Source organism: Brucella sp. GW823-FHT04E01, assembly GCF_058796175.1.
Map to the genome: position 1 here is coordinate 855,937 of NZ_JBXAIK010000002.1, position 57,671 is coordinate 913,607.

The following is a 57,671-nucleotide window of genomic DNA, read 5'->3' on the forward strand; positions in this document are numbered from 1 at the left end:
GACGATATGGAACATTCAGGTCTCAAGAAAAGCCTGACGGTTGGTGACGTTTCCCGGCGCGCCGGCGTGGCGGTATCTACGGTCCATTTCTATGAAACCAAGGGGCTCATCGAGGGCTGGCGCACAGAGGGCAACCAGCGCCGCTATCACCGTGCCGTGCTGCGCCGCATCGCCATTATCAAGATCGCGCAACGTGCGGGCATCCCGCTTGCGATCATTCGTGAAGCGCTGGAAGACCTTCCCCACGACCACGTACCGACGGCAGACGACTGGAGACGTTTTTCGGAAGCCTGGAAAGACATGCTTCAGGAACGCATCGACAGTCTGATGCAGCTTCGTGACCAGATTACGAGTTGCATCGGCTGCGGTTGTCTCTCGCTGTCCGAATGCCCGTTGCGAAATCCGGATGACATCCTCGGTCAGCAAGGCGCCGGTCCCAGAAGATTGATGGTCAAGCCCGGCAATCTTATCTGACTTCCCTGCATCTGAGGCGAACCTGTCCGACGCTGCTGCGCTCATTCGCAGCGGCAATCTTGCGGCGTTCCATGCCACATTTCGCACCGGTCAAAAGCCTTCGTTTCCAGTGGAAATAGCCTATTGACCTCAACCAAAGTTGAGGTCCTATAAACCCGTCGGCAACAATTCAGTTCACGGAGGCCGACAGTGCAAAGTTCGATCGAAGAAACAACACCAGCGGGGATTGCGGGACATGCGCCTGCTGGCTGGGGGGAGCTTCTAAGGGGTAAAAATGGTCTCTATGCCCTGGCTTTGGCCGGAGGGGTCACTCTCCATGCGGTCAATATGTATATCGCGACTACAGTCATGCCGAGCGTGGTGCAGGACATTGGCGGCATGGATTTCTATGCCTGGGCGACGACCTTGTTCGTCGTTGCCTCCATTCTAGGGGCTGCGCTCACCGCGCGGCTGCTGAAAAGTGCCGGTCCAAGAGGCGCTTATGTCGTGGCGACCCTGCTGTTCGCAGCAGGCACACTGATCTCGTCTCTGGCCATCAACATGCCGGTCATGCTGGCGGGGCGGAGCGTGCAAGGCCTCGGTGGCGGATTTCTTTACGCGCTCGCCTATGGTCTCACCCGTGTCGTTTTGCCGGAGCGCCTGTGGGGCCGGGCCATCGGTCTTATTTCCGCTATGTTCGGCGTGGCCACGCTGATCGGGCCGGCGATTGGCGGCATCTTTGCCGAATATGGCGCATGGCGCGCCGCTTTCTGGTCATTGCTGCCGGTATCGGGTCTTTTCGCTGTGGTGGCATTCGCGACTTTGCCACGCTCGAGCTGGGATAAAAACGAGCGTGTTTCCATTCCGATTCTTCAACTCATCCTCTTGACCGGCGCTGTCCTTGCGGTTTCAGCGGGGAGCCTGTCACAGGAAACGCTATGGAAGGTCGTCGGTTTGGGTGTGGCGATGTTCATGATCGCCATCATCACATTCGTGGAGCGCGACGCCAAGGCACGTCTCCTGCCGCGCCGCTCGTTCAGCCTGTCGACGCCGCTCGGGACTCTTTACCTTACGATCGCGCTTTTGATGCTCAGCATGCAGCCCGAAATATACGTGCCTTATCTGCTGCAGCACTTGCATGGCCAGTCTCCGCTCTGGGCAGGATATCTGGCGGCACTTATGGCAATCGGCTGGACGGTGGCATCCTTCCTCAGTTCCAGATGGCAGGAGAAGGGGGGCGACAAGCTTGTCGTTGCCGGACCTGTTCTGGCGCTCGCCGGTCTTGTCCTGCTCGCCATATTTCTCCCGATCCATGGCAACGGCAACTGGTTGCTGCTCGCGCCCGTCTGCCTTGGGCTCATCCTGATCGGTTTCGGGATCGGTCTTGCATGGCCAAGCCTCGTTACCCGCGTCTATCAGAGCGCTCCGTCCACCGAGCAGGATCTCGCAGCGGGTGGAATGACGACCGTACAACTCTTCGCCATAGCCTTCGGGACGGCTTGCGCGGGGATGATTGCCAATTTTGCCGGCATTGCCGTGCCGGGAGGTGTGGAGGGCGCGGCAAATGCCTCGCTCTGGCTGTCGGTGATATTCGCACTCGCGCCAGCAGTTGCCGTGGCGGTCGCATTCAAGGTTATCCGTATCACCGGCGGAAAGGGTTGACCAATGCCGCGTTTCATCGCCAACATCCTCGATTCCCATGCCAGCCTTTTGCTGGCGCGGGTGGTCCTTACCTTCATTTTCTGGTCGAGTGGGTTGGCCAAGCTCTTCAACTTCGGCGCCAATGCTGCGGAAATGGAAAGCTTTGGTCTTCATCCGGGCTGGCTGTTCAACAGCGCAACCCTGCTTTTGCAGATTGTCGGATCGCTGATGATCATCTTCAATCGCGGAATCTGGTTGGCTTGTGGTGCTCTTGCCGTCTTTACGATCCTGACCATTCCTGTTGCCCACCCGTTCTGGGCAAAGGAAGGAGAAGAAGCTTTCCGGGATATGACGGTGGCGCTGGAGCACATATCGCTGATCGGTGGTCTCGCTCTTGCTGCTATTCTATCGCGCAAGGTCTAAACCACTGGACGCATTGATTGCCCTGCCTGTACCTTGCCTGTCGTCGGATCGATAGGCAGGGGAGGGCCGGGCATGGACGTGACGATCATAACAGGAGCATCGGATGGTATCGGCGCTGAAACCGCACGGCAGATTGCCCGGCGTGACCGTGCCAATGCTGCTCTGGTGCTTGCTGCGCGCAATGTTGAAAAGCTGGAAAATCTGGCCACAGAGTTGCGGCAACTGGGCAGTTCGGTTCTCGTGGTACCAACCGATGTGAAAGATCGTACAGCCTGTATCGATCTTATCAGTAAAACCGTTTCCGCTTTCGGTCGTATCGACACTTTGATCGTGAATGCAGGCATGTCGGCCCACGCCAATTTTGCTGAGATCAAACCAGATGATCTCAACTGGATGCATGATCTGATGGAGTTGAATTACTGGGGTAGCGTCTGGCCCATTCATGCAGCACTTCCGTATCTTGCCGCTAGCAAGGGACGGATCGTGGCTGTGTCTTCTGTTGCCGGATTGATCGGTGTGCCGGGGCGCACTGCCTATAGCGGAACGAAGTTCGCTCTTTCGGGTTTCTGCGAGGCGCTTCGCGCGGAACTGGAACCAAGCGGCATATCCATTACCATCGTCTATCCGGGCGTTGTCAAAACCGACATTCGCAAGGTGGGTTACAGCGCAAGCGGCGGCGTGCTGGGAACAAGTGGTGTGCGCGAAGATGACATGATGCCCGTCGAGGAAGCTGTGCGGCTGATGCTGGAAGGCGTGCAGGCTCGCAAGCGTGAAGTGTTGATGACCCGCCAGATGCGATTTGGGCGCTGGTTGAAACTGATTGCCCCCGCAATGGTGGATCGCATGGCCCTCAAGGCTATCAAACCGGAGTTCAGACCGAAACCGATTAAGCCAGCTGGGTAAAGAACGCTTCGTTCATTCTACGCTTTGCGGCCAACTATCTATTGACGAGTTTTTAACTTCGACTACTATATATAGTGTTCTAGGTTCTTTCGATTCGTTGGGTCGAAAGCTAAGACGGGAATCCGGTGCGTTTCATCCATGATGGATGCGGCAATGCCGGAGCTGCCCCCGCAACTGTAAGCGGAGAGTTCTGTCCATCACGTCACTGGCTTTGGCTGGGAAGGCGGACAGAATGTTGATCCGAGAGCCAGGAGACCTGCCTTGAACGAGTACGTCCACGGGCGGGGTGTCCGGTTGGCGCGCAATCTTGTGTGGCAAATCGTTGCCTTACGGGTTGCTGCCCCGAACTTCCCGCTCATAGCTTCGGGGTGAAGTCCATGTCCAGTTTATTCAGTTTCGGTTCCGATCCTCCCTTCGAGGCATAGTTTGTGTGGTCAGGCTGCTTGTTCGTGCGGCTGGCCGATCCCGTATCTCATGTCTTTCGACGCGCATTTTGCGATGCGCGAACGGCTCTTTGCGTCTCCTATCGAGAGTATTCCAGTTTAAACCGGACCGTTGGAAATGCTCTATCTCTTTGTTTTTACGCATGTCTTAACCCCAAAACCGGTTCCCACTTTTGGGAGACATGCTCCAGTGAGGAAAAAATGAACGTCACCGTTTACAGCAAACCCGCCTGTGTCCAGTGCACGGCCACCACGCGCGCCCTCGACCGCCAGGGTATCGAATATGAAGTCATCGATATCTCTGCCGATGCCGATGCTTTCCATCTCGTTCAAGACATGGGTTATCGCCAGGTGCCGGTGGTTGTGGCAGGTGAATCCCATTGGGCGGGCTTCCGGCCCGATATGATCAGCGCTCTCGCCTGAGGGCTATGGTCACATGAGCCTGATCGTCTATTTCTCCAGCCGGTCGGAAAATACACACCGGTTTGTCGAGCGGCTTGGAATGCGGTCGAACCGTATCCCGATGGACGGTTCAGGCGGATTGCAGGTGCGCGAGCCATTCGTGATCGTGACGCCCACATATGGTGGCGGCGGCTCCAAGGGCGCTGTCCCCAAGCCTGTGATCCGCTTTCTCAACGATGAGAGCAACCGCTCTTTCATCCGCGGCGTGATTGCCGCGGGAAACAGCAATTTCGGCGAGGCTTTCTGTATCGCCGGCAACATTATCTCCGCCAAATGTCAGGTTCCCTATCTCTACCGCTTCGAGCTTCTGGGAACCGATAAGGACATTGGCAATGTCAAAAACGGGATGGAACGATTTTGGACACGGCAGACACGACCTTGATCCGAGAGCGCGAGGCACAGCCAGTGGCGCAGGATGCGCCTCAAGCTGTAACTTCCAACAGCAGTAAACCGTCAAAATCTTTGGATGGGCTGGATTATCACGCGCTCAACGCGATGCTGAACCTTTACGATGACGAGGGAAAAATCCAGCTTGACCGTGACCGGCAGGCTGCGCGCCAATATTTCCTCCAGCACGTGAACCAGAACACGGTCTTTTTCCATAACTTGCGGGAAAAGATCGATTATCTGGTGACCGAAGGCTATTACGAGCAAGAGGTACTGGATCAGTATTCCTTCAATTTCGTGCGCGATCTTTTCGACGAAGCCTATGCGAAGAAATTCCGGTTTCCGACCTTTCTCGGCGCGTTCAAATATTACACCAGCTATACGCTGAAAACCTTCGATGGAAAGCGCTATCTGGAGCGCTATGAAGACCGTGTCTGCATGGTAGCGCTGACGCTGGCGCGCGGCAATGAACAGCTGGCACGCAATCTGATGAAGGAGATCATTGCAGGCCGCTACCAGCCTGCGACGCCGACTTTCCTCAATGCAGGCAAGAAGCAGCGCGGCGAGCTCGTTTCCTGTTTTCTGCTGCGGGTTGAAGACAATATGGAGTCCATCGGGCGCTCGATCAATTCGGCGTTGCAATTGTCGAAGCGGGGCGGCGGGGTGGCCTTGAGCCTTACCAATATTCGCGAGGCGGGCGCACCTATCAAGCAGATTCAGAACCAATCATCCGGTATCATTCCGGTGATGAAGCTTCTTGAGGATTCCTTTTCCTACGCCAATCAGCTGGGTGCGCGACAAGGAGCGGGTGCTGTTTACTTGCACGCCCATCACCCGGATATCATGCGCTTTCTGGATACGAAGCGCGAAAACGCCGACGAGAAAATCCGCATTAAAACCTTGTCGCTTGGTGTGGTCATTCCAGACATTACCTTCGAACTCGCAAAGAATAACGAGGATATGTACCTCTTCTCGCCCTATGATGTGGAGCGGGTTTACGGCGTGCCACTGACCGAGATTTCAGTTACCGAAAAATATCGGGAAATGGTCGACGATGCGCGTATTGCCAAGAAGAAGATCAATGCACGCGAGTTCTTTCAGGTGCTGGCGGAAATCCAGTTCGAGTCCGGTTATCCCTATATCATGTTCGAGGACACGGTGAACCGCGCCAATCCGATTGACGGGCGCATCACCATGAGCAATCTCTGTTCGGAAATCCTCCAGGTGAGTGAGGCGAGCATCTTCGGCGAAGACCTTTCCTATGATCATCTCGGCAAGGATATTTCGTGCAATCTGGGTTCGCTCAACATTGCATCGGCAATGGACTCCTCCGATTTCGGCAAGACCATCGAAACCTCCATCCGCGCTCTGACAGCAGTTTCCGATATGAGCCAAATCGGTTCCGTGCCGTCGGTCGCCCGAGGTAATGATGAAAGCCATGCCATCGGTCTCGGCCAGATGAATCTGCATGGTTATCTCGCCCGCGAGCGGATTTATTACGGCTCGGAGGAGGGCGTCGATTTCACGAATATCTATTTCTATACGGTTACCTATCACGCGATCCGCGCATCGAACCTGATTGCAGTGGAAACGGGCAAGTCCTTTAAAGGTTTCGAGAAATCCAAATACGCAACAGGTGAATATTTCGACAAATATACCGAGCAGCTTTGGGAACCGGCGACGGAAAAGGTTCGAGAAATTTTCGAAAAGGCTGGCACTGCGATTCCGACGCAGGATGACTGGCGCGATCTGAAAAATGCGGTGATGGAGGGCGGGCTTTATAACCAGAACCTTCAGGCCGTGCCGCCGACAGGCTCGATTTCCTACATCAATCATTCGACGTCCTCGATTCATCCGATCGTGTCGAAGATTGAGATCCGCAAGGAGGGCAAGATCGGTCGCGTCTACTATCCGGCAGCGTTCATGACCAATGACAATCTCGATTACTATCAGGACGCCTATGAGATCGGGCCGGAAAAGATCATCGACACTTACGCGGCAGCAACACAGCACGTCGATCAGGGCCTATCTTTGACATTGTTCTTCCGCGATACCGCAACGACACGCGATATCAACCGCGCACAGATCTACGCGTGGAAGAAGGGCATCAAGACCATCTACTACATTCGCCTGCGCCAGATGGCGCTCTCCGGCACGGAAGTGCAGGGTTGCGTTTCCTGCGCCCTCTGACCACTGGTGATGACCAATGAATATTCAAGTGAAAACCAAGAACCCGAAACCCGCCGCAGTGCGTGCGATCAACTGGAACCGGATCGAAGATGAGAAAGACCTTGAGGTCTGGAACCGTCTGACCGGCAATTTCTGGCTGCCGGAAAAGGTGCCGCTTTCGAACGATATTCAGTCGTGGGAAACGCTGAAACCGCAGGAAAAGCAACTGACGATCCGCGTTTTCACCGGGCTGACACTTCTCGATACGATCCAGAACGCAGTCGGTGCCGTGAAGCTGATGGATGATGCAGCGACGCCGCATGAAGAAGCGGTGCTGTCCAACATCTCCTTCATGGAAGCGGTTCATGCACGATCCTATTCGTCGATATTCTCGACTTTGTGCCTGACGCCGGATGTTGACGATGCCTATCGTTGGTCCGAGGAAAACGAATTCCTGCAGCGCAAGTCCGTTCTGATCCTGGACCAGTATCGCGCGGATGATCCGCTGAAAAGGAAAATCGCCAGCGTTTTCCTGGAGAGCTTTCTGTTCTATTCCGGCTTCTATCTGCCCATGTACTGGTCGAGCCGGGCAAAGCTGACCAATACAGCCGATCTTATCCGGCTCATCATCCGTGATGAGGCTGTGCATGGCTATTACATCGGTTACAAATTCCAGCGCGGACTGGAACGCTTGAACGAAGAGCAAAAGCAGGCAATCAAGGATTTTGCCTTCGAGCTTCTGCTGGAACTTTACGACAATGAGGTTCGCTACACGGAAGCGCTCTATGATGGCGTTGGCCTGACTGAAGACGTCAAGAAATTCCTGCATTACAACGCCAACAAGGCTCTCATGAACCTCGGCTATGAGGCACTCTTCCCGGCTGAAGCGTGCAAGGTCAACCCGGCGATCCTGTCCGCTCTTTCGCCGAATGCAGACGAAAACCACGACTTTTTCTCCGGTTCCGGCTCTTCTTACGTCATCGGCAAGGCGGTCGCGACTGAGGATGAAGACTGGAGTTTCTGATGGCATCTCGGCGCCGCGTAACACCGGTGCCGAAGTTTTCTGTTCTGGAGATGACGTTGACGTTGCGGTCTTGTTTTGCGACACATGAATGATGCAGACCGCTATCACAATCGATCAGGACTATCTCGTAACACGGCTCAAGGCGCTTCTCGCCATACCGAGCCCGACCGGGTTTACCGACGAAGCCGTGCGTTATGTTGCGCGTGAGCTGGAGCATCTGGGGCTTGAGGTTATGCTGACGCGCCGGGGGGCTATTCGCGCGCGCAGGGTGGGCCTGACGGAGAGACCGGCGCGCGGTATCGTATCGCATGTCGATACACTCGGCGCACAGGTAAAATATCTGAAGGAAAACGGACGACTGGAACTGGTTTCCATCGGTAACTGGTCAGCGCGTTTCGCCGAAGGTGCCCGCGTTTCCATCTTTTCGTCCAAAGGAATTTATCGCGGTTCGATCCTGCCGTTGAAAGCTTCCGGCCATACATTCAATGACGAAGTCGATACGCAGCCGGTCGGCTGGCCTTATGTCGAACTCCGCGTCGATGCGCTCGCCAGAAATCGTGATGATCTGCTGCAGCTCGGTATCGATGTCGGTGACATAGTTGCTGTCGATCCCGCGCCCGAATTCATCGATAATGGCTTTATCGTCTCGCGTCACCTTGATGACAAGGCAGGCGTTGCAATCATGCTTGCGGCCCTCGAAGCGATGCAGAGAGCCAATGTGGAAACGCCGGTCGACAGCTATTGGCTGTTCACCATCGGCGAGGAAGTTGGAGTGGGGGCCTCTGCGGTCGTTGTGCCGGATATTGCCTCGCTGGTCGCCATCGATAATGGCACGACTGCGCCGGGCCAGAATTCATCCGAGTTCGGTGTCACGCTTGCCATGGCGGACCAGACCGGACCGTTCGATTACCATCTGACGAAGAAACTTTACGAGCTTTGCGGAGAGCATGACATTCAGGTCCAGAAGGATGTGTTCCGTTATTATCGTTCTGATGCCGCGTCTGCGGTTGAGGCCGGGCATGATGTGCGCACGGCTTTGCTGACCTTCGGTGTCGATGCCTCGCATGGTTATGAGCGCATTCATCTAAGCGCTCTGACTTCCATTGCAAAACTTGCAGTTCATTATGCAATGAGCGAAGTCGAGATCAAACGCGATGCCGAGGAAACCGCCAAGGGCCTCAAGGGTTTCACGCATCAGAAATCGACCAAGGCAGAGCAGGATTTGAGACCCGAGGATACGCCTGCGGAATAGGCTCTGAACTTTCTGAAATCGCGAGCGGGCTCAGGCCCGCTTTTTTTGTCTCGCAAAAATTAATTATGATAATTCATTGATGATATTTGATTTATGCCTATAAATTAGAGTCTGACGGATTTGACAAATGAAGGGGAACCCCATGAGAAGGTTATTCCGTGCCGTCCTGACTACTATGGCGCTTTCGGTCGCCGGGGCGGGCACAGTTGCGCTGGCCCAAACGCCGCCCAATGTGCTGATTGTCGGGCAGATTGCAGAGCCGCAATCGCTCGATCCGCATACAGTCACGGCCACCAATGATTTCCGCATCCTCGTCAATATTTATGACGGCCTTGTGCGCTACAAGGACGGAACGCTGGAAGTAGAACCGGCACTGGCGGAAAGCTGGACGATTTCGGACGACGGCAAGACCTATACGTTCAAGCTGCGTCAAGGCGTGAGGTTCCATGACGGTTCGGATTTCAATGCCGAAGCGGTCAAGTTCAACTTCGACAGAATGCTAAAGGAAGACCATCCCTTCTATAACACCGGCCCATTTCCGCTTTCGTTCAATTTCTCGTCCATCGATGCAGTCAATGTGCTCGATGAACACACTGTCGAGTTCAAGCTGAAGGAGCCTTTCGCTCCATTTCTTTCCAATCTGGCCTATCCGACCGGCCTGATCGTGTCGCCGGAAGCGGTCAAGAAATACGGTAAGGAATTTGGCCGTCATCCATCCGGAACCGGTCCGTTCAAGTTCGCGGAATGGCAATCCGGCCAGCGTGTGGTGGTGGAGCGTAATCCCGACTATTGGGACACAGCGCCAGCATTGGAAGCAGTTGTGTTCCGCCCGATCACGGATGCCAATACACGCGTCGCGGAGATGATGGCAGGCGGGCTGGATGTCATGGTGGAAGTGCCGCCAGATAATCTTGCCACCTTCAAACAGGACGCGAATTTCGCGGTTGCCGAACAGGCGGGCCCCCATGTCTGGTTTACCATCCTGAACGCGAAGAGCGGTCCATTCGCGGATAAGAAAGTGCGTCAGGCGGCGAATTATGCGGTTAACAAGCAAGGCCTCGTAGATAATGTGTTGCAGGGTTCCGCAACTGTTGCTGCGGGGCCGATCCCACCTGCCTTCAACTGGGTCGAGAACAAAACCGAACCCTATCCCTATGATCCTGAAAAGGCCAAGGCGCTCCTTGCCGAAGCTGGTGCAAGCAATCCCGAAGTCACGTTCTATGTGACCGAAGGCGGTTCTGGCATGCTTGATCCAATCACGATGGGTGCCGCAATCCAGGCCGATCTTCAGGCTGTGGGCTTCAAGGTCAAGATTGAAACCTATGAGTGGAACACGTTCCTTGGCAGGGTAAATCCGGGACTGGATGGCAAGGCCGATATGGCCGAGATGGCATGGATGACCAATGATCCGGACACGGTGCCTTATCTGACGCTTCGCAGCGACGCACTGCCGGACAAGGGCGGTTTCAATTCCGGTTACTATTCCAACCCCAAAGTGGATGAGCTTCTGGAAAAGGCGCGGTCATCGACCGATCAAACCGAGCGCGGCAAGCTTTATGGCGAAGTGCAGAGCATTGTCCATGACGATGCACCATGGCTGTTCGTGGCGAACTGGAAGCAAAATGCAGCCACGACCGCTGCCATCAAGGGGTTCAAGTTGCAGCCGTCCTTCCTGCTGCATTTGAAAGACGTAACCAAGGAATAAGCAGGGAGGGCATTCATGCCAGCCTATATCCTCAAGCGACTTTTGGCCGTTGTTCCTGTGTTGCTCGGGCTCTCGATCATCGTTTTTCTCGTCATGGCGATGATCCCCGGTGATACGGCGACTGCGTTGCTCGGATCATACGCAACACCGGAAAATGTCGAGCGGATCAATCGCGATCTCGGTCTCGACAAGCCGTTGCTGCAACAATACTTCATCTGGATGGACAATCTCCTGCATGGGGATTTCGGGCGTTCCTTCGTGCTCAATCGTCCGGTGCTGGATGAGGTTATGGAGCGCTTTCAGGCGACACTCGTGCTTGCAGGCGTAGCACTGGTACTGTGTTCAGTCTTCGGCCTGCTCGCGGGTATCGTTTCGGCAGTGCGCCAGTTCGGCTGGGCAGACAGGGCGATTACTTTCATCGTGCTTGCCGGAATTTCCATTCCCTCATTCTGGTTGGGGTTGCTTCTGATCTATCTCTTCGCGGTCCATTGGCGCATTCTGCCAGCGTCCGGCATGTATGCTGTTTATGGCGGCGGTGACCTGAAGGATCTGCTCTGGCATCTGATCCTGCCTGCCACGACGCTGGCCGTGGTAGCGGCAGGCGTGATCGCACGTCTGACCCGCGGCGCGATGCTGGAAGTGCTTCGTCAGGACTATATCCGGACAGCTCGGGCCAAAGGTCTCAACGAACGTCGCGTGATATACGGTCATGCGTTTCGCGCCGCACTTGTCAGCGTCATTCCTGTGATCGGTATTCAGGCGGGATTTGTGCTGGGCGGCGCCGTCTACATTGAAACCGTGTTCCAGTGGCCCGGTATTGGCGCCATGCTGGTGAAAGCCATTTCCACCCGCGATATCTTGCTGGTGCAGGGTGGCGTACTTGTGGTTGCCGCGAGTTATGTCCTCTTCAATCTACTCGCTGATGTCATCCAGACCATGCTCGATCCAAGGATACGCTCATGAGCGCGCTTCCAGAAATTTCTGCCGCGCCAACGGCGGTCCGCATGTCATCATGGCGGCTCCTGATGAGCAATCGACTGGCAGCTTTCGGTTTTTTTATGCTGGTCCTGATCTGCCTCGTCATTCTGCTGGCCCCGGTTCTCCCGCTTCCCAATCCTGACGCGACTTCTCCCGCAATGCGATTAAAACCCGTGTTCAGCGAAGGACATCTTCTTGGAACGGATCAACTCGGGCGCGATATATTGAGTCGTGTCATATGGGGCACGCGGGTGTCTGTCGCGGTAGGATTTGCAGCGACGCTGATCGCAGCGATTGTTGGCTCGGCGATCGGTCTCGTGGCCGGCTATGCGGGCGGACGAACCGACAATTTGATGATGCGCGGCATCGATATGCTGATGGCATTTCCTTATATCCTGCTGGCGCTGGCTATCGTGGCAGTGCTTGGGCCGGGCCTGATGAATGCGCTCTACGCGATTGCGGTGGTCAATATTCCATTCTTCGCGCGTAATGTTCGCGGGGTTACGCTTGGTCTCGCGCATCGTGAGTTTATTGATGCTGCCCGGCTCTCCGGGAAAAGTCCGGTTTCGATCCTGTTAAGCGAAGTGCTGCCCAATGTGCTGCCGGTTATCGTCATTACCATGTCGACCACGGCGGGCTGGATGATCCTCGAAACGGCAGGCCTGAGCTTCCTTGGTCTTGGCGCGCAGCCGCCGCAGGCCGATCTCGGCTCCATGCTCGGCGAGGGCCGCGCGCAACTGTTCAATGCCCCGCATGTCTCCATCGTGCCGGGATTGATGATCTTCCTGCTGGTCATCAGTCTCAACGTATTGGGAGATGGGGTGCGCGATGTTCTCGATCCGCGATTGCGGTCAGGTGCGCTGGGGCGGCCAGGTGCTGTAACCGATATTGCCAAGGACCGGTCATCGCCCATGATCAAGGATAGCGAAAAAGCTCTTTCTATTGCCAGTCTCGAAACGGGCTTCGTCAATGGTGGGCATTTCACCGCCGCTGTCCGCAGCGTTTCACTGGAACTTGAACGCGGCGAATGTCTCGGCCTGATCGGGGAGAGCGGATCGGGCAAAAGCGTGACCGCCCTGTCAGTAATGGGCCTCGTGGCGTCCCCGCCCGGACTTATCCGCAACGGCGCGATCTATCTGGGCGACCGGGACGTTCTTTCAATGTCTGAAACCGAGTTGACGGCGGCACGGGGCGCAAGAGTTGCTTATGTGTTTCAGGACCCACTGACAACGTTGCATCCTATGTATCCGGTCGGTCGGCAGGTCGAGGAAGCAATTGCAGCGCATCGGCGGATCGGAGCCAGTGAGCGGCGGGAACAGGCGATCGTGCTTCTTGACAAGGTTGGCATTCCAGATGCAGCGGAACGGGCCAATCACTATCCGCACCAGCTTTCAGGTGGCCAGCGTCAGCGTGTCGGCATTGCCATGGCTCTGGCCAATGATCCCGATATCATCATTGCGGACGAGCCGACCACGGCGCTCGATGTCACGGTGCAGGCGCGCATTCTCGAACTGCTGCGCGATCTCCAGCGCGAGCGTGGCATGGCTCTGCTGTTTATCACCCATGACTTTGGAGTGGTTTCGGAGATTTGTGACCGCGTGGCAGTGATGAAAGACGGCGAGATTGTCGAGACGGGCACGACATCGGAAGTTCTTTCCAATCCGCAGCACAGCTATACGAAACGCTTGATAGCCTGCGTTCCCGAACTTGGGCAGGGTGCCGACTTTCTGGAACGTGTGGCTGGTCTCTTCAAGCGCGAAAACGGGAGGGTGGCAGGATGAGCGGAAATGCGATCAGCGTTCGCGATCTCACCAAAACCTTCGGTGGCGGACGAACACTTCTGGGTAAAGAGCGTCACAAGGTCGAGGCGGTTAAAAATGTTTCGTTCGATCTTGGAAGCGGTGAGACACTGGCGATTGTCGGTGAAAGCGGATCGGGCAAAAGCACGCTCGCCAGAATGCTCGTCGGGCTGACAGAGCCGACGGGCGGTACGATGACGATTGCTGGACGCGACGCGCATGAACTGCGAAATTCCGGTGCACAGGCATTTGGCAAGGTCATACAATATGTATTTCAGGACCCTGTCGCATCGCTCAATCCCAGAAAGACGATCCGGCAGATACTGGAAACACCACTCAGGCTTCTGGGCGGGCTGGATTCAGCTCAGTGCCAGCAGCGCATGATCCAGTTGCTGGATGCCGTTCAGATGCCCAAGGATACGCTGGAACGATATCCGCACGAATTCTCCGGCGGGCAGGCGCAACGTATCGCCATTGCGCGCACGCTGGCCGCTGAAGCGGAAATCGTCGTACTCGACGAACCGGTTAGCGCGCTGGATGTTTCTGTTCAGGCGCAGGTTCTTCTGCTTCTGGATCAACTGAAGAAAGAGTTTGGTCTCTCTTATCTCTTCATCAGTCATGATCTTGCCGTGGTGGAAGCCATCTCTGACAGGGTTGCAGTTATGTATTTCGGGGAAATCGTTGAGGAAGCAACTGCAAGCGCTCTTTTTGCCAGACCTGAACATGCCTATACACGACAACTCGTGGAAAGCGCGCCGCGCATCAGGAGAGAGTAGCAAGATATGGTCAGAATGGGCCGGAATTCCGATCACGAACCGCAATCGCGCGCGAGGGCGGCAAAGGTCCGTCGGCGACCGGAAGAGATTGCTGACCGTATTAAGGATGTTATCCGTTCCGATGCATTGAGGCCGGGAGATCGACTGCCACAGGAAAAGGAACTGATTGACCAGTTCAAGGCTGCCAAGGGCACTGTGCGCGAAGCGATGAAGGCGCTGGAGACGCAGGGTCTGATTTTTACGCGCAGCGGTCCCGGCGGCGGGGCTTTTGTGGCCGAACCTTCCGCCCAGCACGCAATGGAAATGCTCGGAAGCTATTTCTTTTTCGATCAGCCGAGTCTTGCCGAAGTTTACGCTATCCGTAAGCATCTCGAACCGGAGGTTGCTGCTCTGTTGTCCGGCAGATTGACCGGTGACGACATTGCTCGGCTGGAAAATGCGATGCGGGTCTATGATCGCCCGCCGGTCGATCTTGATGATCAATATCGCCAGCGGATTGCGGAACTGGATTTCCATTCCTTGCTGGCACAGCTTTGTCCGGACCGTCTGTTGGGCTTCATCTGTGGATTGACCCACAATCTGTTGCGAAGCCTGCCAATAGCGCGCGCGATCTATGCTGATCCGACACCGGCTTCGCGCGAAGAAGGACTTATCTTCCAGCACCGATTGCTTGCAGCGCTTGTCGAAAATCGCAGCGAGGATGCGCGCCGTATAACGTTTGAGCATATGGTTTCCGCTGAAAACTATATGCTTTCCAAGGCGAACTCAGTCGGGAAAGCCACATAGCGGAAACGAAAAAGTTGGGAACAATCCCGGCGCTCCCGCATTTGCAATTATGCAGGCCGCCGCCTTAACAGATGCGACGGCCTCATTTGTTTATGAATGACAATGGAGGTTTCGACCCTTTTTATGTGTGGTATTTGCGGAGAAGTCAGGTTTGACGGTGGTTCGCCGTCAGTTTCGGCAGTCTCGAAAATGGCGGATGTACTCAGTCCTCGCGGGCCCGATGCATCCGGGATTGTGATCCGGGGCAATATCGGCTTCGGGCATCGAAGATTGAGAATCCTTGATCTTTCTGAAAAATCGCAGCAACCGATGATCGACGCCGACCTCGGTTTGACGCTTGTGTTCAATGGCTGCATCTATAATTTCCGCGAATTGCGCACAGAGCTGGAACAGAAGGGCTACAAGTTCTTCTCCGACGGTGACACAGAAGTCATTCTCAAGGCATGGCATGCATGGGGCGAAAGCTGTGTAACGCGTTTTCTTGGCATGTTTGCTTTCGCCATTCACGAACGTGATACCGGCAGGGTTATCCTCGCGCGTGATCGGTTCGGCATCAAGCCGCTCTATATTGCCGAGGCGGAGGGTGCCTTGCGGTTCGCCTCTTCCTTGCCTGCTCTGGTTAAGGCAGGCGGCATCGATACCTCGATAGACCGCGCGGCCTTGCACAATTACATGAGCTTTCATGCCGTCGTGCCGCCACCGCGCACGATCTATAACGGTGTTCGAAAGCTCCCCCCGGCGACGATCCGTGTCTATGAACCGAATGGGCGTTTCGCTGACCGCATCTATTGGCAGGCGCCTTATCGTCGTCTGCCCGGCGACGGCGCGTTGAGCCGTGAGGAATGGCAGGAGCAATTGCTCGCTATGCTGCGTGTCGCTGTCAAGCGCCGGATGATTTCCGACGTGCCGGTCGGCGTGCTTTTGTCCGGCGGGGTGGATTCCAGCCTGATCGTCGGTCTGCTTGCTGAGGCAGGTCAATCGGGCCTGATGAGTTTTTCTGTCGGCTTTGAAGAAGCCAACGGGGAGAAAGGCGACGAATTTGTCTATTCCGATCTGATCGCCGAGCATTTTGGCACCGAACATCATAAGATCTTTGTGCCCTCGGCAGACCTCATGGAAGCCTTGCCGGGAACGATCGCGGCAATGTCCGAACCAATGGTGTCCTATGATAATGTCGGCTTCTACCTCCTTTCCAAGGAGGTTTCGAAGCATATCAAGGTTGTCCAGTCGGGACAGGGGGCAGATGAAGTTTTCGGCGGCTATCACTGGTATCCACCGCTAGTCGATTCCAACGATGTCGTCAGCGACTATGCCAAAGGGTTCCGTGACCGCTCGCATGACGTTCTCGCCACGCAGCTATCGCCGGAATGGATGCCGGAACGTGATTACAGTCAGGACCTTCTGGAAGAACATCTGCTGCAGGATGGAGCGGATACGCCTGTCGACCGTGCGCTGCGGCTCGATACGAATGTGATGCTCGTGGACGATCCGGTCAAGCGCGTGGACAACATGACGATGGCCTGGGGGCTTGAAGCGCGGGTGCCATTTCTGGATCATGAACTGGTCGAGCTTGCCGCCCGCATTCCGCCGGAGGAAAAACTACGTGACGGCGGCAAGGGTATCCTCAAGGATGTGGCAAGGAAGGTCGTTCCAAGCGAAGTGATTGATCGCAAGAAGGGATATTTCCCGGTTCCACAGCTCAAATATATCGATGGCCCTTATCTCGATATGTTGCGAGACGCCCTCTCTTCACAAAAGGCGAGGGAGCGCGGACTTTTCCAACGCGATTATCTTGAACGCCTGTTTGCAAAACCGTCCGAACACATAACGCCGTTGCGCGGTTCTGAGCTTTGGCAGGCTGGCCTCCTTGAAATGTGGCTGCAAACGCAGGAGGCATGAAATGCGGAAAACCGGTGAGGTGGATATGACCCGGCAGAAAGCGAAAGGTCGCAAAGCCTTTTCGCACCGTCTTACGCGCTTGCGTACACCTGAAAGCGCAGGCTTTTATCAGGAACATGCGCACGGCCATGACAAGGCGGGAAGCGAAGATCGCAAGCAGGATGTGGTTGTCGATTGCGGCTGGGGTCGACTACTCTTCGCGCAGACCTTCGAGACCAATGAAGCCATAGTGGAAGCATTGCGGGGGGAAGCGCCAGCGAGCCGCGACATCGTCTTTTACGTCAGCGATCCTCATGTGTTGCTGTCACTCGCACCACATGAGATATTTCTCGATCCGTCGCATACATACCGGATTGAACTTGCGACCTATCGACCGGGCGGGCGACGGATACGTGGCATCACCATACGTCGCGCAGTCTCCGAAGTGGACGCGGAAGGCATCAACGCTGTTTACGCGGCCTGTGGGATGGTTCAACTACGTCCCGACTTTTTCTCATCGGAACGAGACAATCGTGCTGTTACCTATTTTGTGGCTCAGGACGATGCTACCGGCGAAATTGTTGGCACCGTAACTGGCATCGACCATCAGCGCCTTTTCGATGATCCTGATCGCAGTGCTTCGCTTTGGTGTCTTGCAGTTCATCCTCAAGCGCGGCAGCCGGGTATTGGTGAAAAACTGGTGCGAAAACTTGCCGAGCATTTTCAGGCTCGCGGCTTGAGCCATATCGATCTCTCGGTTCTGCACGATAATGAGAATGCCATAAGGCTCTATGAAAAGCTGAAGTTTCGTCGCGTTCCGCTCTTCGCGATAAAGCGCAAGAACGCAATCAACGAGAAATTTTTCGCCTCGCATCTGGAAACCTTCGATGCGCTCAATCCCTATGCTCGCATAATCGTGGATGAAGCGGTGCGTCGTGGTATTCAGGTTGAAATAACCGATGCTGAAGGCGGCTTTTTCCGCCTCTCCTATGGCGGGCGTTCCGTCCATTGCCGTGAGAGCTTGTCTGAAATGACATCGAGTGTAGCGATGTCAATCTGCGACGACAAGGCCGTGACGCGGCGCGTCGTCGAGAAGGCTGGTCTGACAGTGCCGGAGCAGATTGTGGCCGAAGCGGACGATGATGCGCTGGAAGCTTTTCTAAAACGTCACGGCAAGCTGGTGGTGAAACCAGCCCGGGGCGAACAGGGAAGAGGAATTTCTGTCGGCATATCGACCATGAAAGACCTGCGAACGGCAATCAAACAGGCGCGAACCGTGTGCGACCGCGTGCTGCTGGAGGCGTGTTTTGAAGGTGAGGACCTTCGGCTGGTGGTTATCGACTACCAGCTCGTTGCCGCTGCGGTTCGTCGCCCGCCACGCGTTGTCGGTGACGGCAAGGCAACCATCCGCAAGCTTATCGAGATACAATCGCGCAGACGCGCTGCGGCGACTGGCGGAGAAAGCCGCATACCGGTCGATACGGAAACGAAAAGGTGTCTTGAGGAACAAGGCCTGTCGCTCGATTCCGTTCTGGAAGATCATCGTGAAATCACGGTGCGCAAGGCGGCCAATCTACATACAGGCGGTACGATCCACGACGTGACAGCGACTGTTCATAGAAACCTTGTCGATGCTGCCTGTAAGGCTGCGCGTGCAATCGGCATTCCCGTTGTCGGGATCGATTTCATGGTCAAGCAGCCCGAAAAGCCAGACTATATTTTCATCGAAGCCAATGAGCGTCCCGGCCTTGCCAACCACGAACCGCAACCGACTGCAGGCAAGTTTGTCGATTTGCTTTTTCCGGGCTCAAGATAATGTTAGTTTAGAGATGTCTAAACTATGGAATGTTCGCCGGAAAGTCTCTCCGGCGAACTTGAAACTATGCAACCCGCAAACAATATGCTGTATTTTAGCTATTGAGGAAATTTTAAGCAGAAACTGTACTCAGCAAATCAATTCTCGATTGTAACGGAAAAATTCATTTTTCATTTGGTTTCTGCCTCTATCCCTTTACGACAGGGGGCTCGGGCGGAAAAGGTTGATCGAACCGCATTCACGCCTGAGCGGAAAAGGGCTGAAAATGGATACGCGGGGGCAAAGCAGCGAGAATGTGCCGCTGGCAGTCGATCTGGACGGAACTCTGGTTTCGACCGATCTGCTGTGGGAGGGTATTTTTCTTCTTTTGAAGAGGAACATCCTGTTCGTCTTCATGCTGCCGGTGTGGCTGTTCTCAGGCAAGGCATATCTCAAGCGACAGGTGGCTGAGCGCGTAACGCTCGATGCATCGCGACTTCCCTACCGAACCGAGTTTCTGGAATTTCTGCGTAGCGAACATGGGTCGGGGCGGACTTTGGTGCTGGCAACAGCTGCCGCTGAACCGATGGCTAGGGCTGTTGCGTCTGAGCTTGGGATTTTCAGTGCTGTCTATTCAACATCCGGTACGACCAATCTTTCGGCACAGCGCAAGGCTGATCTGCTTGTCGAGCACTATGGACGACAGGGATTCGACTATGCCGGAAATGATCGTGATGACCTGCCTGTTTTCGATGCAGCCCGACAGGCGATCGTTGTCGCACCTGATCGTGCAGCGGCACATTTCCAGAAGCAAACTGGTTGTGAACTTTTCAGTGCCGAAAAACCAACTATTCGAACCTATGCTCGTATGCTCCGCGTTCATCAGTGGCTAAAGAATCTGCTCGTCTTTGTCCCGGCCATTCTGGCGCATGACATAATGAAGCCAGACGTGTTGATTGCGACTTGCCTGGCATTCGTGGCCTTTTCTGCGGCATCGTCTGCGATCTATATCGTCAATGATATTGTCGATCTTCCGGTGGATCGAAGACATGTGCGAAAAAATCAGCGACCTTTTGCACACGGAAAGATATCCATTCCCTTTGGCCTAAGCGTTGCGGCCCTGTTGTTGCTTCTGACGGCTTTCGTCTGCCTTTTCCTTCCGCCCGCCTTTACGCTTGCAATCGTCACCTATCTGTTTTTCACGACCGCCTATACCTTCGCCTTGAAACGCATGTTGTTGGGAGACGTGATTTGCCTCGCGGGACTTTACAGCCTGCGGCTATTGGGAGGGTCGGCGGCTTCCTATATCCCGCCATCGTTCTGGCTGATGGCCTTTGCCATGTTCTTCTTTCTGTCGCTGGCGCTGGTGAAGCGTTATGTCGAACTGCAGGGCGCTACCGTGACAGAAAAGGACCGGATTTTGGGGCGAGGTTACCGTCCGGAAGATCGCGATATTGTCGGACAGTGTGGGGTCGCAGCCGCGTTTACCGCAGCGCTGGTTTTGGCACTCTATATCAATAGCGATGCCGTCAAGACGCTCTACACCTATCCCTGGCTGATATGGCCGCTCGGTCCGATCGTACTCTATATCAACGTGCGTGTGTGGATATTGGCGCATCGCGGCGACATGGATGACGACCCGGTCCTCTTCATTGCGAGGGATTGGCGCAGTCAGGTCGTCATCGCGCTTGGCGCGGTGCTGCTTCTTGTGGCTGGTATGCGCTGATGGAACAATCCTTCGACAGTTTCGGACGTATTAACCGGCGAAGCCGGCAATACCTTCCGCTGGAGAGACTGGAGACTGATTTCACGCCAGCCTTGCCCGGCGATGCGAGCCTTTTGCCATTCGGAAATGGTCGCTCCTACGGCGATAGCTGCCATAATGATATGGGCTTTCTCGTGCCCATGCAGGCGCGGAGAAAGATACTACACTTCGATCCAGATACGGGATTGCTGACGGCTGAGAGCGGCGTGTTTTTGAGTGAAATCGTCACCCATGTTACTCCGCATGGCTATTTCCTCCCTGTCACGCCGGGCACGCAGTTTGTGACGCTCGGCGGCGCCATTGCCAATGACGTGCATGGTAAAAACCATCACCGGCAGGGTACTTTCGGGTGTCATGTTGAAAGGCTGGAACTGCTTCGCTCGGACAGCGTCTACTACAGATGTTCCGATACGGAGCACATTGATCTGTTTCGGGCAACCATCGGTGGAATGGGACTAACCGGATTAATTCTTCGCGCAACGATCCGGCTCAAGCGGGTCGGCGGTCTCGATGTCGAGGAAAAGGTTCTGCCCTTCGCCAACCTTGATGCTTATTTTGATATGGCCGGGGTGGCCGATCATGAAAATGAATATGCTGTTGCCTGGGTCGATCAGCTCTCCGATGGCCGGGGCTTGCTGATGGTCGGTAATCATGTTGCCGCGCCGAATGGCTCTATTTCGATCGCTGGGCGGTTTGGCGTGCCGGTTGAATTGCCATTCTCGCTGTTGAACAAGACAAGCCTGTCGCTTTTCAATGCGGCCTATTTCCAGCGCAAGAGGTGGCTGAAAACAGCGCGTAGAGTGCCGTATCAAAGCTTCTTTTATCCACTCGACGGAGTGAGAAACTGGAACAGGCTTTACGGCCCGGCAGGGCTCTACCAGCATCAAAGTGTAATTCCGTTCGAAGCAGCCCGAAAGATCGTTCCAGCGATGCTTGAGGCAAGTCGCAATGCAGGACAGGTCTCCTTTCTGACGGTACTCAAGCGTTTCGGTTCGATGAAGTCTCCCGGTCTCATGTCATTTCCGATGCCGGGATATACGCTGACGATGGATTTCCCCAATCGTGGCCACACAACGCTGGAATTGCTGAACCGTCTGGACCAGATGACTGTTGAGGCCGGTGGCCGGGTCAATCCGTATAAGGACCAAAGGATGAGCGCAGAGGTTTTTGCTGCAAGCTATCCGCGCTGGCGCGATTTCGAGGCCTTTCGCGACAAGGCTTTCAATTCCAATTTCTGGCGCCGGACCGCATTGATGCTCGGCGCTGCAGGTTAGGAAACGTGATGAAATATATTCCCTTCATCCTGTTCACAGTCATGACCAATGCTGCCGCGCAGTTGATGTTGAAATATGGCATGCTGACGCTCGGGCCGATCAGCTTTTCAGCCGAAACATTGATCCAGCGCATATTCCAGATTGTCTTCAATCCCTGGATTTTTGCCGGTTTGCTCACCTTCGTGATCTCGATGGCGTCGCATCTTTACGTGCTGTCGAAAGTGGATCTTTCGTTTGCCTATCCGTTCCTCAGTCTCGCCTATGTCGCGGTCGCTCTGTTCGCCTGGCTTTTGTTCAAGGAGGAACTTGGCGCCTACAAGATTGCGGGAATTGCGTTCATCTGCATCGGGACAGTGCTGATCGCACAAAGCGGCAAGCCGTCCGAACCGCAGGCGGAGACGCATGTGAACCAGCAGACACATAGTTGAACGGGGGCAGTACGATGAGACATGTAATCTTCGGTGGCGACGGTTTTGTCGGGCGCTATCTTGCTCCAAAGCTACTTGCCGATGGTCACGAGGTCCTTGTCGCGGATATCGTGAAAAGCGATCTGCCACACTATACTGATGCCGCTTTCATCGCGACTGATGTGACCGATCCGGAAGCAATCCGCAGGCTTGGTATCCGCGCAGACGACATGGTCTATAACCTGTCCGCCAAAATGCTTTCACCAATTCAGGTCCGGGCAAAGCGGCACGACTTCTTCTTTCCCGTCAATTATTACGGGACGGCGAACATCATCAAGGCGATGGATGTGGCTGGTGCCAACAAGCTCGTCCATTTCACCACCGATATGGTGTACGGGCACACCTATGTCTGGCCGCAGAAAGAAGACCATCCGTGCAAGCCGCTCGGTGAGTACGGCCTGTCAAAACTGAAAACCGAAGAACTCGCCATTGAATGGCGCGTGCGGGGCATGAATATCTCCCTGTTTCGTCCTCGTCTTATCATTGGACCGGGCCGTCTCGGCATTCTGGAAAAGCTGTTCAAGCTGATTGATTACAATTTGCCGGTGCCGATGATCGGCTCGGGCAGGAACCCTTACCAGTTCATTTCGGTGTTCGACTGTGCGGAGGCGGCACGTGCCGCTTTCAAGGCTGGTGTTCCAAACGAGGCCTATAATCTCGGCTCGCTCAATCCGCCTCCCGTCCGCAAACTGCTTGGTGATCTGATCAGCCATGCAGGTTCGAAATCTATTTTGTTGCCAACACCCGCCTGGGCGGTGAAACGCACGCTGGATCTGCTGGACTGGATGAACATGCCGATCATGGACCCGGAGCAATATCTGATTGCCGACGAAATGTGTGTTCTCGATGTCTCGAAGGGCGAGCGCGAGCTTGGCTGGATACCGCAATATCGTGATGAGGATATGCTGATCGCGGCTTACAGCGAATATCGCAAGAAAATCGGCGCGGCATCATCGGATGTGCGGGCTTCCGAAACGGCATAGAGGCAGAAATGAACAAGACCAATACAACGCCGAAGCCGAAGCTGTTGACGGTTGCCGAGGCGAAAGCGCTCGATCTGCCACGGATGACGGAGCTGTTTACCACTCACCTCAATCCAGGCCAGCTTCACTTCATGAAGCTGCTCGGCTTTCACAAGGTGAAGATCGAACGCGCTGAAGGCATGTATTATTATGATCAGAATGGGCGCGCCATTCTCGATTTTTTCGGCGGGTTCGGATCGCTGGCTTTTGGCCATAATCACCCGCGTATTCTCGAAGCACGGCGTCAGTTTCAGGAAGAAATGCGCCACGAGATTGCAATCGCCTTCATGTCGCAATATGCGGCCGCTCTTGCTTATGACATTGCGGCTTGCTCGCCGGGAGATCTCGACATGGTGTTTCTGGGGTCTTCCGGTTCTGAGGCGATGGAAGCCGCGATCAAGGTCGCAGAGCGCGCCGCAGGTCCTAAAAAGCCCAAGATCGTCTATGCGGAAAATTCGTTCCATGGCAAAACGAAGGGTGTTCTGTCCATCACTGATGGCGGGCTATATCGTGGCGAATTCAAGCTGGTCGATAACACCGTTCGGGTTCCCTTCGGTGACATTGCAGCCATTGAAAATGCGTTTCGCTCTGACCCCGAGATCGGGGTGATTGTGCTTGAAACGGTGCAAGGTGGTGGCGGTATCATTCAAACTGATGCACAGTTCTGGCAAAAGTTGCGAAGCCTTTGCGACCAGTATGGTGTGATCTGGGTTGCCGATGAAGTGCAATGTGGGTTGGGACGAACCGGGAAATTCTATGCTTTCGAGCATTATGGCGTCATACCGGATGTCACCGCACTGGCGAAGTCGCTTGGCGGTGGAAAGACCGCAATGGCCGCCATGATCGCGCGGCGCGACGTCTACATGAAGGCTTACGGCACGCCCAAGACGGCGATGATCCATGCGATGGCGACTTTTGGCGGGATTGGCGAAGCCTGCGTTACGTCGATTGAAGCTCTGAACGTTCTTTACGACGAGCATCTGATTGATAACGCAGCCGATGTCGGGGAATATCTTCTGGATCGGCTGCACGAACTGCAGAGCCGCTATCCTGCGCTTTTGAAAGATGTGCGCGGGAAGGGGATGATGGTGGGGCTGGAGTTCCATGATTTTTCCCAGACGATGCCGGTCGTGCTGCGACCAGTCCTGGCAATGCTTGATGAAAAACTGAAAGGTTCACTTCCCGGCTTTATTGGCAGCCATCTGCTGCGCGATCATGGGGTTCTGGTCGCCTTTACTGAATATAATCGAAACGTCATCCGTCTTGAGCCGCCGCTGATCTGCGGGCGGGAGCATGTGGACGCATTCATCAAGGCGCTGGATGAGGTCCTTTCACGCGGCATCGTCCGGATTGTGCGGGATTTCGTCAAGGCTCAGATCAAATGAGCCGTTTCTGATTACGGAATAAAGCCGGGGCGAAGCAGCAAATCCCAACAGGGGTTCAAAGCGACGACGGCGCGATCCTGCAGTGCTTCGGCATATATTTTCTGCAAGGCAAGACGATTGGTCGTCGTCGGACATTTCGGGCGCAATATGCCGTCTGTTGCTTCTACGGCAGCCTTCGTTTCCTTGGATAACGCCGGGACAGTGCGGAAGGGGTCGGCGCCGATCTGGATATGCCGTGTCGCATCGCGATCCAATATCCATGCAAACGGATTGACGAAGTCGAGCGACATGATGCTTTGCAGGCGAACGTTGTTCCGGGTCTCGAAGGATTTCAGATCCTTCACCATCCGGTTTGCAGAAACGAGCCAGTAGACCTGGAAATCGATTTCCGAATAAAGCTGCCAGCTAGGTAGTTGGCCTTGCGCTGCCAGCGCGTCATAGGCTGCATTGTTTTCCGGGTAGTGGGTTTCGAAAAGCTCTGCCCGTTGCAGGAAATCGGGCCGGGTCAACACCTGCCCGAGGTTCTTCAGTTCCGGGAAGGACGGTTGCACATAAGTCGGGGCTACGGCAACGGCGCGCAGGGTACGGTGCGCAACCTTGGAGAATGTCGGAAGGGCACAGAAGGCAGCGAGCACGACGAAGGCGATTTTGAGCTTCTCGGTGCCGGCTTTTATCCGCTGAAAAATCATAAGCAGGATGGGCCAAAGGAATATGAATTCCTGACTTCCGGTGTTCTGTGTCTCAAGGATGATGCCACCCAGAAGCCCAACGGCGAGCCAGACCGAACTCCGGTCGAAAAAGCGATTGTGTTTGCCGGAATGGAACTGTTCATTCCAGAAAAGAATGAGAACAAGGATCGTCGCTGGCAGAATGACGTCCAGCTTCAACGATATGACGGTCAGGAAACGCGGCAGCAGGGCTTCTTCGTTCAGGGCGATCAATGAGGCGATATCGCGAATATATCCGCCGATAATCCCATTGTACAATTCAAGGACGAACAGAAATGCAACGGTAATGGCGGCGGCCAGCAGAACGTTGCGAATAGAGATTCGTCCAGCGAGAAGTGCCGCAAGCCCGAACAGTCCACCTGCAAGAAAGCCCGTGACCTTCATCAAAAACAAGGCGAGCATCACTGCCGCACAAAACAGCGCGAGCTTTGCGCCGTTTCGCATAAACAGCAATCCGCACATCAGCACGTAGAGCAAAAGCGATGTATGGCGGTTATAAATGCCAAACCCATCCAGTCCGGGGTAGGGATAAAAGCTTTGTGTATTGGCCGGAAAGATTGCGAAAACCAGAAATGGAACAAGGATCAGAAATCCGGTTATTCGATTATGGGGGGGAAGCTCTGTCAGTACCCATGCCATCAGAGGGGCTGCAACGACCAATATTGACCATTGAACGAACAAAAGCGGTTGCGCCTGTGGGAACAGGGAGTGTCCCCATGCAAAAAGATAGTAGCCAAGCGGTCCGACAGGCGTGGAAAAGTCTACACCGGGAATCTGGTCCATTCTTATGCGCTGGGCTGCGTCGAAGTAGATGTAGCTGTCCCAGTACATTGGCCCAATGGGGGCATTGAGCCTGAATGACAGAAGCGCGATCAGCAGAACGAGAACAAAACCTAGCCAGAGCATAGGCGCGCATAGCAGCGTCGGTCTGGCCGATTTGAAGGTCGTGCTGAAGAACATGGAACCCCGCTCCCTCGTGCATCACGCGCAGAAATTACCTGCAAACCCTTAAAACTACTGAAATAGCCAAAGGGTCACCTGATTGGGCACAAATTTCCGATATGTGTGAAGAGTTTTCCAGAAAAGAGAGCGCCCACTGCACTGGGAGGAGGAATGTGCAGTGGGCGGATCTATAAAGCGCGATTGGGAGGAGGAGTATCGCGCTTTGGGTTCGGTTTTTGGGAGGAGGAGTAAAACCGAACAAGCCCAAGATAGGAATAAGGGCCGCTGCTTACAAGGGGCAACGCTGCAATGCAGATATGCATTTTTGGGTAGCTAAAAAAGAAACCGCCCCGCAGCGGTCTAGCGCGCTGGGGCGGTACTCCCTCCTCCAAGTGAGAGGAACAATAACCGTGCTCATGGAGAAAGCAACCCCTTAATAGAACTCTATAATTTTCAGAAAATACTGAAATTTGTGTAGGGTTATTGGGTGATAGTCATTCAGGTTCCATCCGGTACAAGAGCATTTTAATTGCACTGCAGGACTGAAATATACCCGTTCTTTAATAGTGTTTAGTCGAACAGTTGCAGACGCGGAAAAGTTCGTTGAGATAGGTTTCTCAACCATTGGCTGATATTGTTCACCAGATTTTCAAGTGTGCGTGCAGATTGTCTATTTATTTTCGTCAAAGCTGTGAGTAAGTTCTTCTATCTTCTTCGATTGGGGGCTTTCGGGGGAGATATGCCGCCTCAGCGCGTTCATTCGCTGCGAGGCGGTTTTCATTTGGATCTGTTGAAAGTGCATATCAGCAATGCAAGCTTGTTGATTGAGTAGGCCGGCTGAACGGGTTATTAAAAAAACGTCCGGTTCACTCCTCCTCCCAAGAACCGGACCCAAAGCGCGATACTCCTCCTCCCAATCGCGCTTACAGATTAAGCCCACAACGTTCTCCTCCTCCCGAGCGTTGTGGGCTTTTCTATATTCTACTCACGTAATTTTTCAGGCTGGAACGTATTGTTAGTTCCAGAATCGGAGCTAACGTTCCATTTTCCCTGTGCGTGCACTCCTGAGAGCTCGCCCGCCTCGCGCCCCTAAGCCCCCCGCCCAAACGCGAGGCGGTTCCTTTGAGCGGAACCTTCCAGAAGATTTATATTTCAGTGTTTCCGTCAGGGATTATTCCCACTGAATAAAGCTGCGTTCGAAGAGGAATGAAAGCGATCAGAAAGATCGCTGTTGCTTCGTTGGGTTATACTCATTTGCTGCGTCGGCTAGGTTGGCTGATAGGGCGTGTGAAGATTCCTCATGGCGCAGATTGTTCATGGAATTCTTGACGCAGTGTCGACAATACCAGAAACTGATTTAGTTGATCTGCAATTCCGGAACAATTAGAAGAAATATACTTTAAAAAGAATCGGATAAGGTTCGGCAGCTTTCCACTTGCTACAAGTTATTCTGATTTTTGGCTAAATAAAAATATATTATAAAATTATAATACATTACGTAGCGTCATATTTGATTGGAAATTAATTTTATATTTTCTGCGTTGTCTTCTGTGGATGGGTGAAGAAACGATGATTATCGATCCTGATATCCGTTTACAATCAAGAATAAGCTGAGTCGTTTCCAGGCTGGAGGCGCTTTCGGCTGTTCAGGTGGGCACAATGTTGCGTTCTGTGTCTGGAGGCTAATGCCTCGTCGATAGTTATGCTTTGATCGTCAAAAGGGACCGGCCGCTTCAGCAATGGGGGCGTTCTGGCTTCAGAAATTAACCATCTGTTAACCATTGCACATATAGACCGGATAAACCGTTTTTTAACCAAGATGAATCAAGTGCTAACACAGTCTCGTCCAATCCGTTTGAAAGGGAGATCCTTTCTTGCGCTGGTACTCTCGCCTGAACTGCCGCTCGATGGCTGGCTCGACAAGCTGGACGATCTTGCAGCCCGTTCCGTGGGTTTCTTTCTGAATCGCCCGATCGTTCTCGATCTGGAGAACGTTTCGATCGAGCGTCCGCAATTGGTTCAATTGCTTGAGGATTTGGTTAAACGTGGTGTCTGGATCACGGGCTTTGAAAATGCGCGGCCCTCTCTGCTGGGGCCAGGCATGCCGCCAGCGATGCGTGGCGGACAACCTGCCGCAGATTTCGACCCGGAGATCACAGAACCGAAGTCGCAGGAGCGCACTCCGGTGGCACCCGCATCGGTACAACTCGTCAAGGCCGTTCCGTCCATGGTGGTTACCGAGCCGGTACGGTCTGGTCAGTCGGTCTACTTTCCGGACGGCGATGTAACGATTGTTGGTTCTGTAGCGTCCGGTGCGGAAGTGGTGGCTGGTGGCTCGATCCACGTTTATGGCGCGCTGCGCGGTCGTGCGATGGCTGGGACAGCCGGAAATGCCGATGCGCGCATTTTCTGTCGCAAGATGGAGGCAGAACTCGTTGCCATCGACGGTCTTTACAAGACGGCCGAAGACATGGAGAGCCGATTGCGCGGACAGGCAGTCCAGCTCTGGCTCGACGGCGATTACATGATGGCCGAAACGCTAAACTAGCATGTTTCCCAAACGGCCGAACAGCCTTGGGAAAATGCTGGTCCAGACAAATTGTCAGGGCACTTTTGAGTGCTGAAAAAGAAAAGCAGAGCATTTCATATCCCGGGTAACGAATGCTCTGGAGGCGCGCGGGAGATACAGGAGACAAATATGGCAAAAGTGATTGTTGTAACTTCCGGTAAGGGTGGCGTTGGCAAAACGACATCAACCGCTGCAATCGGCGCTGCGCTGGCGCAACGCGGCGAGAAGACAGTCGTTATCGACTTCGATGTTGGTCTGCGTAACCTTGACCTCGTCATGGGGGCTGAACGTCGCGTCGTGTTCGATCTGGTTAATGTCATTCAGGGTGACGCAAAGCTTCCGCAGGCTTTGATCCGCGACAAGCGCCTTGAGACACTGTATCTGCTGCCTGCCTCCCAGACGCGCGATAAGGATAACCTGACCACTGATGGCGTCGACCGCGTCATGGAAGATCTCAAGAAAGAGTTCGACTGGATCATTTGCGATAGCCCCGCCGGGATCGAACGCGGTGCCACACTCGCCATGCGTCATGCGGATATGGCTGTGGTTGTCACGAATCCTGAAGTGTCATCTGTGCGCGATTCCGACCGTATCATCGGTCTGCTGGATGCCAAGACACTCAAGGCCGAACGTGGCGAACGTGTGGAAAAGCATCTCTTGCTGACCCGTTATGACCCGGTACGTGCCGAGCGCGGCGACATGCTGAAGGTTGATGACGTTCTCGAAATTCTGTCCATTCCGCTTCTGGGTATCATTCCGGAAAGCCAGGACGTTCTGCGGGCATCCAATATTGGTTCCCCAGTAACGCTCGCCGATCAGCGCAGTGCGCCTGCATTGGCTTATCTCGACGCAGCCCGCCGCCTCGCCGGCGAAGAAGTGCCGATGACTGTTCCATCCGAAAAGCGCGGCCTTCTGGGTAAACTTTTCGGAAGGAGAGCGGCATGAGCCTGTTTCGTTTCTTCAGCAAGCCTGCTTCCGCGCCGCAAGCGCGCGAACGGTTGCAGGTTCTGCTCGCCCATGAAAGGGCGTCACACGAACATTCCGATCTTGTTGCGGTATTGCGGGAGGAAATTCTCGCCGTTATCGCCAAGCATATCCAGATTGATCGCGACAAGGTCAGCGTGAAAATGGATCGGGGTGACCAGATGTCGACGCTCGAAGTCGATATCGAGCTTCCGTTGAAAACAAAAGCGAAGGTGCGGGCAGCCTGATTAAAGCATAATCCGACCGGAGTGAAACGAAGGTCGATAAGATTATGCTTACAATAGAAAAGGTTAGAGCGCCGATCTGATTCAATCGGATCGAAATGCATTCTAACACCAGTCTTGCGGATAGCCAGAAAGATGGAGGGAAAACCATGAACCGCGGTGCACTTCTCACCAGATTGAAGGAGCTTCAGGAGCTTCCAAAGTTTCAGAAGCGGGATATCTGTACCATAAGCGCTTTTCTGCAGCTTGAGGCACTGGCTGAACATGTCAGAGTCTGTGAAGAGGCAGCGGGCGTTGCACAAACGGGGCAGGATCATTGATCCTGCCTTTTCCTTGTAGAATTGAGCTTTCCTGAACACTCATAGCGTGTGTTCTCGGCAGATCAAGATTGCTGCGCGTTTACGGCACGGCAAAAAACATCTGCAAATAGCAGCCGAGAAAGGCAAGGGCGATCAGCGCCACGATGAGGAACAGGAGCTTCATGCATCATGCATCGCTCAATCGCTGTTCACGTTCAAGAAAACAGATGGTGATTGACGGCAATGGTACAGAAAATATTGCTTCATCCCATTGTTTCCATGTGTTTTTCGAATTGGCGGCTTTCCTCATTTGTTTGAGATAGGCGCAAGCTCCTGTCGTGCCGTCGTCAAAACCGTCTGTGTCAGGCTTGCGAGCCTGTCGGCCGCAAGGCGGTTGACCTGCCAGAACAGGGGAATATCCAGCGGCGTATCCGGGATGAGTTCGACCAGTTTGCCCGACTGCAAATGGTCACCGACCAACTGCACCGGATTCATCCCCCATCCCATGCCTGACAGGCTTGCCTCGACAAAAGCCTGTGTTGAGGGAAGCCAATGTGTCGGGCATGCTATGTCGGTTCGGAGGGCAGTGCGCACCCACTGATCCTGCAATCTGTCCTTTTGGTTGAACGTCAGTGCCGGAGCTTTGGCAATAGCATCGTGGGTTATTCCGTCTGGAAAGTGGCGAGCGATGAATTCCGGTGATGCCGTGGCGCGATATTGAAGGATACCAAGCGGGGTTAGACGACAGCCTTGAACTGGCTTTGATAAAGAAGTCACGGCGGCTACGACACGCCCGCGCTGCAGCCATTCGGCAGTGTGATCCTGATCGTCGACCGCAATGTTGAAAAGATATTCCGCTGTCGTGCTGAAATGCGAGATTGCTTTCAGAAACCACGTGCCCAGACTATCGGCGTTGGTCGCTATATGAAGCGTTACGCGCTGTGCAGTATTCTCGCTTCCGGACAGTCCAGGCAACTCTGCCAGAAGTTCGCGTTCGAGCATGCCTACCTGCTCGATATGCCGGCACAACCAGTCTCCTTTTTCGGTCGCCGTGCAAGGAGAGCCTCGCTCAATGAGTACTGCGCCAAGCCGCTCTTCGAGATGTTTGACACGTTGCGAGATTGCTGACGGAGTGACGTTCAACGCTCGTGCGGCTTTCTCAAAACTGCCCGTCTGAACCACCATCGCCACTGCTCTCAAGGCGGAATAGTCGATCATTAGAATTCCTAAACTGAAGTTATTAAGTTTAATTATTCTAATCCGCTAGCATTTGGTATCCAAGTGCCAACTTACTCCCAAATGGCGACCATTTATGAACACTTCAATCTACGTAACCGGCTTTACCATGGGCCTCACCCTCATTGTCGCGATTGGTGCACAAAACGCTTTCGTTCTGCGGCAGGGTTTACGCGATGAGCATGTGTTCGCCGTCAGCCTGGCTTGTGCTGTATCGGATGCCATCCTGATCCTGATAGGTGTGACAAGCTTCCAGAAGATCGCTGCCATCATGCCTGCGCTCGATCCCATCATGCGATATGGCGGTGCAGCTTTTCTGATCTGGTATGGTGCGCGAAGCCTTTACTCTGCTTTCACCTCGTCAGCGGTTCTGGCCACTGCGAACGGGGCGTCCGTGAGCCTCACCAAGACGCTTGCTACTTGTCTGGCACTGACTTGGCTCAATCCGCATGTCTATCTGGATACTGTCGTGCTGCTCGGAACGATTTCTACGCAGTTTCCCGGTTTGGAAACGTCGTTCGCGGCGGGGGCTATCACCGCATCCTTCGTGTTTTTCTTTTCGCTTGGCTTCGGTGCCCGCTGGCTGCGCCCGATCTTTGCCCGCCCGTCGTCATGGCGCATTCTTGAAGGCATCATTGCCGTTACGATGTGGTCTATCGCGCTGAAGCTCGTGACCGGCGTGTAACGATCTCAGGCTATCCAAACTAAAAAGCCGGATGCGTTTACAGCATCCGGCTTTTAGTTTTTGGAAGAACACACCTAGAGGCCCATAGCCTTCAATTCCTGAAGCGGAGGGATCGTTTCGTACATAACAGGATCGAGGCGGTCCCAGATGATTCCGCAGGTTGGCTTGTGTGGGTCCTTCACCTCTATTGTGCGGGTGGGTGTGAAAATCACGTCCGCGACGGTGTCATAGACATCCGGCGTGAGCTTTTCGCTCAGAACCTGACAGTCGTGTACGACAGCGGCAGCAGGCGTCGCTGCGGTGATACGGCCCAGACGGTAAAGCATGCCCCATTCGGCATCGAAGAAGCCATGCCCTTTGCCGAAGCGTACGCCCTCGAGATTGATCGCGCCGGTGCCGGTGACCATGTAATCGACGACCGGCATAGCCGAGATATCTTTCAGCGTGACCGGCTGTCCCACACGCTCCATGCCGTCGAGCGTCGAGGCGTAAAGATAATAATCCGGCGAAATCAGCTTCGGATCGAGAACCCAGAAGCCGCGCTTGATGGAATATGTGGTTATCAGAACGGTCTTGCCGTCTTTCAAAGCCTGAAGACGCAGGCGGTCGAGACAATTATCGGGCGTAATGAAGATGAAATCTGCGTTCTGATAATAATGATGGCTTGTCAGCCGGGCTACCGCATCCTCCCCACCTTCAAAATCTGCGATGAACTCGCCGAAGTCGAAATGGAAACGGCTATCCGGGACGGCCACCTTGCGCAACTCGCTCCACACACGTTCGCGAACGGAAGCTTTGTGATCGGTGATTTCCATGGGGACTCCTTGCATTTTAGTCTGCCGGGCTCATGCCTCGGCGTGCGAGCACCTGGCGCTCGCAGAGGGCTACGATTTGATAGAAAATGACGGACAGCATCACGGACACCACGGCAACGGCCCAGATCATGCCGTAGTCGAGATAGCCGCGTGACTGGTTGAGAAGGTTTCCGAGCCCTGTACCCGTTGCCAGCCATTCTGCAATCATGACGCCGAGCAAAGCGCGCGGTACGGCAAGGCGAATGGCAGCGAAGAGATAGGGCAGGGAGGCAGGCACAGATACCAGACGGATTTGTGTCCAGATGCTGGCGCCATAGGCGCGGGGCACATCCAGTGCGGCACGAGGAACCAGTGCCATGCCCTGAGCCATAGTCACGAAGGCAGGGAAGAAGGTGACTGAGACCGTAATCCAGAGGATGACGGACGGGCCGCGTCCCAATAACAAAACGAGCAGGGGTGTCAGGGCAACGAGTGGCATTGTCTGCGTGACAAGGGCGACAGGCATGAAGCCGCGCACGATGGCAGGCTTGGCGACTGAGGCGATGGCGAGGGCAAAGGCGAAAAGGATGCCTGCTGCCATGCCAAGAAAGGTAAGCGGTAAAGTCTGTGAAAGCGCTGTCAGCAATTTTGCCTGTGCGGGAGCTGCGGACGGAGCGAGGAAAAGATAGTCGAACAGTCCGGCTGGTGTCTTGGCGATCATGGCCGGTGTTCCCATGAAAACGAGCAGCAGCCACCACAAGACGAACGGAAGCGCGATCGAACAAATGACGAGAATAAAGTTTAGGCCGCGAGAGCCGCGCGGGGCAGTGTTTGGAGCGTTGGCTGGGACGGTGGTGGCCTTGGTGCTGCCAGTCAGCATTTTTGCAAGAATGGAAAAGAGCGCATAGGCCAATCCTGCGAGCAAGGTAGCGCACAGACCTATACCCCAGAGCCGGGTCGGTTCTGCTCGCCCGAGAGAACCTATCAGATAGGCGCCGAGACCGAAACGCCCACCGCCACCAAACTCAGCCAGAATGGAGCCTAGAACCGCATTGGGAGCGGCAATACGCAGACCGGCAAGGATTGACGGCAGAGCGGATCGCAATTGGGCCAGACGCAGCACTTTCCATCGGTTGCCACCATAGGCACGAACAATATCCACCATACGGCGGTCCGTCTGGCTGATGCCAGTCATGGTGGCGGCCATGGTGATGAAATAACAACCAAGTGCCGCCAGCGTGATACGCGGCGTCATTCCTGAAAAAGTCAGAACCAGAATAGGCGAGATGGCAATTGGAGGCAGTGCAAAAATCGCGATGTTGACGCCCCGACCCAGTTTTGCGGCAGCTGGAAAGAGGGCGAACAGAATGCCTGCAGCTACGGCAACAAGGTTTCCGATGACAAAGCCAGCACCGGCGCCCTGAAGTGTCGCTAGTATATGAGCTGGATAATCGGCACGGTCGATCCACAGACGGGCCAGGACCGCCGAAGGTGCTGGCAAGGCGCCGCCTGCAATCAGGGAAAAGCGGCCACAAATCTCCCAGACTGCAAGAAGAATAACCCAGTTGCGCAAGGTGGAGAGATGGGTTGATGGCTTCATGTCAGCCATGCAAAGCCTCCGCGACAGCGTCCTCCAGCGCATGGAATTGCGATGTGCTGAATATTTCGGGGCTGCGTGGGCGTTCCAGCGGAATATTGATGATCTTCGCGATGCGTCCGGGGCGACTGTGCATCACCACGATCCGGTCGGCGAGGAAAACCGCTTCGTCTATGCCATGGGTGACAAGCAGGGTGGTGGCCTTGCTTTCAAGCCATATGCGTTGAAGCTCAATGTTCATCTGGCGGCGCAATATCTGGTCGAGTGCGCCGAAAGGCTCGTCAAGAAACAGAACGCGCGGATCGGTGACCAGAGATCGGGCAATTGCCACACGCTGGCGCATGCCGCCGGAAAGCTCACCCGGAAGTGCTTTTTCGAAGCCTTTGAGGCCAACAAGGGCGATCAATTCGGCAATCCGGTCGGTCTTTGCTGAACGAGACAGGCCAAGCACATCCAGTGGCAGAGCAATATTGTCTTCGACACTCCGCCATGGCATGAGCGCTGCATCCTGAAAAGCCACACCGGTCAGTCCGGCCGTTGCGGCCTCTACAGGGCTTTTGCCCATGACTGAAATCGAGCCGTTATCAGGCTGATCGAGACCGAGTGCCAGCCGCAACATGGTCGACTTGCCACAACCGGACGGTCCGATGAGTGCAGTGAACGAGCCGGTGGGGCATTCGAGCGAGACATCGGATAGTGCAATTACGTTCGTGCCGCGCCCCGAAAAGGAGCGCGTCACATTTTCAAGTTTGATCCCGGACATATCAGGCATCAAATCTCTTCAAGAAGCGTTGTGTCGAAATGATCGCGCTTGGCGGCGATGCCAATCGTACCGAGCGCCTTGATCGTGTTCTCGATGGCTTCTTCGCTCATGGAGAATACACCATTCGGCGTCTCGATCAGCGGCTTCTGCGCCGTGTTGAAATAGACTTCGTTTTCGATCGAGCGGCCGGTGCCCTTGAACCAGCTGTCGGCAAATTTTGGTGGGTAGGCTGCTGGGTCCTTGAGGTTTTCATCCCAGCCCTTGCGGCTTGCGCGAAGGAAAGCAACGAGATCCTTGCGCTTTGTCTTGAGTGTTTCTTCCGTAACGACAACCGTATCGTTGAAGATCGTAAAGCCAAAATCATAGAGCAGGAAGGAAACTGCCTCTTCGCCAGCCTGCTTGATGGTGAAAGGAACATTGGTCGTAAAATCGAGTGAAGCGTCGATTTCACCCTTGATGAGCGGCGTCGGATCATAGGCGTAAGGAACGATGTTGACTTGAGAAGGCTCTATGCCCGAAATCTTCAGCATGGCTTCAACCGAGATGACGTTGACCGGCGGTACAGCCAGCGTTTTACCGATCAGGTCCTTTGGCTCCCTGATCGGGTTCTTGGCCAGCGAAATAATACCGATTGGGTTCTTCTGATACTGGGCGCCGATGATCTTGAAAGGCGCACCCTGTTCGACGATTGCCTTGATCGTCGTGTCGGGGGTGGTGAGGGTCAGATCGGCCTTGCCCGCAATGATCGTGCTTTCCGGAATGACGTCGGGGCCACCGGAGATATAGTTCAGGTCGAGGCCTTCTTCGCGATAGAAACCCTTGTCTACTGCAATGAAATAACCGCTGAATTCCGCGTCATTGATCCAGGAAGCCTGAAAGTTGAATGGTGTATCCGCAGAGGCAAAACGGCTCATGGCTGGCAGAGCGGCTGCGGCGCCCATCAGTCCGAGAAAACGACGGCGATCCAGGGCAATATTCATTGAATTTTCCTTTTGGTGCTGAACTGTCAGGCAATGCCGCGCATGCGCGCAAGCTCACGCAGCGGCGGGATGGACTGGATGTCTTCGGCTGAAACGTCGTTCCAGCGAATACCGCGCGGCCTGCGACGGTTGCGCGTTATCTCGATCAGGCGGCTGGGCGTGGCAATGAAGTCGAGAGCAATATCGTTCTCCGATACGTTGAGGCGCTCTTCCACGATCTGTACGTCATGCACGGCTGCCACAATCAGAGACTGCTCGTCGGCAAGTCCCAGATCGGTGAACATGCCCCATTCCAGATCGAAGAACGCATGGCCTTTGCCAAAACGGACTCCATCGATGGAAACAGCGGATGCGCCAGTCGCAATGACATCAAAACGACCGATATGGGTCAGGTCTTCTAGACTGACCGATCGACCGAAATGTTCCATTCCGTCAAGCCAGGCTGCGGCTTTCTCCAACCCCGGGGGAACGGATCCCGGTTCGAGCAGAAGAAAGCCGCGCTGCATGCCGTAGGTCGGCATGATGAATGGTGTACCCGACATGATCAGGCGACGGCGCAACTCGATCATGGAATTATCTGGCGTCACAAAAACCAATTTGGCTTTCGCAATCCCTTCAATCGCCAGCAAGCGATCCGTAGCTGCCTCTACTCCTTCAAAGTCCGGTATGAATTCCGAGAATTTGAAGTGGAAGCGTGCATCAGGGCGCGCGACGTCTTTCAGCCGATCCCAGATGCGCTGCCGTGTATTGCGGGAATACGCCATGGAGAATCCATGAATTTCAATGTTTCACTATCAATGAAACAAATGTTTCAGTATTGCAAGAGGCGATGATAAGCTTTTTTAGTGCACAGAGAGATTCGGAATAAACGCACATGGCTTCACGTCTGGTACTGCGCATACAGGAGCGCTACGCAAAGCTCACGGCAGGCGAGCAGAAAATCGCGCAGCTCGTTCTCGAGCGCGAGGACGACATTCTGATTCATTCCGCTACCGAAATCGCGGAGATGGCCGGCGTATCCAAGGCGACCACAGCTCGCTTCTTTCAACATCTGGGCTATGCCGATTTCAATGAAGTGAAACTTCAGGCGCGTGAGGAGCGTAACCGTACCGAACCTTTTGAATATTCGAGTACGGTTGACGAAGAAGTGCCGCTGGTGCGTACCATCAGCGCACATCTCGATCTGGAGATCGCCAATATTACCCGGACGTTCGAGGCGCTTCGCTCCGACAAGATGCGCGAAGCTGCCGAACTTATTGCAGAAGCACCGCGTGTCTGGGTGATCGGGCTTGGTGACGAGGAAGGGTTTGCGCGCTACGCGCGGCTTCTGTTTTCAAGGCTGCGCCACAGCGTGATGCTCCTGGGCATCAACCAGGGGTCATGGGCTGAGGATCTGGCCATGACTGGTCCGAAGGATGTGTTGCTGCTGATCACATTGCCACCGCATCGGGCATTGCTGAAACAAATTCTGGGTTATGCCGTGACGAGCCGGTTGAATATCGTGACCATTACGGACCGAGGATCTGTTTTTGAGGCACAGCGTTACGCGCGTGTTGTTCTTCCGTGTCATGTAGACAGTATCGGATTGGGCGCATCTTATACCGCCGTCAGCAGCGCCATCCGGCTTCTGGCGTTGACCTATGCTTCATATGCGGGGAAATCGGCGCAACAGCGACTTGAGATCGTCGCCGGTATTCACGACGAACTTGACGATACGGACTGAAACTCAGCCGTCCTGACATGCTCCGGGCGGAAGCCGACACCGATCAACCTGCCCGCAAGATGTGCAAGAATGGGCCAGCGTGCGAGGTGACGCATAAAGGCGGGTGGTCCATCGCGTCTGGTATTGTTCGTTTCACGCTTGCGACGATCACTGCGCATCATCAGTTGCAGTTTCTGCGTTGCCTTTGTGGGAAAGCGACGTCGGGCTTCGACTGCTAGGAGATACGGTTCCAAAGTTTGGTTATCCCTGAGCGGAGCGGCCAGAATATTGGCTGCTGCAACAGCATCCTGAATGGCGAGATTGACCCCAAAGCCACCAATTGGCGACATGGCATGGGCGGCATCGCCGATACACAGAAGCCCCGGTTTCCACCACGTTTTAAGTCGGTCGATGCGTACGCTCAAGAGATGAATGTCATCCCATGTGCCTATTTCGTTCATTCGGTCAGGAGGCAATGGAGAGACTTCTGCAACTGCCTTGCGGAATGCATCGAGTCCTCCCTGCCTGACATCGGCAAAGGTCTGTTTGCGGAGTACATAACCGCATTGCCAGTAGTCGCCGCGATCGATCATGACGAAACCCTGTCGAGGGCCGCCATGGCCCATCGTATAGGGTGGGTCATTGGGAGCGTGCGACAGCTTCATCCAGAGAATTTCGCTTGGCGAGCCAAAACTTTCGACCTCCAGACCGGCTTTTGTGCGCACCACGGAGTTTCTTCCGTCCGCACCCACAACAAGTTTGGCATTGATATTTATGGTTTCAGCTGGTGTTGTCGCGACGAGGCCGGTGACACTTCCGTCCTTCTCGGTCAGATTGATCACACTTGCAGGCATAAGGAGCCTGAAGTTTGAATATTTCGCAGCTTCGCGTGCAATGTAATTCAGAAATTCCCATTGCGGCATGAAAGCGATGAAACAACACTGAGCGGGAATTCTCGAAAAATCGGCTATCGTGATGTCCTTGCCGCCAATCTCCGCATGTAGCCGATACGCCTTGGTATGGGGCAAGTCGAGAAGACCGTCCAGCAAGCCGAGTTCATGCATGACTTGAAGCGTGGACGGGTGAATTGTGTCCCCGCGAAAATCACGCAGAAAATCTGGATGCTTTTCGAGAACGGTCACGTTCACACCAGCGCGTGCAAGCAAAAGTCCCAGCATCATTCCTGCTGGCCCACCGCCCGCAATCGCGCAATCGGTTTCGATATAGCTTATTGGCTGCGTCATGACTGTTCCACTCGACCGCGCTTGTTTTGCACAAGACATAAAAAGACCGGCGCTCTCAATAGGTCAAGCGCCGGCTGGAAGTCTACGCGACCAGTAGAGGTCAAAACATGAATTAAATTATCAAGTTTAATTTGTCAAGCCAGTGAGCCCTGTCGTTGGGTCAGTGATTGGAGCCGATTTGATGGAAAGTACTCGAAATCTCTGACTCGTCGGTATATCAGGCATTGAGAATTGAAACCTATCCAAGCGCGGGTGGATTTCTTTTGCCAAGCTGCCGCTCGCGGAAGACCGAGAACAATCCGGCGCTGACGACGATGACCGCACCGGCAATGATGTTCCAAGTCAATTGCTCGTGGAACACTGTGACTGCGATACACGCGCCGATAACGAGCTGCAGATAGGTAAGCGGTTGTACTTCTCCTGCCTCCAGAATGTTGTAGGCACGGATGAGGAAATAATGGCTTGCGATACCGCAGGCACAAAGGGCTGCCATCCAGAGCCAGTCGCTTCTGGCAATAGGCATGAGATAGAAACTGCCGACAAATGTGAGGGCAACAGCACCTGCTATGCCGGTGTAGAAGAAGCTGGTCATGGCATCGTCGCTCTTGCTGACGGCGCGTGTCGCAACCGCGTAAACGGCGAACATGACCATCGCCGCCACGGGCAGAAGCAGGCTTGCGTCGAATGTCGCGTTCACTGGATTGATAATCAGCAGAACACCGATCAACCCAACAATAATTGCAGTCCAACGTCTCCAGCCAACCTTTTCGCCAAGGAAGGGCACAGAGAGCATGGTCACCAATAGCGGTGCGCCCTGAAAGATCGATTGTGCCGTTGCCATGCCCGCGCGACTGAGGGCGAATATGAATGTAACGATTTCAGCAGCAAGCAGGATGCCGCGAAAAACCTGTAAAAAGGGACGTTTCGTTGCTGCGGCCTTGGCAATGCCTCCGGAGCGGATTGCAAGCAGGAGGACGAAGGCTGCAAAGACCCAATAGCGGATCATCGTTATGAGGATCGGCGAATAATGGGTGCCAAGATACTTCGAAATACCATCCTGCGTTGCAAAAATGGTAACCGCGAGAAGTGTGAAGAGATAGCCCTGGCCTTTGCGTGTCATGGCGCACTCATATCGACACAGCTTTGGTGCTGCCACCCATAAAATCCGAAATGCCCACATAGTATGAGCATTCCATCGTTATCGACGGAAGATTTCCAGTCGATGTGCTTTGATGGATTGACACCTCCAAGTTCTCGGTTATTCTTTTATAAAAGCCTATATAACATAATTGTGGAACAAATCAAAAATGGGGGTTCTGCCTTGCGGATCAAATTAGCACTCCTTCTGGCTTCTGCCATGATCTTCAGTCCCGGCGTTTCGCTGGCTCAGGACAAGGGTGGTGTCATCAATGTCGCGACCATTGGCGAGCCGCCGACGCTTGACCCGATGGTATCCACTGCCGATCTTGTGGGTATCGTCACGCAGCATATCTTCGAAACGCTCTATACGTTCGACAAGGAATGGAAGCCGACGCCATTGCTGGCAGAAAGCCTGCCTGAAATCAGCGCGGATGGAAAAACCTATACGATCAAGCTGCGTTCCGGCATCAAGTTCCATGACGGTAGCGACATGACGTCGGAAGACGTGGTTGCGTCGCTGGAGCGCTGGACGAAGCTCGCTTCGCGCGGAAAGCAGGCGTCGGCCTTTATCGATAATATCGCGGCGACCGATCCGGCCACAGTGACGATAACGCTCAAGCAGCCTTATGCGCCATTGACCTCTCTGCTTGCCTTCAACAACTCTGCGGCGATCATCATACCGTCAGAAAAACAGGCTGAGCCGATGAATGAATTTATCGGTACCGGTCCCTATATGCTCAAGGAGCGAAAGGCTGATCAGTATATTCAGCTCGTGCGTTTCGACGGATACAAGTCGCGCGACGGTGAGAGTGATGGTTACGGTGGCGCACGCCATCAATATCTAGACGAAATCCGTTTCGTGTCAGTCCCGGATGCTAACACCCGTGTCGAGGCAGCGGTTTCCGGACAGTATGATTATGTCGATTCCATTCCGGTTGAATCATTTGACAAGATCAAGTCTTCGACAGCTTCCCAGCCATTGCTTCTCAAGCCCTTCGGCTATCCTGTCTTTGTTTTCAACACCAAGGAAGGTGTGGCGTCGAAACTGCCGGTCCGAAAGGCCGTGACACATGCGCTGAGCATGGAAGACATGCTTGCAGCGGCATTTGGCAGCACGGAATTCTATGCATTGGACGGCGCTTTCTATCCGTCCAATTTTGTCTGGAATACAGAAGCTGGCGTCGAAGGGAACTACAATGTGGCCCAGCCGGAAGCTGCAGCGGAAGAATTGAAGGCGGCCGGCTACAACGGCGAGCCGCTGCGTATTCTGACCAGCCGCCAGTACGAGTTCCATTACAAGATGGCGCAGGTGGCTGCCGAATATCTGAAACTTGCCGGTTTTACAGTGGATTTGCAGGTTGTCGATTGGGCGACGCTGACACAGCGCCGCGCAGATCCCAAGCTCTGGGATATCTACATAACGCACAGCCCCTTCCTGCCCGAGCCTGCTTTGATGGGCTCTCTGTCGACCAGTTCGCCGGGTTGGTGGGACACGCCAGCGCGTAAAACCGTAGTCGATGCTTTCACGTCCGAATCCAATCCGGAAAAGCGCGTTGCGCTGTGGGCGGACGTTCAGAAGACCATCTATGACGAACTGCCCCTGATCAAGATCGGCGACTTCAATGCCGTTGCAGCGATGTCCACCAAGCTGGAGGGCGTCGAGCCAGCGCCGTGGCCTTACTTCTGGAATGCTTCGTTGAAGAAGTAACTTCCGGCAAGGCGAATGCCGTCCTTACGGTCGGCATTCGCTGAATGGTTCAACCTGGAGAATCTGATCGCATGGTGCGCTACATCCTTCAGCGGTTTGTCGGCATGGCTGTCGTCATGTTTCTGGTCGTAACGATCGTATTCGTGATCGTTCGTGTGACGCCCGGCGATCCTGCCGCCGTCATGCTTGGGCCGGACGCATCGGCGCAGGACATTGCCGATCTGCGCGCTCGACTCGGACTCGATCAGTCGCTGGTCATCCAATACTTCTACTACATCGGTCAGCTACTGAAGGGCGATCTCGGCCAGTCGATCTTCCTCAACATGCCGGTTGGTGCAGCATTGCTCGACCGGGCTGAGCCGACCTTCTTTCTGACCGTTCTTTCGCTTCTGATTGCCTGCATCATTGCCCTGCCGGTTGGAGTTTATGCAGCTTATCGGCGCGGTTCCTTTGTCGATCAGGCGGCGACAACGGTTGCTATGCTTGCAGCGAGCATACCGAGCTTCTGGCTCGGTCTCATCCTCATGCAGTTTTTTGCCGTCCGGCTGAACCTGTTTCCGGTATCCGGCTATGGCGGGCCGGGTTCGAGCTTCATCGATCGAATGTACCATCTGATCCTGCCAGCCATCGCGCTGGGGCTGGTTTCCTCCGCTCTGATCCTGCGTTTCACGCGCGCCTCAATGCTTGATGTTCTTGGTGACGATTACATCCGCACGGCGCGCGCAAAGGGGTTGATCGAGCGGCGCGTGATCATGAAGCACGCATTGAAGAATGCGCTTATCCCTATCCTCACAGTCGTCGGTCTCACCGCAGCCGTTCTGATCTCCGGCGCTGTGGTGACGGAGACTGTGTTCGGCCTGCCGGGGGTTGGCAATCTTGTCGTGTCTGCGGTCCTCCGACGGGATTATCCGGTAATTCAGGGCGCGCTGCTCGTCATCGCGGGGCTCTATGTCCTGATCAATTTCATCATCGACATGCTCTATCTGTTCGTAGATCCGAGGGTTCGCTACTGATGGCCGATCTTGTTACGACCACGCAAAAAGCCCCTTCGGAACGCGCTTTGTTCATCCGTCGGCTGTTCAAACGCAAGACGGTGGCGGCAGGCATCATTGTGCTTGCCGTCTTCGCCATCCTCGCGCTGCTGGCACCCTGGATCGCGCCTTATTCACCGTCGAAGCTTTCTATCGTCAACCGGCTCAAGCCACCGAGCGAGATGTTCTGGTTCGGTACGGATGAGTTCGGGCGCGATGTCTTTTCTCGCACGATCTATGCCGGACGGCTGTCACTTATGGTGGGCGCGGCGGTCGTTGTCCTGTCGGCGATCATAGGGGTTACGCTCGGATTGCTTGCAGGCTTCTTTCAGCGTCTGGATACGCCGATCGCTCGCCTGATCGACGCGATGATGGCATTCCCCGACATTCTGCTGGCCATTGCGCTGGTCGCGGCGCTCGGCCCGTCGCTGGCGACGGTCATCGTTGCGCTGTCTGTTGTTTACGCACCGAGGCTGGCGCGCATTGTGCGCGCCTCAACGCTGGTGATCCGTGAGTTGCCCTATGTCGAAGCGGCCCAATCGCTTGGAATTTCGACATTCCACATCATGACGCGGCACGTGCTGAGAAATCTGATCTCACCCATCATCGTGCAGTGCACTTTCCTTTTTGCGAGCGCAATGCTCGCCGAAGCGGGGCTCTCTTTCCTTGGTCTCGGCGTAAGCCCCGAGATTCCAACCTGGGGAACCATGATTGCGGCAGGACGCCAATATATCGGTCAGGCCGACTGGATGACCTACTTCCCCGGCTTCGCCATCATTCTTTCCGTCCTCTCGCTCCAGATGGTGGGGGATGGACTACGCGACATGCTCGATCCAAGACTGCGAAGGGATTTGTAATATGATTTCCGGTGAACAGGCGAAGCCGCTTCTTATCACCAATGTCAAACCGGTAGCCTTCGGGGTGGAACACTCCGGCGCGACGACCGATATTCTGGTAGGGAAAGACGGTAGTATCAGCGCCATCGGCAAGTCGTTGAACGCACCAGCCAATGTGGAGCGTGTCGATGGCAAAGGAGCTTGGATTTCGCCAGGTTGGGTCGACCTACATGTCCATATCTGGCATGGCGGTACGGATATTTCGATACGCCCTTCGGAGTGTGGCGCTGAACGAGGGGTGACGACGCTTGTCGATGCCGGTTCGGCGGGAGAAGCCAATTTCCATGGCTTCCGGGAGTATATCATCGAGCCGTCCAAGGAACGGATAAAAGCCTTCCTCAATCTCGGCTCCATTGGCCTTGTCGCCTGCAACCGGGTTCCGGAATTGCGAGACATCAAGGACATCGATCTCGACCGTATTCTCGAATGCTATGCAGCCAACAGTGAGCATATTGTCGGGATCAAGGTCCGGGCCAGCCATGTCATAACCGGGTCATGGGGCGTTACGCCGGTCAAGCTTGGCAAGAAGATCGCCAAGATACTCAAAGTGCCTATGATGGTGCATGTAGGCGAGCCGCCCGCGCTCTATGACGAGGTTCTTGAAATTCTTGGCCCTGGCGATGTGGTCACGCATTGCTTCAACGGCAAATCCGGCTCCAGCATTATGGAAGACGAAGACCTGTTCAACCTCGCGGAACGCTGTGCAGGCGAGGGTATCCGGCTGGATATCGGCCATGGCGGGGCGTCCTTCTCGTTTAAGGTTGCTGAAGCGGCAATTGAACGTGGCCTCCTTCCATTCTCAATCTCGACGGACCTGCATGGCCATTCGATGAATTTCCCTGTCTGGGATCTGGCGACAACCATGTCCAAGCTGCTGTCGGTCAACATGCCGTTTGAAAATGTCATCGAAGCTGTCACGCACAATCCAGCGTCGGTGATCAAACTCTCGATGGAAAACCGGCTTTCGGTAGGACAGCGCGCAGATTTCACGATCTTTGATCTGGTCGACGCCGACCTGGAAGCGACGGATTCCAATGGCGATGTGTCTCGCCTGAACAGGCTTTTTGAACCCCGCTACGCAGTCATCGGTGCCGAGGCCATCACGGCCAGCCGCTATATACCGCGTGCGCGGAAACTTGTTCGTCATAGCCATGGCTATTCGTGGCGCTGACACTGTCGGCGCAGCATTGAATTTGCGGGAACGTCCCGTGACGAAATGATGAGGAAAATTCGTGTCTCATTCTCCCCAAACGACCGAAGTACAGCACTCCCCCTATGACCGGCTGGCTTCGCTTGGCATAACTTTGCCACCACCGCCACCGCCTATCGCGAATTTTGTCACGCATGTTCGGGAAGGCAATATCCTCTATCTTTCCGGGCAGGGGCCGCGGGAAGAGAGCGGATATTTGCGTGCGGGTAAAGTCGGTGGCGATATCGGCGTGGATCAAGCCTATCAGGATGCCCGACTGACGGGTATCAATCTGCTGGCCGTCATGCACGAGGCGCTTGGCGATCTTTCCCGTGTGAAGCGTGTCGTAAAGCTGTTGGGGATGGTCAATGCCGTGCCGGACTTCGAATTGCACCCCAACGTCATCAATGGCTGCTCCGATCTTTTCATCGAAGTATTTGGCGCTGCCGGACAACATGCACGTTCAGCCGTCGGCTTCGGTTCCTTGCCGGGCAATATCACGGTTGAAATCGAAGCGATCGTCGCCCTGAATGACTAGGACAGCGTCAATGATTGCGCCAACCCATCAGCTTTTCGATCTTCGCTGCCGAAGCGCGCACCTGACTGGTGTAGCGGCTTTCGTCGGAAAGCACTTTCTGTTCCGGGAGCACGATGGAGATTGTCGCAACGCATTGTCCATCGCGGTCGCAGATCGGGGAAGCAATACAGGCAACCGCATAATCGGATTCCGCAATCTGGATCGAGAGTCGCTCATCGAAGGCTTTCGCCGCAGCCTCCGAAAGACTTGCGGCATCGATTTCAGCCCGACCGGTTGGAGAAGTCCGGGCGCAGCGCTTGAAAAGCTCGATCCGTTCATTTGCAGCCAAATGGCCGACCAACAGACGTCCGGATGCGGTCCAGTTCAAGGGCACTCTTGTGCCGACACGCGAGGCAACCTGGAACGGGCTCGGTCCATCTGCCATAGCCAGAACAAGCATATGGTCGCCGTCCCGGCCACACAGCTGCACCGCTTCGTTTGCTTCGCGGCAGAGATCATGCATCTCGTGCGTGGCCACACTCATGAAGTCAAGCGACCGCGCGTAAGCAAGACCGTAGTGATAGAGCCGCGCGCCGAGCCAGATTACGCCATCCGCATTGCGGGCGAGCATATTCTTTTCAACGAGATCATCGATGGTCACATAGACCGTCGACAAAGGCGCCTTGATCGCCTTTGCAATCGCATAGGGGCCAGCCGGAGCACCGGTTTCATAAAGATAATCAATCACCTGCAACGCACGATCTATGCCGCTCACACGCGAGCGGCGTGTCGACTTGGCTTCGGTGTCGTCTGCAGGGGCCGTTTCAGCGGGGACGGTGGATGATGATGCGCTCACTCAAGTGCTCCATGTGAATTCGAGAAGTTATTACATTATTATGGTATATCCGTCTATGCCTGAGACAGCGAAAGAAATGGGAGAATTGAAATGACCGATGATATCCGCCGCAAGATCGGGCTTCGACCGGTCATCAATGTTTCCGGTACGATGACATCGCTTGGCGCGTCCATCGTTGTGCCTGAGGCGGTAGAGGCGATGGTGGCCATCCTGCCGCAATTCATCGAGGTCAATGATCTTCAGCGCAAGGCAAGTGAAGTGATTGCGCGATTGACAGGCGGCGAGGCTGGCTTCGTCACGGCGTCCTGCTCGGCAGGCATTACGCTTGCTGTTGCCGGAGCTATGACAGGCAGCAACCTTCTCGCAATTGAAAGGCTACCGGACACTACGCCGGAAAAGAACGAAGTTCTGGTGCAGACCGGTCACGTGGTCAGCTACGGCGCTCCGGTCGATCAGGCAATCAGGCTTGCGGGAGGCAAGGTCGTCCTGATCGGACAGGCAACATCGACTCATCGCTATCATATGGAAAATGCGATTACCGAAAAGACGGCTGCTGCGGTTTATGTCGTATCGCACCACGTCGTCGACTATGGCCTTCTGCATCTCAGCGAGTTTGTCGAGATCGCGCATGCCAAGGGTGTGCCTGTGATCGTGGATGCCGCATCTGAATACGACTTGAAGCTGTTTCTGGAAAAGGGCGCAGACATCGCAATCTATTCGGGACACAAGTTTCTGGGCGGTCCGACCTCCGGCATCGTTGCGGGTAAGAAGGAGCTCGTCCGCAATGCGTTCCTGCAAAATCTCGGCATCGGGCGCGGCATGAAAGTTGGCAAAGAGAGCATTTATGGCGTTATGGCGGCGCTGGAAGCGTGGGAGAAGCGTGACCATGCTGGAATTCGCGAGAGGGAAACCGGATATCTGGAATTGTGGAAGAAGACACTGGATGGTCGCCCCGGTATCACGGCTCTGATCGAACCAGATCCGACCAATAACCCGCTCGACCGCCTGCGAGTAATTGTATCAGCTACTGATGCCCACATCACGGCCTGGGATTTGGTAACCGCTCTTGCGCGAGGGAACCCACCGATCATCACACGTGACCATGAGGTAGAGCACAACTATTTCTATCTCGATCCCTGTAATCTTCATCCCGGTCAGGAAACCGTTGTTGCGCAGCGTCTTGGTGAGGAGCTCGATAAAGCCCGGGCGTCTAATGAGATTATCGCCACTCCTTTTGAGGACCGAAGCAGACATCGTTTCGACGGTTTGCTGCGTTGGCCGGATTGATAATCGGAAGAGCCTGAGTAAAGCGGAGGAACATCATGACGTCTGAGAAAATAGCGACGGTTGGAAAACACGAACCTGTTCTATCCGTTCAAGGACTGACCACTTCTTTTCTGGTCGATGGTGTCTGGAAGCCTGTTGTCGATGACGTTTCCTTCGATGTCCACCCCGGAGAAACCGTGGCAATCGTCGGGGAATCCGGCTCGGGCAAGAGCGTAACCTCGCTGTCGATCATGCGGCTTCTGCAGAAGGATACGAGCCGCACCGAAGGCAGTATCAGGTTGGGAGATCTGGAGCTTCTGACGCTCCCGGAAGAGGAAATGCGCCGGATACGCGGCAATGAAATCTCCATGATCTTTCAAGAGCCGATGACCAGCCTCAACCCGCTCTTCACAATCGGAGACCAGATTTCGGAAGCATTGCTCTGCCATTCGCAAATGTCGAAGGCAGATGCGCGCGCTGAAACGATCCGCTTGCTTGAAAAGGTCCGTATCCCGTCGGCTGCTTCCCGCTTCGATGAATATCCACATCGCTTTTCAGGCGGTATGCGTCAGCGTGTCATGATCGCGATGGCTCTGGCGTCGAGACCCAAACTGCTGATCGCCGACGAACCGACAACGGCATTGGATGTAACCATTCAGGGGCAGATACTCGATCTTATCAAGACATTGCAGGAAGAAGAGGGCACGTCCGTTCTTTTCATCACGCATGACATGGGCGTGGTGGCCGAAATATCGGATCGTACGGTCGTCATGTTTCGGGGAAAGCAGGTCGAGACAGGGCAGACTGCTGATATTTTCCGGCAGAGCCAGCATCCTTATACGCGAGCACTTTTGTCGGCGGTTCCTGTACTGGGTTCAATGCAGGGCTATCAACGTCCTCTGCGGTTTCCGATAGTAGACAATGCGACTGGCCTTTCGGAAACGCCAGTCGAGGTGGCGGATACGGTCGACAAGATCGATGTACCCGTGTTGGAAGTAAAAGGCCTTACAAAGCGCTTCGAGATTTATTCGGGCTTTATGTCTCGCCTGAGCGGGCGTGTTCATGCCGTGGAAAACGTGTCCTTCGATCTTCGCAAGGGCGAAACCCTTTCGCTGGTTGGCGAGAGTGGGTGTGGGAAATCGACGACCGGTCGTGCCATCATGCGGCTGAGCGAACCGGATTCCGGTGAAGTTCTGGTTGAAGGCCGAAACATTCTGTCCCTCGACAAACAGGCTATGCGCGAGATGCGACGGTCGGTTCAGATGATCTTTCAGGATCCCTATGCATCGTTGAACCCGCGCATGACAGTGGGTGCCGCGATCGCGGAACCCTACATTGAACACCGGCTGGGGAGTGTGCGGGACGCGAAGGATGTTGTTGCAGACATGCTGGAGAAAGTTGGCCTCACGCCTGATATGGCAAAGCGCTATCCGCATGAATTCTCTGGCGGGCAAAGGCAGCGTATCTGTATCGCCCGCGCGCTTGCCTTGAAACCTAAAGTCATTGTGGCAGATGAGAGTGTGTCGGCGCTCGACGTCTCGATCAAGGCGCAGGTCATCAATCTCATGCTCGATCTTCAACAAAGTCTCGATCTAGCGTTTCTGTTCATCTCACACGATATGGCCGTCGTCGAGCGTGTAAGCCATCGTGTGGCCGTCATGTATCTGGGCGAGATCGTAGAAATCGGACCGAGATCGGCGGTATTTGAGAACCCTCAACATGATTATACACGCAAGCTGATGGCGGCTGTTCCGGTTCCTGATCCTGACCGACGCCGGGTGAAGCTTTCAAGCGAAACGGGAGAACTCAAAAGCCCAATCCGTCCCGCGGATTTCGTTGTGCCTTTGCGCGAATATCGAGAGGTATCGCCGCAGCACTTCGTGGCGTTGTAGAGCATGCAATTCATTATGGTGCGCCGAGACGATCCAGTGCAGTGCGAAGTGGAGTTTCGGAAATGTGGATCAGTCCGGCATAGGGACTCGCCATATCCGAAATCACGAAAATCGCGCCGGCAACGGACAATGAGCATACGATTATTATCAGTATGACAGTGCTGTTTAGCGGGGCCTGTAGGCCAAAAGTTGCGAATAAAAGCGCCAGCCATGAAATCAGCACGATGAGAAATGGGACAGGCAGCCCTTCATCTGTCGTTTCCACCAATTGCCAGTGACCTTCTGCAATCATGCCGCTGACTTCAAGCGCGCGTGTTTGGAGAGAGCCTTGCGCGGCGTCCTTCGGGTTCAATGCGCGCAGACTGTCCTGAATATCCTCAATATCCTTGAACTCCGGCAAAGCTCCATTGGAGAGCTCATCGGCCCGCTCGGCATTCCATGCCCGATCGAGACGTTTCTGGATTATTTGCTTGAGTACGGCACGTGGATGCTCCGTTTCAGGACCATAGCGGGCCATGATCCGGTCCAGGAGAACAATGCGGGCTGCCGATGTCTTCATCTCGGCTTGCGCATTGTCGTAATCGGATTTTGCTGAAGCAATCAGAAGTCCGAGAGCGAGAGCGGAAAGTGTTCCGACAACAGCGGTGGCAAGGCGTATGACATCCTTGGACTCAGAGTTAAGATGATGCTCGGGCAAACGCGATCGAGCGAACATGCCAAGCATAGTCGCCAATATCAGGATGAAGAATACCAGTGCGCCAAGCAATAAAGAGTTCAACTTCGCCTTCCGCGACTTGCTCTCGAATGATCGCCCATTGAAACTTAGTATATCATCTGTGAGTTGAGATGCAGCTTCACCAAAGGGATGGTGTTTTCGGCTCGATATGGCCCGGTATGCGAAGAAAGTGCATTCAATAAATCACACTGCGATCAGATGAAAAAGGTCGGCACATATGGCCGACCCTTTGTTATCAAAACTGCTTTCAATCAGTTCTCTGTATGTTGCTGCTTTGCGAGGTCCTCGACGCTCATGTCCGGTTCGTTACGGGTTTTATACAGCGAATAAAGCACACCGCTTGCGAGGATAGCCAGCGTTACGACAAGCGACAGCAGCGTGTTGATGTGAACGCCCAGCGGTACAAGGAAAATCTTGATGCCGATCAGCACGAGAATGATAGCAAGCGAAACCTGTAGATAGCGGAACCGGTTCATCGCCGCAGCCAGCGCGAAATAAAGCGCGCGCAAACCCAGAACGGCAAAGATGTTCGAAGTGTAGACGATAAACGTGTCCTGAGTGACTGCGAAGACGGCGGGGACAGAGTCGACTGCAAAGATCAGATCGACAGTTTCCACCATGATGAGCGCAACCGCCAGAGGGGTCAGCCAGGTGACCATCTTGCCGGTTTTGGGATGTGGCTGTTTGACCGTAAAGTTGCGACCATGCAATTCGCGGGTGATATTGAACCGGCGGCGAAGGAACTTGAAGACAGCGTTCTGCTCGATATCGGGTGTCTCATCCTGATGGCCGAACATCTTGAAGCCGGTGAAAACGAGAAACGCGCCAAAGAGGAACAGGATCCAGTTGAACTCGTGCACAAGGGCTGCACCAAGTCCGATCAGGATTGCCCGGAAGGCGATAACGCCGAGAATACCCCAGAACAAAACGCGATGCTGGTAAAGACGAGGAATGCCAAGAAAGCCGAAGATCGTTGCGATAACAAACATGTTGTCCATCGCAAGACTCTGTTCGATCAGATAGCCGGTATAAAATTCCAGGCCGGATTCCGCTCCGCGCTGCCACCACACCCAGCCACCGAAGGCGAGTGCGATCAGAACATAAAAGCCATAAAGCAGGAGGCTTTCCTTGGCTTCGATCTCGTGTTCGTCACGATGGAGAATGCCGAGGTCGAAGACAAGCAAGCCAACGACGACGACGATAAACGCCGCCCAGAAATATACAGGTGTGCCAAGAAAATCGCCCGAAAGGGCTACAATAAGCGAATCCATCGCCGGACCATCTCCATTTGAACAAGTGGAGCAGCCCCGACATCGCCATAGCGGTAGCCATGACCAGAGGGGCCCGGCGCTGCATTTCTTCAAATGTGTATGGTTTTGCCAAGTTCAAGAGTGGAACCTGAATTTTTTGTAATGTTCGATCCGGTACGTGTCCCGTTCTGAGAACTTTCAATGCGAGTTACGATATCTAAGCCAAGTACTGGAAGCTGATTGCCGCTAAACGCGACATGAAAAAAGCCAGGAAGTATCCGGGCCTGTTGTCTATAACATTGATTTTCTTGAAGAAAGTATTGGCTGGGGAACCTGGATTCGAACCAAGACTAGCGGAGTCAGAGTCCGCTGTTCTACCCTTAAACTATTCCCCAGCAGGAATATGCAAATGCCTTCGATCTGGAGGCCTGCAAGCGCGGTAAAGCATCAGCTCATCCGCGACGGCTTCCATCTAGCGAACTCAAACACCGAACGCAATACTTTTCTTCGAAAAAAATCAAAGCGATTTAAGTTATCCAGCAATTGCTTATTTCATGCGATAGGGTCGCTGCAAATTGATGCGCTGAGGAATGGTTTCTGGAAGCCGGCGCATAAAAAAAGCCCGGCCAGCGGAGGAGCGGCCGGGCAAGAGGCAGGCTGACCGGGAGGGGACCCGGTATGTGAAGGTGGCGCCTGCCAGATGATTTGTCTGCGGGCTTAAAAAGGCTGCGCCTTACTTACCCGAAGAGATGTTGGTTCAGCAGATCAGGCGTGTAGCCTTGATCTGCAACCGAGCGTCTGCCAGCTCACTCAGAACCCGCGTAGGGTCTTCCGTGCCGCGATAATGAGCTGCCGTGTAAATATCCTCACGGCGAAGTCCGATATCGCGCAGCATGTGGTCGTCAAAGCTGCTCAGGTTCAGCACTTGCCGTCGACCATTGGAAAACGTCCAGCGACGCATGATCGACGTAAATACGGTCTTTACCATCTGCACGAACGTGGAGGTTTGTCCGCTTATTGCAGGTAAATGCGTTGTCGTTATCTTGCTTGTCGCTGTCATGTCCGCTCTCCTTTGATCTGGCGGGGCTAAGTGATCCTTATCGTCAGGGTCATTCGCTTTCGCGGCTCCTTTTCCTTTACGATGGCGGCTTTATCCAACAATCGAATTGATTGTTCCAACGAATGTTTTTAATGTAATTCTTCAATAATAATGATGGATGACGCCGATGAGCACGCCTCTGGATCTCGATCAGTTGCAAACCTTCATAGCCATAGCGGATGCGGGCAGTTTTACGCGGGCAGCCGATGCTGTTTTCAAGACGCAATCCGCTGTTTCCATGCAGATGCGCCGGCTGGAAGAGCGTATTGGTAAACCGTTATTTGAACGTGATGGACGGATCAATCGTCTTACTGAAGAGGGCGAGCGGCTTCTGCTTTATGCACGCCGCATGATGCAGCTCAATGGTGAAACCATAGCTGCGTTTGATGACACTCAACTGGAAGGCCACGTGCGTATCGGTACGCCGGACGATTATGCCGATCGGTTTTTGCCGGAAATCATGGCGCGTTTTGCGCGATCAAACCCGCGCGTCGAATTGTCGGTTGTGTGCGAACCGACCGTCAATCTGGACGAGATGATCCGCCGCGGAACACTGGATATTGCTCTTGTCACCCAGTGCGATGACAAACGTCGCTCGGAAGTTGTTCGAACGGAGCCATTGCTTTGGGTGACTTCTGCCAATCATGCTGTGCATGAAGAGGCTGTCCTGCCGCTTGCTGTCGGACGCCCGACCTGTATCTGGCGTCATGCAGCCATCGATTTGCTGGAAGCGGCCAGACGAGATTATCGCATCATCATCACAAGCTGGTCAGCGACCGTTCTGGCGGCGGCGGTTCTCTCCGGCCTTGCGGTCTCAGTTCTTCCGGAATGTGCACTGCGTCCCGGTATGCGGGTCCTTGGTGAAGCAGACGGGTTTGGAATGCTGCCGGAATTCGGTATTGGCATCATGCGCGGCCATACAAAACAGAATGCCGTCGTCGACGCACTTGCGCAGCATATTATTGAAAGTCTAGACAATATATCGTCACCGCAGCCCGGCGCGATGGCTTCGGCGGAAATTTCACCGTTTCCGGCGGTTCGTACGAGGAGGGTGCGAGCCAACGAATTGCTGCCAGGCTGGTGACGACACCGTAAATAGCCGCATGGCTTCTTGACCAGCCATGTCACCTGGTTGCCTATGATGGGATGAGCATGGGTTCCGATTCGAGTTTTACCGGCGCATCGTCTAATGTTGCCGAGTATAGCGTTTCCGAGATTTCCGGCGCGTTAAAGCGCACGGTTGAGGATACGTTCGGGCATGTGCGCGTGCGCGGCGAAATTTCCGGCTATAGAGGTCCGCATTCGTCGGGGCATGCCTATTTCGCATTGAAAGATGATCGCGCGCGTCTTGAAGCCGTCATCTGGCGCGGTTCGATGAGCCGCCTCCGCTTCCGTCCCGAAGAGGGGATGGAAGTCATTGCTACAGGCAAACTCACAACCTATCCGGGCTCGTCGAAATATCAGATCGTCATCGAACAGATGGAGCCCGCCGGTGCGGGCGCGCTGATGGCGCTTCTGGAGGAGCGTAAGCAGCGGCTGGCTTCGGAAGGACTGTTCGATCCTGCCGTAAAACAACTCTTGCCCTTTATGCCCCGTGTGATCGGAGTGGTGACTTCTCCGACCGGTGCCGTCATTCGGGACATCATTCACCGGATCGCAGATCGCTATCCGCTGCATGTCATTGTCTGGCCTGTGCGTGTGCAGGGCGAGACAAGTGGACCTGAAGTGGCCGCCGCGGTGGACGGTTTCAACGCTTTGCTCGACGAAGGGAATATTCCGAGGCCGGATGTGCTGATCGTGGCGCGGGGTGGCGGCAGTCTGGAAGACCTTTGGGGCTTCAATGACGAAATCGTCGTTCGTGCCGTTGCTGCATCGCATATACCGGTAATTTCTGCGGTCGGCCACGAAACCGACTGGACTTTGATTGATCTTGCAGCCGACATTCGTGCTCCCACGCCAACAGGCGCGGCGGAAATGGCGGTGCCTGTAAAGGAAGATCTTCTGGCAGCGCTGGCGGGGCAATCCGCGCGGCTTTCGTCGGCCATGTCCCGCTTTATCGACCTTAAACGGCAAGCCCACCGTTCGGCAGCGCGAGCTCTTCCGTCGGCTGACCAGTTGCTGGCTTTGCCGCGTCGGCGTTTCGATGAAGCCGCTGCGCGCCTCACGCGGGCTCTGTTCGTCAACACGCAAAAGAAGCGGGTCCACTTTGACGGTCATGCGCGACAGTTATCGCCGCGTCTCCTTCAACGCCGGTTTACAGAACTGCAGCGCGATGTTTCCGCTCTTGGACAAAGACTGCCTCGTGCGCTCGAGGCATTCCTGCGCGAACGAAGAACAGCTTTCATTCATCGGGCAAATCGCCTTTCGGCGGAGCCGATACTGCGGCGAACAAAACTTACGAGCGTTGCAATAGAACAGCTGGATCGTCGTCGCGATCAAGCCGTCCGTCTTCTCATTGAACGAGCTAAACGGCGCGGGCAGGAACTGGAGCGTCTTATGCGCACGCTTTCTTATGAAAGCATTCTAGAGCGCGGTTTTGCGGTTGTCTTCGATGAAGAAGGGAAACCGGTGAAGCAGGCTGGATCCGTATCGGCTGGCGATGCATTGTCTATTCGGTTTCGCGATGGTGACGTTGCAGTCGTTGCGGGTGATGAGGACGAGAGCGAGCCCGCAAAGCTTGTACAAACAAAAAAGGTTCAGTCTCCCGGCTCTGGCAATCAGGGATCGTTATTTTAGCAACAGTCAGTCGCTGTGTTTTCCGTTTTCTGCTGAGATTGTTTGGCCTTAAGGCTGGCTTAAGCTTGGACGTCTTTTTCTCGCGCATCTGTCATTGTTAGAGATTTAGGATGTCGCGTAAAAAATCCCAGGACGACCTCACAAATGGCTTTGCGAAGGCTGCTTTCAGCCGTCGCGGCTTTCTTATAGGTGTAAGCGCGGTTGCGTTGTCGGGCTGTGTTTCCACGACGCAACAGCCACCTCAACCGGTGAAAAAACTGCCTGAACCTGCACCGTCGCGACCTGTGCCGCTGATGTACCAGGCGCTGCCGGAAGAACAGTTCCCGATCCCGGCTGTCGATACGAGCAAGGTTGATCCAAAATTCTGGCGGCAGGAAGTGGATTATCCAACGGACGAAGTCAGAGGCACTGTTATCGTCGATACGCCGAACAAGTATCTCTACCATGTACTGGGCAATGGGCGGGCCATGCGCTACGGTATCGGTGTCGGGCGCGATGGTTTTGCATGGGCCGGACGCGCCAAGATCGCTTATAAGCGCCAATGGCCGCGCTGGACGCCGCCGGATGAGATGGTTGCACGTCAACCTGCGCTGGAGCCTTACAGCATCGCCAATGGCGGGATGCCCCCTGGTATCAAGAATCCGCTGGGTGCGCGAGCGATGTACATTCACAAGGATGGGCGCGATACGCTCTATCGCATTCACGGATCGCCGGAAGCATGGAGCATCGGTAAAGCCGTGTCGTCGGGGTGCATTCGCATGCTCAATCAAGATGTGATTGATCTTTACAATAATGTACGCGATGGCAGCACGATTGTCGTGATACCCGATCCGAGCAAAGGCCAGCAGGTCACAAGCTGACTAAAACAAAAAGGGCGCGGTATCCGCGCCCTTTTTGTTGGATGTGTTTTGCGGCTCAATGCTCAATAGGCATATTCGAGAAAGATTGGATCGACCGACCCTGCCCATACGCTGTTATATGCCTTCAGCATGCGCTCGGCATCCGTGACGCCTGCTGCTACGATTTCTTCAAGCGGTGCAAGGAAATGCGTTTCGTCATGGCCTTCGCTGTTGAGCTTGTTGCGGTTCAAAAGACCGAGCCGGGAGATTTTCAAAGTCTCACGAGCGACCTGTTCCAGCGGCTTGCCCCGGAATGTCGTGTTCAAAGCTTTAGCGGGAACCTCGTTACGAAGGGCAAGGACCTCTTCGTAAGTCCAATCCTTGGTGAGAAGCTCGGCAGCAGTCAGAGCCTCTTCATCATAAAGCAGGCCGACCCAGTAGGCTGGAAGCGCACAGATACGGCGCCACGGACCTCCATCGGCTCCCCGCATCTCAAGGAAGCGTTTCAGACGGACTTCGGGGAAAAGCGTGGAAAGGTGATTGGTCCAGTCGCCCATATTGGGAACCGGGTCGCTCATTTCACCTTTCAGCGCACCATTCATGAACTGACGGAACGTGACATGCGTACAGTCGTGATAATGGCCGTCGCGCAGGATGAAGTACATCGGTATATCAAGCGCCCATTCGACATAATCGGCAAAACCGAAGTTCTCCGAGAAGACGAACGGCAGCACGCCCGAACGCTGGTTATCGGTATCGCGCCAGATATTCGAGCGCCACGACAAAAGGTGGTTTGGCTTGCCTTCGGTGAATGGGGAGCTGGCGAAAAGTGCGGTGGCCACAGATTGCAGCTTCATCGAAACCTGCATCTTGCGGCGCATGTCGCGTTCCGAGCTGAAGTCGAGATTAACCTGAATGGTCGACGTGCGGTACATCATGTCCAGACCTTCATGCCCGACTTTTGGCATATAGTTGGTCATGA

Annotated in this window: 51 protein-coding genes, 1 tRNA gene and 1 riboswitch (1 of these 53 running past the window's edge); of the genes, 37 read left to right on the plus strand and 15 right to left on the minus strand. The window is 54.6% G+C overall.

Annotated features, from left to right (window positions below; genetic code table 11):
• Positions 1–6 precede the first annotated feature (6 nt).
• From soxR to AC1RHM_RS09480, 21 genes are all read left to right on the plus strand, one after another.
• Positions 7–474, plus strand: a complete 468-nt coding sequence (gene soxR / locus AC1RHM_RS09380; RefSeq protein ID WP_166942939.1) for a redox-sensitive transcriptional activator SoxR — start codon at positions 7–9, stop codon at positions 472–474.
• A gap of 189 nt (positions 475–663) precedes the next feature.
• Entirely contained in the window at positions 664–2,115 is a 1,452-nt protein-coding gene (locus AC1RHM_RS09385) for an MFS transporter (RefSeq protein WP_029928058.1), read from the plus strand.
• Positions 2,116–2,118: 3 nt separating this feature from the next.
• The gene (locus tag AC1RHM_RS09390) at positions 2,119–2,517 is read left to right on the plus strand and encodes a DoxX family protein (RefSeq protein ID WP_010660914.1); all 399 of its coding nucleotides are present in this window, start codon (positions 2,119–2,121) and stop codon (positions 2,515–2,517) included.
• A 72-nt stretch (positions 2,518–2,589) separates the two neighbouring features.
• On the plus strand, positions 2,590–3,420 hold the full coding sequence (locus AC1RHM_RS09395) for an SDR family oxidoreductase (protein ID WP_151895810.1): 831 nt from the start codon (positions 2,590–2,592) through the stop codon (positions 3,418–3,420).
• 64 nt (positions 3,421–3,484) lie between these two features.
• A riboswitch (cobalamin riboswitch) is annotated at positions 3,485–3,698 on the plus strand.
• A gap of 366 nt (positions 3,699–4,064) precedes the next feature.
• On the plus strand, positions 4,065–4,286 hold the full coding sequence (gene nrdH / locus AC1RHM_RS09400) for a glutaredoxin-like protein NrdH (protein WP_010660916.1): 222 nt from the start codon (positions 4,065–4,067) through the stop codon (positions 4,284–4,286).
• Between the two features lie 13 nt (positions 4,287–4,299).
• A complete protein-coding gene (nrdI, locus tag AC1RHM_RS09405; protein WP_151895811.1) occupies positions 4,300–4,707 on the plus strand; it encodes a class Ib ribonucleoside-diphosphate reductase assembly flavoprotein NrdI in 408 nt (135 codons plus the stop codon).
• Positions 4,683–6,902: a class 1b ribonucleoside-diphosphate reductase subunit alpha gene (gene nrdE, locus AC1RHM_RS09410; protein ID WP_080641663.1), complete on the plus strand. Its 2,220-nt coding sequence runs from the start codon at positions 4,683–4,685 to the stop codon at positions 6,900–6,902. Before nrdI ends, nrdE begins: the two co-directional genes overlap by 25 nt.
• Before the next feature lie 16 nt (positions 6,903–6,918).
• Positions 6,919–7,905 (plus strand): class 1b ribonucleoside-diphosphate reductase subunit beta, encoded by a 987-nt coding sequence (gene nrdF / locus AC1RHM_RS09415; RefSeq protein ID WP_011982691.1) that lies wholly within the window; start codon positions 6,919–6,921, stop codon positions 7,903–7,905.
• 91 nt (positions 7,906–7,996) lie between these two features.
• Positions 7,997–9,157: an osmoprotectant NAGGN system M42 family peptidase gene (locus tag AC1RHM_RS09420; RefSeq protein WP_029928050.1), complete on the plus strand. Its 1,161-nt coding sequence runs from the start codon at positions 7,997–7,999 to the stop codon at positions 9,155–9,157.
• Between the two features lie 142 nt (positions 9,158–9,299).
• The gene (locus AC1RHM_RS09425; RefSeq protein WP_151895812.1) at positions 9,300–10,862 is read left to right on the plus strand and encodes an ABC transporter substrate-binding protein; all 1,563 of its coding nucleotides are present in this window, start codon (positions 9,300–9,302) and stop codon (positions 10,860–10,862) included.
• 15 nt (positions 10,863–10,877) lie between these two features.
• Complete coding sequence (locus AC1RHM_RS09430) at positions 10,878–11,825, plus strand: ABC transporter permease (protein WP_151895813.1); 948 nt, start codon at positions 10,878–10,880, stop codon at positions 11,823–11,825.
• Complete coding sequence (locus AC1RHM_RS09435; protein WP_151895814.1) at positions 11,822–13,621, plus strand: dipeptide/oligopeptide/nickel ABC transporter permease/ATP-binding protein; 1,800 nt, start codon at positions 11,822–11,824, stop codon at positions 13,619–13,621. Before AC1RHM_RS09430 ends, AC1RHM_RS09435 begins: the two co-directional genes overlap by 4 nt.
• Positions 13,618–14,415 carry an ATP-binding cassette domain-containing protein gene (locus AC1RHM_RS09440; RefSeq protein ID WP_010660924.1) on the plus strand — a complete coding sequence of 266 codons (798 nt, stop codon included), beginning with the start codon at positions 13,618–13,620 and terminating at the stop codon, positions 14,413–14,415. The genes AC1RHM_RS09435 and AC1RHM_RS09440 overlap by 4 nt, the downstream gene beginning before the upstream one ends.
• A 6-nt stretch (positions 14,416–14,421) precedes the next feature.
• Positions 14,422–15,201 (plus strand): FadR/GntR family transcriptional regulator, encoded by a 780-nt coding sequence (locus tag AC1RHM_RS09445; protein ID WP_151895815.1) that lies wholly within the window; start codon positions 14,422–14,424, stop codon positions 15,199–15,201.
• A gap of 123 nt (positions 15,202–15,324) precedes the next feature.
• The gene (locus AC1RHM_RS09450; protein ID WP_151895816.1) at positions 15,325–17,100 is read left to right on the plus strand and encodes an N-acetylglutaminylglutamine amidotransferase; all 1,776 of its coding nucleotides are present in this window, start codon (positions 15,325–15,327) and stop codon (positions 17,098–17,100) included.
• Between the two features lies 1 nt (position 17,101).
• Positions 17,102–18,895: an N-acetylglutaminylglutamine synthetase gene (gene ngg, locus AC1RHM_RS09455; protein WP_151895817.1), complete on the plus strand. Its 1,794-nt coding sequence runs from the start codon at positions 17,102–17,104 to the stop codon at positions 18,893–18,895.
• Between the two features lie 265 nt (positions 18,896–19,160).
• Positions 19,161–20,600, plus strand: coding sequence for a UbiA family prenyltransferase (locus tag AC1RHM_RS09460; protein WP_151895882.1), 1,440 nt, complete (start codon positions 19,161–19,163; stop codon positions 20,598–20,600).
• On the plus strand, positions 20,600–21,913 hold the full coding sequence (locus tag AC1RHM_RS09465) for an FAD-binding oxidoreductase (RefSeq protein ID WP_151895818.1): 1,314 nt from the start codon (positions 20,600–20,602) through the stop codon (positions 21,911–21,913). The genes AC1RHM_RS09460 and AC1RHM_RS09465 overlap by 1 nt, the downstream gene beginning before the upstream one ends.
• Positions 21,914–21,921: 8 nt before the next feature.
• Entirely contained in the window at positions 21,922–22,341 is a 420-nt protein-coding gene (locus tag AC1RHM_RS09470; RefSeq protein ID WP_010660930.1) for an EamA family transporter, read from the plus strand.
• 14 nt (positions 22,342–22,355) lie between these two features.
• The gene (locus AC1RHM_RS09475) at positions 22,356–23,363 is read left to right on the plus strand and encodes an NAD-dependent epimerase/dehydratase family protein (protein ID WP_036577902.1); all 1,008 of its coding nucleotides are present in this window, start codon (positions 22,356–22,358) and stop codon (positions 23,361–23,363) included.
• Positions 23,364–23,371: 8 nt separating this feature from the next.
• Positions 23,372–24,787 (plus strand): aspartate aminotransferase family protein, encoded by a 1,416-nt coding sequence (locus AC1RHM_RS09480; RefSeq protein ID WP_043061615.1) that lies wholly within the window; start codon positions 23,372–23,374, stop codon positions 24,785–24,787.
• Positions 24,788–24,798: 11 nt separating this feature from the next.
• Here the strand turns inward: AC1RHM_RS09480 and AC1RHM_RS09485 are convergent, their stop codons facing one another.
• Positions 24,799–26,475, minus strand: a complete 1,677-nt coding sequence (locus AC1RHM_RS09485) for a hypothetical protein (protein ID WP_151895819.1) — start codon at positions 26,473–26,475, stop codon at positions 24,799–24,801.
• A 1,801-nt stretch (positions 26,476–28,276) separates the two neighbouring features.
• On the opposite strand from AC1RHM_RS09485, the gene minC reads away from it, so the two are divergent.
• From minC to minE, 3 genes are all read left to right on the plus strand, one after another.
• The gene (gene minC, locus AC1RHM_RS09490) at positions 28,277–29,005 is read left to right on the plus strand and encodes a septum site-determining protein MinC (RefSeq protein WP_010660935.1); all 729 of its coding nucleotides are present in this window, start codon (positions 28,277–28,279) and stop codon (positions 29,003–29,005) included.
• Between the two features lie 150 nt (positions 29,006–29,155).
• The gene (minD, locus tag AC1RHM_RS09495) at positions 29,156–29,971 is read left to right on the plus strand and encodes a septum site-determining protein MinD (RefSeq protein WP_010660936.1); all 816 of its coding nucleotides are present in this window, start codon (positions 29,156–29,158) and stop codon (positions 29,969–29,971) included.
• The gene (gene minE / locus AC1RHM_RS09500; RefSeq protein WP_006468449.1) at positions 29,968–30,237 is read left to right on the plus strand and encodes a cell division topological specificity factor MinE; all 270 of its coding nucleotides are present in this window, start codon (positions 29,968–29,970) and stop codon (positions 30,235–30,237) included. The genes minD and minE overlap by 4 nt, the downstream gene beginning before the upstream one ends.
• Before the next feature lie 602 nt (positions 30,238–30,839).
• Here minE and AC1RHM_RS09505 read toward each other — a convergent pair.
• Complete coding sequence (locus AC1RHM_RS09505; protein ID WP_011982706.1) at positions 30,840–31,751, minus strand: LysR family transcriptional regulator ArgP; 912 nt, start codon at positions 31,749–31,751, stop codon at positions 30,840–30,842.
• Between the two features lie 94 nt (positions 31,752–31,845).
• On the opposite strand from AC1RHM_RS09505, the gene AC1RHM_RS09510 reads away from it, so the two are divergent.
• Entirely contained in the window at positions 31,846–32,454 is a 609-nt protein-coding gene (locus AC1RHM_RS09510) for a LysE/ArgO family amino acid transporter (RefSeq protein ID WP_010660939.1), read from the plus strand.
• 74 nt (positions 32,455–32,528) lie between these two features.
• Here the strand turns inward: AC1RHM_RS09510 and AC1RHM_RS09515 are convergent, their stop codons facing one another.
• Genes AC1RHM_RS09515 through AC1RHM_RS09535 form a run of 5 tightly spaced genes read right to left on the minus strand, consistent with a single transcriptional unit; the run spans position 32,529 to position 37,352 of the window.
• Positions 32,529–33,269 carry a 5-formyltetrahydrofolate cyclo-ligase gene (locus AC1RHM_RS09515; RefSeq protein ID WP_010660940.1) on the minus strand — a complete coding sequence of 247 codons (741 nt, stop codon included), beginning with the start codon at positions 33,267–33,269 and terminating at the stop codon, positions 32,529–32,531.
• Positions 33,270–33,285: 16 nt separating this feature from the next.
• Positions 33,286–34,857, minus strand: coding sequence for an ABC transporter permease (locus AC1RHM_RS09520; protein ID WP_010660941.1), 1,572 nt, complete (start codon positions 34,855–34,857; stop codon positions 33,286–33,288).
• Positions 34,850–35,617 carry an ABC transporter ATP-binding protein gene (locus tag AC1RHM_RS09525; RefSeq protein ID WP_010660942.1) on the minus strand — a complete coding sequence of 256 codons (768 nt, stop codon included), beginning with the start codon at positions 35,615–35,617 and terminating at the stop codon, positions 34,850–34,852. Before AC1RHM_RS09525 ends, AC1RHM_RS09520 begins: the two co-directional genes overlap by 8 nt.
• Positions 35,617–36,588 (minus strand): ABC transporter substrate-binding protein, encoded by a 972-nt coding sequence (locus AC1RHM_RS09530; RefSeq protein ID WP_010660943.1) that lies wholly within the window; start codon positions 36,586–36,588, stop codon positions 35,617–35,619. The genes AC1RHM_RS09525 and AC1RHM_RS09530 overlap by 1 nt, the downstream gene beginning before the upstream one ends.
• A gap of 26 nt (positions 36,589–36,614) precedes the next feature.
• Complete coding sequence (locus tag AC1RHM_RS09535) at positions 36,615–37,352, minus strand: 5-formyltetrahydrofolate cyclo-ligase (RefSeq protein ID WP_010660944.1); 738 nt, start codon at positions 37,350–37,352, stop codon at positions 36,615–36,617.
• Between the two features lie 110 nt (positions 37,353–37,462).
• Here AC1RHM_RS09535 and AC1RHM_RS09540 point away from each other — a divergent pair, with 110 nt between their 5' ends.
• On the plus strand, positions 37,463–38,311 hold the full coding sequence (locus AC1RHM_RS09540) for a MurR/RpiR family transcriptional regulator (RefSeq protein WP_010660945.1): 849 nt from the start codon (positions 37,463–37,465) through the stop codon (positions 38,309–38,311).
• Here the strand turns inward: AC1RHM_RS09540 and AC1RHM_RS09545 are convergent.
• Together AC1RHM_RS09545 and AC1RHM_RS09550 are read right to left on the minus strand one after the other, a co-directional pair.
• Complete coding sequence (locus AC1RHM_RS09545; RefSeq protein ID WP_010660946.1) at positions 38,284–39,534, minus strand: FAD-dependent oxidoreductase; 1,251 nt, start codon at positions 39,532–39,534, stop codon at positions 38,284–38,286. The genes AC1RHM_RS09540 and AC1RHM_RS09545 overlap by 28 nt on opposite strands.
• 238 nt (positions 39,535–39,772) lie before the next feature.
• Entirely contained in the window at positions 39,773–40,654 is an 882-nt protein-coding gene (locus AC1RHM_RS09550; protein WP_010660947.1) for a DMT family transporter, read from the minus strand.
• Positions 40,655–40,891: 237 nt separating this feature from the next.
• Between AC1RHM_RS09550 and AC1RHM_RS09555 the strand changes: the two genes are divergently transcribed.
• From AC1RHM_RS09555 to AC1RHM_RS09575, 5 genes are all read left to right on the plus strand, one after another.
• Positions 40,892–42,382 (plus strand): ABC transporter substrate-binding protein, encoded by a 1,491-nt coding sequence (locus tag AC1RHM_RS09555; RefSeq protein WP_373418748.1) that lies wholly within the window; start codon positions 40,892–40,894, stop codon positions 42,380–42,382.
• Positions 42,383–42,453: 71 nt separating this feature from the next.
• On the plus strand, positions 42,454–43,395 hold the full coding sequence (locus AC1RHM_RS09560) for an ABC transporter permease (RefSeq protein ID WP_010660949.1): 942 nt from the start codon (positions 42,454–42,456) through the stop codon (positions 43,393–43,395).
• Entirely contained in the window at positions 43,395–44,270 is an 876-nt protein-coding gene (locus AC1RHM_RS09565) for an ABC transporter permease (protein WP_010660950.1), read from the plus strand. The genes AC1RHM_RS09560 and AC1RHM_RS09565 overlap by 1 nt, the downstream gene beginning before the upstream one ends.
• Before the next feature lies 1 nt (position 44,271).
• On the plus strand, positions 44,272–45,480 hold the full coding sequence (locus AC1RHM_RS09570; protein WP_010660951.1) for an amidohydrolase/deacetylase family metallohydrolase: 1,209 nt from the start codon (positions 44,272–44,274) through the stop codon (positions 45,478–45,480).
• A gap of 61 nt (positions 45,481–45,541) precedes the next feature.
• Positions 45,542–46,036, plus strand: coding sequence for a RidA family protein (locus tag AC1RHM_RS09575; RefSeq protein WP_011982717.1), 495 nt, complete (start codon positions 45,542–45,544; stop codon positions 46,034–46,036).
• A 7-nt stretch (positions 46,037–46,043) separates the two neighbouring features.
• On the opposite strand, the gene AC1RHM_RS09580 is transcribed toward AC1RHM_RS09575, so the two are convergent.
• Positions 46,044–46,871, minus strand: coding sequence for an IclR family transcriptional regulator (locus AC1RHM_RS09580; RefSeq protein ID WP_010660953.1), 828 nt, complete (start codon positions 46,869–46,871; stop codon positions 46,044–46,046).
• 90 nt (positions 46,872–46,961) lie between these two features.
• Between AC1RHM_RS09580 and AC1RHM_RS09585 the strand changes: the two genes are divergently transcribed.
• The gene (locus AC1RHM_RS09585; protein ID WP_010660954.1) at positions 46,962–48,158 is read left to right on the plus strand and encodes an aminotransferase class V-fold PLP-dependent enzyme; all 1,197 of its coding nucleotides are present in this window, start codon (positions 46,962–46,964) and stop codon (positions 48,156–48,158) included.
• A gap of 35 nt (positions 48,159–48,193) precedes the next feature.
• A complete protein-coding gene (locus AC1RHM_RS09590; protein WP_010660955.1) occupies positions 48,194–50,029 on the plus strand; it encodes an ABC transporter ATP-binding protein in 1,836 nt (611 codons plus the stop codon).
• Positions 50,030–50,042: 13 nt separating this feature from the next.
• Here AC1RHM_RS09590 and AC1RHM_RS09595 read toward each other — a convergent pair whose 3' ends face one another.
• From AC1RHM_RS09595 to AC1RHM_RS09605, 3 genes are all read right to left on the minus strand, one after another.
• Positions 50,043–50,807: a bestrophin-like domain gene (locus tag AC1RHM_RS09595; RefSeq protein WP_029376213.1), complete on the minus strand. Its 765-nt coding sequence runs from the start codon at positions 50,805–50,807 to the stop codon at positions 50,043–50,045.
• Positions 50,808–51,016: 209 nt separating this feature from the next.
• On the minus strand, positions 51,017–52,036 hold the full coding sequence (locus tag AC1RHM_RS09600; RefSeq protein ID WP_010660957.1) for a TerC family protein: 1,020 nt from the start codon (positions 52,034–52,036) through the stop codon (positions 51,017–51,019).
• Between the two features lie 300 nt (positions 52,037–52,336).
• Positions 52,337–52,410: transfer RNA gene (locus AC1RHM_RS09605), tRNA-Gln, on the minus strand.
• 14 nt (positions 52,411–52,424) lie between these two features.
• Between AC1RHM_RS09605 and AC1RHM_RS09610 the strand changes: the two genes are divergently transcribed.
• Complete coding sequence (locus tag AC1RHM_RS09610) at positions 52,425–52,676, plus strand: hypothetical protein (protein WP_010660958.1); 252 nt, start codon at positions 52,425–52,427, stop codon at positions 52,674–52,676.
• 96 nt (positions 52,677–52,772) lie between these two features.
• Here the strand turns inward: AC1RHM_RS09610 and AC1RHM_RS09615 are convergent, their stop codons facing one another.
• Positions 52,773–53,075 carry a DUF1127 domain-containing protein gene (locus tag AC1RHM_RS09615; protein WP_010660959.1) on the minus strand — a complete coding sequence of 101 codons (303 nt, stop codon included), beginning with the start codon at positions 53,073–53,075 and terminating at the stop codon, positions 52,773–52,775.
• A 166-nt stretch (positions 53,076–53,241) separates the two neighbouring features.
• Between AC1RHM_RS09615 and AC1RHM_RS09620 the strand changes: the two genes are divergently transcribed.
• The 3 genes from AC1RHM_RS09620 to AC1RHM_RS09630 all read left to right on the plus strand — a co-directional run bounded on the left by AC1RHM_RS09620 (position 53,242) and on the right by AC1RHM_RS09630 (position 56,710).
• Entirely contained in the window at positions 53,242–54,198 is a 957-nt protein-coding gene (locus tag AC1RHM_RS09620) for a LysR substrate-binding domain-containing protein (protein WP_010660960.1), read from the plus strand.
• Between the two features lie 68 nt (positions 54,199–54,266).
• A complete protein-coding gene (xseA, locus tag AC1RHM_RS09625; RefSeq protein WP_010660961.1) occupies positions 54,267–55,850 on the plus strand; it encodes an exodeoxyribonuclease VII large subunit in 1,584 nt (527 codons plus the stop codon).
• 110 nt (positions 55,851–55,960) lie between these two features.
• Positions 55,961–56,710 carry a L,D-transpeptidase gene (locus AC1RHM_RS09630; protein WP_010660962.1) on the plus strand — a complete coding sequence of 250 codons (750 nt, stop codon included), beginning with the start codon at positions 55,961–55,963 and terminating at the stop codon, positions 56,708–56,710.
• A gap of 62 nt (positions 56,711–56,772) precedes the next feature.
• Here the strand turns inward: AC1RHM_RS09630 and AC1RHM_RS09635 are convergent, their stop codons facing one another.
• Positions 56,773–57,671, minus strand: partial view of a glutamate--cysteine ligase gene (locus AC1RHM_RS09635; protein WP_010660963.1) — the 3' portion only. 475 nt of this gene lie beyond the right edge of the window; the window shows 899 of its 1,374 coding nt (coding positions 476–1,374); its start codon lies beyond the right edge, outside the window — the gene reads right to left on this strand; its stop codon occupies positions 56,773–56,775.

Excerpts from the sequence above, each read along its gene's own strand:
- soxR (WP_166942939.1), top strand. The coding sequence starts at position 7 with ATGGAACATTCAGGTCTCAAGAAAAGCCTGACGGTTGGTGACGTTTCC.
- AC1RHM_RS09390 (WP_010660914.1), top strand. The coding sequence starts at position 2,119 with ATGCCGCGTTTCATCGCCAACATCCTCGATTCCCATGCCAGCCTTTTG.
- AC1RHM_RS09395 (WP_151895810.1), top strand. The coding sequence starts at position 2,590 with ATGGACGTGACGATCATAACAGGAGCATCGGATGGTATCGGCGCTGAA.
- nrdH (WP_010660916.1), top strand. The coding sequence starts at position 4,065 with ATGAACGTCACCGTTTACAGCAAACCCGCCTGTGTCCAGTGCACGGCC.
- nrdI (WP_151895811.1), top strand. The coding sequence starts at position 4,300 with ATGAGCCTGATCGTCTATTTCTCCAGCCGGTCGGAAAATACACACCGG.
- nrdF (WP_011982691.1), top strand. The coding sequence starts at position 6,919 with ATGAATATTCAAGTGAAAACCAAGAACCCGAAACCCGCCGCAGTGCGT.
- AC1RHM_RS09420 (WP_029928050.1), top strand. The coding sequence starts at position 7,997 with ATGCAGACCGCTATCACAATCGATCAGGACTATCTCGTAACACGGCTC.
- AC1RHM_RS09425 (WP_151895812.1), top strand. The coding sequence starts at position 9,300 with ATGAGAAGGTTATTCCGTGCCGTCCTGACTACTATGGCGCTTTCGGTC.
- AC1RHM_RS09430 (WP_151895813.1), top strand. The coding sequence starts at position 10,878 with ATGCCAGCCTATATCCTCAAGCGACTTTTGGCCGTTGTTCCTGTGTTG.
- AC1RHM_RS09435 (WP_151895814.1), top strand. The coding sequence starts at position 11,822 with ATGAGCGCGCTTCCAGAAATTTCTGCCGCGCCAACGGCGGTCCGCATG.
- AC1RHM_RS09440 (WP_010660924.1), top strand. The coding sequence starts at position 13,618 with ATGAGCGGAAATGCGATCAGCGTTCGCGATCTCACCAAAACCTTCGGT.
- AC1RHM_RS09445 (WP_151895815.1), top strand. The coding sequence starts at position 14,422 with ATGGTCAGAATGGGCCGGAATTCCGATCACGAACCGCAATCGCGCGCG.
- AC1RHM_RS09450 (WP_151895816.1), top strand. The coding sequence starts at position 15,325 with ATGTGTGGTATTTGCGGAGAAGTCAGGTTTGACGGTGGTTCGCCGTCA.
- ngg (WP_151895817.1), top strand. The coding sequence starts at position 17,102 with ATGCGGAAAACCGGTGAGGTGGATATGACCCGGCAGAAAGCGAAAGGT.
- AC1RHM_RS09460 (WP_151895882.1), top strand. The coding sequence starts at position 19,161 with ATGGATACGCGGGGGCAAAGCAGCGAGAATGTGCCGCTGGCAGTCGAT.
- AC1RHM_RS09465 (WP_151895818.1), top strand. The coding sequence starts at position 20,600 with ATGGAACAATCCTTCGACAGTTTCGGACGTATTAACCGGCGAAGCCGG.
- AC1RHM_RS09470 (WP_010660930.1), top strand. The coding sequence starts at position 21,922 with ATGAAATATATTCCCTTCATCCTGTTCACAGTCATGACCAATGCTGCC.
- AC1RHM_RS09475 (WP_036577902.1), top strand. The coding sequence starts at position 22,356 with ATGAGACATGTAATCTTCGGTGGCGACGGTTTTGTCGGGCGCTATCTT.
- AC1RHM_RS09480 (WP_043061615.1), top strand. The coding sequence starts at position 23,372 with ATGAACAAGACCAATACAACGCCGAAGCCGAAGCTGTTGACGGTTGCC.
- AC1RHM_RS09485 (WP_151895819.1), bottom strand. The coding sequence starts at position 26,475 with ATGTTCTTCAGCACGACCTTCAAATCGGCCAGACCGACGCTGCTATGC.
- minC (WP_010660935.1), top strand. The coding sequence starts at position 28,277 with ATGAATCAAGTGCTAACACAGTCTCGTCCAATCCGTTTGAAAGGGAGA.
- minD (WP_010660936.1), top strand. The coding sequence starts at position 29,156 with ATGGCAAAAGTGATTGTTGTAACTTCCGGTAAGGGTGGCGTTGGCAAA.
- minE (WP_006468449.1), top strand. The coding sequence starts at position 29,968 with ATGAGCCTGTTTCGTTTCTTCAGCAAGCCTGCTTCCGCGCCGCAAGCG.
- AC1RHM_RS09505 (WP_011982706.1), bottom strand. The coding sequence starts at position 31,751 with ATGATCGACTATTCCGCCTTGAGAGCAGTGGCGATGGTGGTTCAGACG.
- AC1RHM_RS09510 (WP_010660939.1), top strand. The coding sequence starts at position 31,846 with ATGAACACTTCAATCTACGTAACCGGCTTTACCATGGGCCTCACCCTC.
- AC1RHM_RS09515 (WP_010660940.1), bottom strand. The coding sequence starts at position 33,269 with ATGGAAATCACCGATCACAAAGCTTCCGTTCGCGAACGTGTGTGGAGC.
- AC1RHM_RS09520 (WP_010660941.1), bottom strand. The coding sequence starts at position 34,857 with ATGGCTGACATGAAGCCATCAACCCATCTCTCCACCTTGCGCAACTGG.
- AC1RHM_RS09525 (WP_010660942.1), bottom strand. The coding sequence starts at position 35,617 with ATGCCTGATATGTCCGGGATCAAACTTGAAAATGTGACGCGCTCCTTT.
- AC1RHM_RS09530 (WP_010660943.1), bottom strand. The coding sequence starts at position 36,588 with ATGAATATTGCCCTGGATCGCCGTCGTTTTCTCGGACTGATGGGCGCC.
- AC1RHM_RS09535 (WP_010660944.1), bottom strand. The coding sequence starts at position 37,352 with ATGGCGTATTCCCGCAATACACGGCAGCGCATCTGGGATCGGCTGAAA.
- AC1RHM_RS09540 (WP_010660945.1), top strand. The coding sequence starts at position 37,463 with ATGGCTTCACGTCTGGTACTGCGCATACAGGAGCGCTACGCAAAGCTC.
- AC1RHM_RS09545 (WP_010660946.1), bottom strand. The coding sequence starts at position 39,534 with ATGACGCAGCCAATAAGCTATATCGAAACCGATTGCGCGATTGCGGGC.
- AC1RHM_RS09550 (WP_010660947.1), bottom strand. The coding sequence starts at position 40,654 with ATGACACGCAAAGGCCAGGGCTATCTCTTCACACTTCTCGCGGTTACC.
- AC1RHM_RS09555 (WP_373418748.1), top strand. The coding sequence starts at position 40,892 with ATGATCTTCAGTCCCGGCGTTTCGCTGGCTCAGGACAAGGGTGGTGTC.
- AC1RHM_RS09560 (WP_010660949.1), top strand. The coding sequence starts at position 42,454 with ATGGTGCGCTACATCCTTCAGCGGTTTGTCGGCATGGCTGTCGTCATG.
- AC1RHM_RS09565 (WP_010660950.1), top strand. The coding sequence starts at position 43,395 with ATGGCCGATCTTGTTACGACCACGCAAAAAGCCCCTTCGGAACGCGCT.
- AC1RHM_RS09570 (WP_010660951.1), top strand. The coding sequence starts at position 44,272 with ATGATTTCCGGTGAACAGGCGAAGCCGCTTCTTATCACCAATGTCAAA.
- AC1RHM_RS09585 (WP_010660954.1), top strand. The coding sequence starts at position 46,962 with ATGACCGATGATATCCGCCGCAAGATCGGGCTTCGACCGGTCATCAAT.
- AC1RHM_RS09590 (WP_010660955.1), top strand. The coding sequence starts at position 48,194 with ATGACGTCTGAGAAAATAGCGACGGTTGGAAAACACGAACCTGTTCTA.
- AC1RHM_RS09600 (WP_010660957.1), bottom strand. The coding sequence starts at position 52,036 with ATGGATTCGCTTATTGTAGCCCTTTCGGGCGATTTTCTTGGCACACCT.
- AC1RHM_RS09610 (WP_010660958.1), top strand. The coding sequence starts at position 52,425 with ATGCCTTCGATCTGGAGGCCTGCAAGCGCGGTAAAGCATCAGCTCATC.
- AC1RHM_RS09615 (WP_010660959.1), bottom strand. The coding sequence starts at position 53,075 with ATGACAGCGACAAGCAAGATAACGACAACGCATTTACCTGCAATAAGC.
- AC1RHM_RS09620 (WP_010660960.1), top strand. The coding sequence starts at position 53,242 with ATGAGCACGCCTCTGGATCTCGATCAGTTGCAAACCTTCATAGCCATA.
- xseA (WP_010660961.1), top strand. The coding sequence starts at position 54,267 with ATGGGTTCCGATTCGAGTTTTACCGGCGCATCGTCTAATGTTGCCGAG.
- AC1RHM_RS09630 (WP_010660962.1), top strand. The coding sequence starts at position 55,961 with ATGTCGCGTAAAAAATCCCAGGACGACCTCACAAATGGCTTTGCGAAG.